The organism is Vibrio sp. 10N.261.45.E2 (assembly GCF_002875705.1).
GTDB lineage: Bacteria > Pseudomonadota > Gammaproteobacteria > Enterobacterales > Vibrionaceae > Vibrio.
Genome location: NZ_MCZZ01000150.1, coordinates 57,672 through 115,342, shown reverse-complemented (window position 1 = coordinate 115,342; position 57,671 = coordinate 57,672). Strand labels below are relative to the sequence as shown.

Here is a 57,671-nt window from a genome sequence, read left to right as displayed (position 1 = left end):
ACTACGATCAAGCTGTGAACACCTTTACTGCCGCTGAAGTTGAGTTGGACCAAGCAAAAACAAACCTTGGCTACACTACCTTAGTTGCTCCATTCGATGGTGTGGTATCGATGGTGTTTGGAAAACAATATCAATTGATTGCAGAAAAGCAGCCTGTACTGAATATCCTGAACCACAGTGAAATGGACGTGGCGTTTTCTATTCCGGTATCAAAGCTTGAAGACCGTTCGATTCAAGACCTAACGAGTTCAAATATGTGGGTGGTGATGGATAGCCATCGCGGCATTCGTATTCCGACTCGCTTTAAGGAAATCTCAACCCAACCGGATGAAGACACCAACAGCTACCAAGCCGTTGTGTCTATCGATAAGCCGCAAGGTATCAACTTGCTTTCTGGCATGACAGCGCAAGTAGAAGTTCAGAAAAGTAACTCTGATTACGGTGTCGGTATTGTTGAATCTGCTTGGATAAGCAAAGACACAGACTATGGTGAGTTATGGCGTTATAACCCAGATTCTCAATTGATTTCTAAAGTACAGGTCCTTCTTGATGAGCAAGGCAAGGTTATCGACGGATTGTCGTCTGGCGACCTTATCGTTGAAGCAGGTGTGGATGTGTTATCAGATGGACAGCAAGTAAAAGCTTGGATTCGTGAGGGTGGTATTTAATGAACCTTTCCAAATTATCAGTTGTTGTCGCGTCGGCTTTGTTACTTCAAGCCTGTAACAATGAAACCGTACATCGTGAACAACCGCCTTTGTTGGTCTCTACCTTTGAAGTTGGCGCGCCGCTTACTGATCAATTCAGAAGTTTTAATGGACAAGTGATGCCGGCTGAATTGACTCCTTTGGCATTTAAGCTAGCGGGTGAGATTCAACAAGTACTAGTCGAAGCGGGCGATAACGTCGAAAAAGGGCATCTGTTAGCTACCTTAGATAACGCAACGTATCTACAAGATCTTACTGACGCTAACTCTCAATTTAAGCTGGCGAGCAAGCAGTTGGCACGTGGTACAGAGATGTTTGGCAGTGAGATGCTATCGCAATCCGAACATGACCAACTCACGGCAAATTACAAACTGGCATCGGCAAATTTAGCGGCTGCAAAGCGAAAGCTTAGTTATACAGAGCTTTTAGCGCCATTTTCAGGAACAGTTTCAGCCGTCGATAAACAACGTTTCGAAACCACGACGCCTGGCGAAACACTACTGAGCGTATACCAGAACGACAAAGTATATGTGCGAATTCAAGTATCAGATTCAATCTTGGCCTCCATTAGCCCAGACATGCGTTCAAATAGTTACCGTCCTGAAGCGACCTTTGGTGGTCATACTGGTCAATATCCTTTGACGTATCTTGAGCATACAAGTGAGCTGCACCCACAATCACGCACCTACGAGTTTTGGATGCAAATGCCGCAGCCTGAAAGCGAAATCCTTCCGGGGACAAGCGTTACGGTCAATGTGGATATGGCGAAAGCTGGCTTGAGTGATGTTCAAGGCTACCAGTTACCAATGACAACACTAGAAGCGGGCTCTGAAGCTAATCAGTTTTATGTGTGGAAAATGGAAGACGGACAAGCATTCAAAAGTGAAGTAGAAGTCGACAAAATCAGCGGCCAAGGTGCATTGATTGCTCATGGCGTTGAGCAGGGTGATCGACTTGTAAACTCGAATCTAAGAAAACTCCGTGACGGAATCCAATTGTCAGGAAAAGCAGAATGAACATCGCAGAATATTCAATAAAAAACAAAGTAATCAGCTGGCTGTTTCTAGTCATTTTGGCCGTTGGCGGTGTGACGTCTTTTGGTAATCTATCCCGTTTAGAAGACCCAGCTTTTACCATTAAAGATGCAATGATTATTTCAACTTACCCTGGCGCAACGTCAATGGAAGTTGAAGCAGAGCTGACGTATCCACTGGAAAAAGAGATACGACAGTTGCCTTATATCGACAAAATTACCTCGACGTCGTCGAATGGTATGTCTCAAATTATGGTTAGTATGAAGATGGACTATGGTCCGGATGAGCTACCACAGATTTGGGATGAAATGCGTCGCAAGATTAACGATCTACAGCCAACGCTGCCTAGTGGTGTTAACTCTGTTCAGATCATTGATGATTTTGGTGATGTATTTGGCGTGATGATCATGCTGACCGGTGATGGCTATGACTATGTCGAGCTAAAGCAGTATGCAGATTATCTAACGCGTGAAATTGAACTGGTTGACGGTGTTGGTAAAGTCAGTATTGCAGGCGACCAGCAAGAGCAGTTATTCGTTGAGATGTCTCTAGAGCGCTTAGCAGCGTTAAACCTAGATATGTCGACGGTTACCTCCTTGCTAGCACAACAAAACAGTGTGGTATCAGCAGGCGAGGTAATGTTGAACGGCCAGAGCCTAACGATTAAACCTAACGGCACACTGAGCACGGTTGAAGAGCTTGAAAATCTAATTATTCATGGTCGCGATACGGGCAACCTAATTCGCTTGAAGGATGTCGCAGAGGTGACTCGTGGAATCCAAGAAAAGCCGGGTAATGTTCTAACCTACAACGGTAAGCCTGCGATCAACCTTGGTATTGCGTTCTCATCGGGCGTAAACGTAGTCGAAATTGGTAATGCACTTGATGCAGAGCTTGAGCGTTTAGAAAGCATTAAGCCAGCGGGTGTAGAGCTGAACTACTTTTATAACCAAGCTCAAGAAGTGGATAAGTCGGTCGCTGATTTCTTGATCAGCTTAGTTGAAGCGGTAGCGATCGTAATCATCGTACTTCTGTTCGCGATGGGTTTACGTAGTGGTTTGATCATCGGTTTGGTACTTCTGCTGACGGTATTCGGTACCTTCATCTTGATGGACTATAACGATGTTGAACTACACCGTATCTCGCTTGGTGCTTTGATCATCGCATTGGGTATGCTGGTGGATAACGCGATTGTAGTGGTTGAAGGTATTTTGGTTGGCTTGAAGAAAGGCAAAACCAAGCTTGAAGCCGCGAAAGATATCGTTAAGCAAACACAATGGCCTCTATTAGGGGCGACCATTATCGCTATCACAGCTTTTGCACCGATTGGTTTGTCGAAAGATGCGACAGGTGAGTTCATGGGTTCGCTGTTCTGGGTACTGTGTTTCTCACTGTTTTTGAGTTGGGTAACAGCACTAACGCTGACGCCATTCCTTGCCGAGATGTTGCTTAAAGAAGAAGACAAGGTCGACGAGAACGAAGACCCTTACAAAGGTATTCTTTTTGTCGTCTTCGGTGCATGCTTGAAAGTAGCACTTCGATTTAGATGGATGACAGTGGTGAGTATGGTTGCTCTGCTAGCTGCATCAATTGTTAGCTTTGGTATGGTGAAGCAGCAGTTCTTCCCGCCATCAAACACACCAATGTTTTACGTTGATATGTGGATGCCTGAAGGCACCGATGTTCGTGAGACCATCAAACAGACGGAAAAAGTAGAAAGTTACATTCGCCAGCAAGACGATGTTGAGTTTGTAACAACAACGGTTGGGCAGGGCATGCAACGTTTTGCGCTGACATATCAACCAGAGAAAAGTTATGAAGCGTACAGTCAACTGCAAGTGCGAACGACTGACCGAGACACCATGTTTAAAGTCCTAGAAGGGCTAGATAAGGACTTGGCCAATAAATTTGAACAACCTACATTCCAGTTCAAGTTGATTGAGTTTGGTCCGTCGCCAGCTTCAAAAATAGAAGCGCGTATTAGTGGTGCAGACCCGCAGATCCTTCGCAGCATTGCTGTTCAGGTAGAGGACGTATTATTAGCCGATCCTGGCTCTCGAAACGTGCGTCACGACTGGCGTGAACGTACTAAAGAGCTTGTACCGCTGTTCAACGAATCTAAGGCTCGTCGCCTAGGCATTTCTAAAACTGATTTGTCTGAGACGTTACAGATGGCGTTTGGTGGTTACAATATCGGCTTACTGCGTGATGGTACACATATGTTACCTATCGTGGCACGGTTGCCGGAAGAAGAGCGTTTTGATTTTAAATCACTGAACAATTTGAAGATCTGGAGCCCATCTCTACAAACTTACATTCCTGTTGAACAAGTGATTGACGGCGTAGAGCTTCAATGGTCTGAACCACTGATTCAGCGTCGTGATAGAAAACGTACGCTAACGGTATTGGCTGACCACGATGTTCTTGGTGATGAAACACCAGCAAGTCTGTTTGCTCGCGTAAAACCTAAGGTAGAAGCATTAGATTTACCAGAAGGCTACAGCATTAGCTGGGGTGGCGAGTACGAAAGCTCAAAAGATGCACAAGAGTCTCTATTTGGTTCACTGCCAATGGGTTACTTGTTGATGTTCATCATCACTATGCTTCTGTTTAACTCGGTTCGTAAGCCGCTGGTGATTTGGTTTACGGTACCACTTTCTATCATTGGTGTTTCGATTGGTCTGTTAGGTACCAATATGCCATTCAGCTTCACCGCATTCCTAGGCTTGTTGAGTTTAAGCGGCATGATTTTGAAGAACGGTATCGTACTGCTTGATCAAATAAACAGTGAGTTACAAACAGGTAAAGATCCATACCTAGCGGTTGTCGACAGCGCTATTAGTCGTGTACGACCGGTATCTATGGCAGCACTAACGACTATCTTGGGTATGATTCCTTTGGTATTCGATGCATTTTTCGGCTCGATGGCGATTACAATCATGGCAGGCTTAGGTTTTGCTACAGTACTAACGCTAATAGTAGTACCAGTGATGTTCGCTATTCTATATAGAATCAAACCGTCCACTGCGGGTTATTAGGGATTGATATAAAACAGATTCTTTTAAGCCAGCCCAGTCAGTTTTGACTGGGCTTTTTTCTGGGTGTGATTTGGTAGCACGTGAAAGTGGCAAGAGGGAACTTAGTAGATAAGCATTAAAAAGCCGCTAACTAGTGGTCAAGCGGCTTAAGGTAGAATAGGGGGTGTTCTAGATTGCTAGGCGTATATCTAATTCAATCGGATTTGGCATTGCTAAGTGATAACCTTGATACATGTCGAACCCTAAGCTTTGCATCACTTCGAGTTGTTGCTGGGTTTCGATGCCTTCAATCACTGTCTTTGCGCCGATTTGATTTGCAAGATCAAGCACTAACTCCATTTCTCGCGTGTTGCCTTGTTCAAAGTCCAACATAACTGAGCGATCGATTTTGATGATGTGAGGGTTGATATGGCGAACGCGCTGTTCTGTTGATGCTTGTGTTCCGAAATCATCAACTGCTATTTGAAAGCCATTATCTGATAGTGAAAGGGCTGCATCTTTCAAGCGCTCTTCGCTCTCGGCATTCAGTTCTACCAACTCCATTACGATTTGCTCACATGACAGATTCAGTTCATGAAGACGTTTTGCGAGAAGGCTATCGCTGACTTTTTCTGCCGCAAATAGCTGACCAACGTTTGGAAGAACGTTCAAAAATAGATGTAAATGACGAATTCTTGACTGTGCGAAGTTACGAATGTGGATAGCGCGACTCAGCCTCTCTACATTGATCTTATCAGTGCACGAGGTGTTATCGGAATGGAAGAAGTGGTCAGGGCGAACAATATCCCCTTTGCTATTCGAAATACGAACCAAAGCCTCTACGCCTATCTGAGTCATTGAACTGTCAAATATAGGTTGATAGACACTTCTGAGTGTGAGGTCTTGATATTTCGCAATAAACTGCATATCGGAATCCACAGATATACAGCTAATAAATTCACTTCTGTCTGATAAAATCATAGTCGCTAATAAAGGGGTTTATTCATTGACGAAAATACACGTCATGGCTGTCACAATATTGACAGGTGTTACTAAATTGTCAATTAATAAAAACTCATTTGCAGGGTCAATATTTAAATAAATATAATTAACGAAAAATCAGCATGATAAATGATATTAACCATTAAGCTGGCTTATCATTCACTAATTTTAATAGTTGATGTGAATTTAATGGCTAAGTAACATCTCACATATCAATCCTAACTAATATAAGGTGAGAACGCAGATACACCAGCGAAAAGTAGGCTTAAAGGCTTAGATTGTGGGTGAATGTCAAAGTTAGAAAATAATTAAGCTAAGCTGTTTACACAGAAGTGATATCTACCTCTCAAATTTGATTAGATCAGGAAAATAGCTATTAATAATTCAATTAGAACGTTTGAATAATAAATGAACAGAGTGGTCGTATCTTCTATAAAATATTGGGATGAAGGTCTAACAAATTACGTTCAATATTGAATGAAAAAGTTGACCTGTATTCTTACTGCCACTGAAGTACAGCATAAAGTTGCAGGTATTTTCGAACCAATTGTTGATTCCCTGACCGCTTTAGTGGGTGACCGAATTTAATAAAGCACGGACTGATTCTAAAGTTGTTATTTAAATCAGCAGCGAATTGAGAATCACTCTCTCTTAGCGTGATGCCTTGTTGGCTGTATTCGGTTATTTCGTCTGGAAGTTCTCCCATCCACCAATGTAGCAACTCGCTACTGTTCTTGCTTCGGCTAATCCAATGGTCGGAGACAATGATCAAAACGTCATTCGGCTGAATGGCAAATCCATACTCTTGCTGCCAGTTATGAATATCCAACATCAACTTTCTACGGCAGGTTTTCCCTGCGCTCACCATATGATGACTGATCATCCAAACTGTACCGATCTCGGAAGATATTCGGAAGTGGCGAGGCGTTTCACCAGAAGAAAGCATTTCAAGTGGGCTGATGTTACTTGCATGATTAAAGCAAACGAAAGTGTGTTCCATTCGGCGGGCAAACGCTTTACCTATATGGTGCTCACTGATCCCTTGGTTGTGTACTGTCGGGTAGTGGCGTTCGCAGAGCTTTAGGCAATCGTCCTGAAACTGATTAACGCTTTTAATCACTAGATCTAATAACAATGAAGTCCCTTATACACGGTTACTATCTTATTGATGGGCAATAGTACGGTAATTGTGACTCCGTTACCTATCGTCAAAGTGCGAGTTCTTGATCTCTCTATCAAAATTAGCCATTGCCAAGTGATTTTATGGATAGCACTGGCACTTCAATGGTCTGTATTCTAAATTATGAGGAATTCTAATTAGTTACCACGATTATAGTCTAGTTAGCTAATCACGATTTATCTACTCACTCTTTACTTGGAAACATTCATGACCATTCAATTAGATTCGAAGCAAAAGTCTGAGCTTACCCATACCCTTCAAAAGTATATGCAAGATGAACTTGATGTAGAACTCGGTCAGTTCGACACAGAATTCTTGGTCGATTTTATCAGCAAAAAGTTTGGCGCTGTTTATTACAATAAGGGAATAGAAGATGCTCAAAAAGTGATGGAACGTAAAATGTTAGACATCGCAGATGAACTCTACGAGATCGAACAAATCGTTGAAATTTAATGTTAAGCCCAAACTTGTTCAAATAATTTGAATAACTCGTTTAATTTGAAATGATGTTACCAATGTAAAGCTTGGTAAATAATATGTTACACAAACTTGGTGTAGGGTACGCTTTTCAAAACTACACGACTCGTTAATATTCGGAATAGATACATGGACAACAACGTTAGAAATTACAACCCCTTAGCAAGAGCGATGCATTGGATTTCAGCACTCGCGATTTTTGGCTTATTTGGTGTAGGCCTGTGGATGGTTGATCTTTCATATTACAGCGAGTGGTACAAAACAGCACCAGACTACCACCGTTCGGTAGGCATTCTTTTGGCTGCCGTTACCGTTATCCGCTTGCTTTGGAAACTAGTTACCGCGTCACCTAAAGTGGAAGGGAAAAGCTATGAAGTCGCAGCAGCTAAGATTGCTCACGGCTTTATGTACATTAACTTAGCGGTTTTATTTATTTCAGGTTATTTGATTTCAACATCAGATGGCCGTGGGATCGAGGTATTCAATTGGTTCACTGTACCAAGTATGGGTGAACTATTTGCAAACCAATCTGATCTCTCAGGAACGGTTCACTACTATGCTGCATGGGTACTGATCATCATGGCATCAGTGCACGCTTTAGCGGCGATAAAACACCACGTTATCGACAAAGACGATACGCTACGAAAAATGATAGGAGCTTCAAAATGAAAAAGTCAATTATCGCTACAGGATTAGCATTTGCAATGGCAATGCCTTTCGCTGCGAACGCCGCTGATTACGTGATTGATACAAAAGGTGCGCATGCTTCAGTTAACTTTAAAGTTAGCCACCTAGGTTACAGCTTTATCCAAGGTCGTTTTAACACATTCTCAGGTGACTTCTCATTTGATGAAAGCAACGTTGAAGCGTCTACAGTAAACGTAACGGTTGACACTACAAGCCTTGATTCAAATCACGCAGAACGTGACAAGCACATCCGTAGCTCTGACTTCATTGATGCAGGTAAGTTCTCAGACGCAACATTCAACAGCACAAAAGTGGTCGATAAAGGTGACGGCAAACTTGAAGTTATGGGTGACCTTAAACTTCACGGCGTAACTAAGCCTATCGTTATCGAAGCTGAATTCATCGGTGCTGGTCAAGACCCATGGGGCGGTGAGCGTGCTGGTTTCGTTGGTACAACTCGTCTAGAGCTTGCTGACTTCAACATTCCAGTAATGGGCGCTTCAAGCTATGTAGATATGGATCTACATGTTGAAGGCGTAAAGAAGTAATCTAGCTTTCTAGTTTTCTAGTTTTCTAGCTCTCTGACAGGTATCAACATTTTTTAGAAACATCAAAGTTTGGTCGATATTAAATAGGTCAGCAGTTAGCTATTTATTTAGTAACAGGGAAAGGCGCAAAGTTTTCACTTTGCGCCTTTTTTATTGAGATAAATGGCAACGTGTTTAGGTTTGTTTTGTGTCAAACCGTTTAGTACGTTAAAAGCCACCATCTATCTCTAGCCAGTCAACGTTGCCATGACTGAGTTATCTAATTGAACTACTAATCCCTATTAGTTCAACTTACGATTAGTTAAGCCGTTTCTAGTTCAGCTTGTGGAACCACGTTTAGGCGGTCACCGTAGATTGGACGTAGTGCTTGCATCACTTCAATGCGAGTCAACACACCCACCATTACGCCATTTTCTAGCACAGGAAGCATATGTGGTTGGCTTACTTTCATTGCTTTTGCACGCTCTTCTAGAGAAAGAGAAGTCAGGCGAGTTGCGAAGCCCATGCTTGTTGTCGGGTAAAGTTGCTCTTTGTCGATGCATAGGAACTCAGCAACGTCTACTAGCTTGTCGTTTGCATCGATAGCCACAACGTCACGGCTCATTAGGTCTACGACTTTCTGGCCTTTAGTTGGGATGTAATCTTGGCACCAAAGGTCCACCATTACGTCATGAACAGAGAAGATACCAACCAGACGACCTTCAACATCGCAAACAGGAGCGCTGACAAGTTGAGCGTCTAAAAGTGAATCAATTGCCACTGATGTAGGCATTTCTACGCTTAGTGTCATAGGCTGAGTGTTCATGATTTGCTTGATAGTCGTTGCTGTGTTCATAGTAATTTCCTTAACTGACGTAATTTCTGTTGTTTGTGTAATAGCGGTAATTTTTGCTGCTTTAAGTTGTGGGCGACGGTAAATGCTCCAATTGGCTAAGCCGACCAATACTGAACCACCTACGATGTTGCCGATTGTCACTGGTATTAAGTTCGCGGTGACAAATTGCATAATGTTTAGGTCTGCGTACTGGGCTGGTGTTGCGCCAATTTGCATCCAAAAACTTTCTGGTGCGAATGCTTGAATCGTGATGCCTAGTGGAACCATGAACATATTCGCTACACAGTGTTCAAAGCCTGAGCTTACGAACATTGCTACGGGTAGTACGGTCATCATTGCCTTGGTCATTGCGTTAGCAGAGCTGAACGTTAACCAAATCGCTAAACACACCAACAAGTTACAAAGCACACCTAAAGCAAATGCTTGAACAGGGCTGTGGTGTAGCTTGTGTTGAGCAATGTTCAGAGCGTTTAAGCCCCATTGCCCGCCATCCAGTTGATACAAACCTGCTGCGCTTACCAAAGCTAATAGGAACATGGCACCGATAAAGTTACCGACATACACCTTGCCCCAGATAGACAGCATCTTAGTGAAGGTGATCTGCTTGTTAGCCCATGAGATGCTTGATAACACTGAGCTGGTAAACAGCTCTCCACCACAAATCACAATCAAGATCAAACCCATACTGAATGCAAGACCGCCGGCTAAGCGACTCAATCCCCATCCAGCATCAGCGCTGCCCGTGGTTACCGTGATGTAGAATAGAAAAGCAAGCCCGATGAATGCGCCAGCCATGATTGCTAAACTCAATGTCATGCTGCTGGTTTTATTTGCTTTGCTTAATGCAAACTTCTCTGCTTCCGCCATCATTTCTGTTGGTGAGAACAGTTGATGATTTTCAGAAGTGCTGGTTGCCATATCCCCCCCTTAAACAATCCGTCATGTGTAATTCCTAGTGTTAATGACTTGGTTAATCCGTAATGGTTAATCAATTGTGTTTTGCAGGGCCTCTTGTGTCCTGCCATTCCAGATTAGGGCGTTGAGGGGTAGAGGTAAAATTGATAATTTTTAGAAACCACATCAAATTTATTGATATAGATTTGGTTACGCGTAGAATGAAATTGATTGCTCATCGGCTTAATAAAAAATGAGCATCAGGACACAAATAATTAAAAGCATTAAGGATGAATTTTGCGTTATTCATTAAAGCAACTCGCGGTATTTGATGCAGTAGCAGACTCCGGGAGCGTTAGTCAGGCAGCAGACAAATTGGCGTTGACTCAGTCGGCGACAAGTATGTCTCTTGCACAGTTGGAAAAAATGCTTGGCAGGCCTTTGTTTGAAAGGCAGGGCAAGCAAATGGCCCTTACTCACTGGGGGATGTGGCTAAGGCCAAAAGCGAAGCGTTTACTGCAAGACGCGCAGCAAATTGAGATGGGTTTCTATGAGCAGCATTTGCTTAGTGGAGAGCTTAAGTTAGGTGCGAGCCAAACGCCTGCTGAACACTTGGTTCCAGACCTCATCAGTATTATTGATAACGACTTTCCTGAGATGCGAATCTCGCTCGGCGTGCAAAGTACCGATGCTGTCATTGATGGTGTATTAGATTATCAATATGATCTGGGCGTTATCGAAGGTCGTTGTGATGACAATCGAGTTCATCAAGAAGTATGGTGTACTGACCATTTAACGGTGGTTGCTTCGGCTCATCACCCGTTTGCGAAGCGTGAACGAGTGAGTTTGGCACAGTTAGAGCAAGCGAAGTGGGTATTACGCGAACACGGCTCGGGTACTCGCAAAGTTTTTGATAGCTCTATTCACCATTTAATTGGTGATCTCGATGTTTGGCGAGAGTATGAACACGTTCCTGTTTTAAGAAGTTTGGTAGCAAACGGCCCATATTTAACGTGTTTACCTTATCTCGATGTTGAGCAGTTTGTTGAGTCAGGGCAGCTTGTGACCTTGAACGTTCCTGAGCTTGAGATGGAGCGTACGCTTTCATTCATTTGGCGTGCCGATATGGCAGAAAACCCACTTGCTGAATGTATTAAGCGAGAAGGTAAGCGAATGATGAAAGGCAAACCGTCGGTTCTGTAGCGGTAATTTGATAAAATACTTATAACTAAATGTGTTGAATAAGCGATTTCGGTCTCTATCTAGTGATAAATGCACATTCGCGTACATTATTAATGTGATCGCGATCGTCTAAAAGACGGCGTTCTTACCATAGTATGCTTACTTGATTTTAAGTGAGGCTAAATCCGGTTGCGTTCAATGACGTAATTAGGCTTTAGAAATAGTATGAGTACATTAGTCGCGATTTCATTAACAACAGGTATTTTGTCAGGTCTTTGGGGATGGATAGCTATCTCTTTCGGCTTATTGTCATGGGCAGGTTTCCTAGGCTGCACCAGCTACTTTGCTTCGCCAACAGGCGGTGTTAAAGGACTAGCAGGAAGCTTATTGACCAACATGACAGGCGTATTCTGGGCAATGGTGATTATCGAAAGCTCAACCTTCGCAGGGTTAGAGATTTTAGGCTACATGATTACTGCTATTGTGGCCTTCTTTATGTGTATTCAAGCAAAACAAGCGTGGCTCGGTTATATCCCGGGAACCTTTATTGGTTGCTGTGCGACGTTTGCTGCAGGTGGCGATTGGCAACTTGTAGTACCATCTTTACTGCTTGGTGGTGTATTTGGATACTTGATGAAAGCAACGGGGTTATGGCTTCACGAGAAATCGACTCAATCTTCGGAAGTTGTTGAACAACACGCTAAGCAAGCAAAGGCGTAACGAATACGTTAAGCAATGATGCTCTAGTTACTGTGAACTCTTGCAAGATAACCCCCAATTAATTTGTATATCGATTTATACAGGCACACCATCTGGTGTGCCTTTTTTGGTTAAGGTGACTAGCTAAATATTTCATCAGTAGAGCAACTGATAGCTTCTATAAAACAAATTATGCTTAGGTATTTCCGTTGGCCATGGTGATCACGCGTTTTAATGTCCACCTTAGTAAAAGCGGAATACATTCTTGTCCTTGGTTCTCGCAATGAGAGACAATCGCGAGCGCAAGGTCGGGTTTTGCGTGTTTCTTCAATACTTTGGCAACCACTTTCTTTGGAGGGATAGGGTGATCATATGGAATCTTAACCATGTCCCTGAAAAAACTCTCAAACCCATTCATGTATAGGTAATGCTCAATATCTTTGTCAGGCAGTTCAGTGAGTCGGTGCCTTTCCTGATCATTACCGAGTTTCGATAACACAGTCGCGGCATACTTTTTACCAGCAGCATCGCCGTCAGTTACCACATGCCAATCAATACCAAACTCTTGTGCAACCTTAATCAGTGCCTTTAGCCCTGATTGAGCGAACTCAATAATCTGCACACCTTCCGCTGCTAAGTTGTAGCCACATTGGTTAGCAAGTTCATTGAACAACCAAACCTCGGTTTCACCTTCGACTAATAACCAACAGCGAGCAAACAGCGCCCCAGAGCGGTGGAAACGGATATGAAAACCAATGCGACGAAGTTCATCTTTACTGAAATGATTCATATTGAGCTGATTGGCGATGGTTTTGTCTGATTGACGAACCAATCGGCGGATAGATTGCAATGGTACTGCCGCAAGTAAATCGCCACTGTTGGTGGTGAGAATTTTCTGCATTGGTAGTTTTTGCATCAGGCTCCAAGCCCTTGCTAGGTGCGTTGGGTGTAATCGACCTTCTGGATCTTCAAGGATCAAAAGAGGGCGAGCACATCGTCGTAAGTCATTAGGGCCTTTTGCTTGCAAGTATGCATTAAGTAACCCCATGAATAATAAGCGGGTTTGTTTGTTCTTTGTCTCTTCGACAAGCTGATGAATGCTCTGATCGTTGGCACCTGCGGAATAAAGCAAGCCGTCTCGCTGTTTTCTAGGGTTGCGGCGAGAGGTGCTCTTGAAAGAGAAGTAGTGCTCAATCAAGCTTTGCATCGACTCTAGGCTACTGCGCATTTCACCTTTATTAACATGACCGGGTATCGCCATGAGACGACGGCAGGTGTTGTCGATTCGTTTTTCTATTCTTGCCTGGCGTCCATTACCGTTATTGGCGCCGTTTCCATTTGTACCATTTCCATTACTCGCATGATGCGCCCCGTTCCCATTTGAATTCGCATGACCATTGCTAGGAAGGTGAGCGTTGTGGTTAAGGGACTTGTTGTTGAAAGGACGATCAAAATGTCTTGCATCACGTAAGCGTATTACGGGATGTAAAGTCATGAGTTCTTGAGCGAGCTTTTCAGAATGATGAAGTTTGAGCGGATTGCCGTCCAACCCCAAAAATGCATAGTGTGTGGTTGTCTCATACTGCTCTAACGTCGCGCTGATTCGATAATAGATACGAAACACACCAAACTCATCTTGAACCCAGATCGGCTTGAGTTTGCGATAACGGCCTGCGTTAAGTTCACTCTTGTCGTTAGCTTTTAAGGCGAGCACAATTTGAAGATGTTGAGACTGAGGATGTGAGACAGAGTAATCGACATGAAAATCGGTCATTTCAAAGTGATATGGCACACCGTCAGAGGGCAGAACGACGGAAAGGGCATCCAATAATGAAGACTTACCCCAAGTATTTTCACCAATAAGCGTGGTTAATTCGTCAAACGCGAGTGACATGCGCTTGATACCTCGAAAGCCAGAAATCTCGATTCTTTCTAGTTGCATAGGCTTACTCCTAACGGAAGGCTCTGCTAATTGTTTGAAAGCTAACAGATATCTTTATATCATAATCGAAAAATACCAATCCGGTATGCTCATCTGTCACAAAACCCGCTGTTTATTAATACGGTGCAAAATGAGATTTTTGATCTATATCGAGTATTTTTTTGCAGTGCAGTTTCATAAAATTCACGATTCTGTCATGATTCTCGACCTAGTATGAAGGGACAAAGAGAGAAGAAAATATGACTAAAAAGAATAAGCCGACAAAAATAGTGTTGGCACACATCAACGACACCCACTCATACTTTGAACCAACCTCGTTACAGCTATCACTTAAAATGAACAACCACATCATTGAACCTTATGTCAGTGCTGGTGGCTTCGCTCGAATCTCAACACGCTTCAAGCAAATAGAACAAGATGCCCAGCGCCAGAAGGTTGGAACCTTGTTCCTACACGCTGGAGACTGCTTCCAAGGCACTTTGTACTTTTCTCTATTCAAGGGAAAAGCCAACGCCGATTTGTTGAATGCACTTAATATAGATGCCATGACGCTCGGTAATCATGAGCTAGACATGGGGAATGAGCCCGTTGCGATTTTCGCGAAAAGAATCAAATTTCCATTGTTAGCCGGTAACTGGAATCTATCGAATGAGGACATCAATAAAACTCATACGTTAGCTGACAATGAAATTGTTAAGCCTTACCTGACGGAAACTCGAAGTGCATCTTTTATAACGAAAGACTTCGATGGCGAGAAAGTTGCAATCTTCGGCTTAAGTATCGACAAGATGGCAGGCATTGCGAATCCAGATATCGATACACCGTTTGAAAATGCATTGGAAACAGCTAAAGCGACCATAGAACAAATCTATCAAGCTGGCATCAATAAGATTGTTCTACTTAGCCACCTTGGTTACGAAGCAGATTTAGAGCTAGCGGCGAACGTAACAGGTATTGGCATCATTGTTGGTGGTCATAGTCATCGCTTGCAAGGTGATTTCTCTGATATTGGCTTAATTAAGGATGATGAATACGGTGTAAAAGTGGGCGATACCTATGTTGTGCAAGCCGGTTTCCACGCAATGAGCCTAGGTCACTGTGAAATCGAGTTCGATGCTCAAGGCAAAGTGGCGCACTTTAATGGCAAGAATGAACTGTTATTAGGTCGTCGACTATTTATAGACGCGAAGCTGAGTGAAGTAGGACAAGACGATGCACATGATATGGCGTGTGAATTTTTGAACAATCACCCTAATATTGTCGTGTGCAAGAAGGATCCTGAGCTGCAAAGTATTCTTACGGATAAATACCAGCCGCGAGTTCGAAAGCTTCAACAACAAGTTATTGCTCATGCAGACACAAAACTGCGCCATGTACGCATCCCGGATGAGAATGGGCCAAGCCAACTTGCGCCGCTTGTCGCTCAATCATTCCACTATTTAATGAACAAGAAAGGGCATCAAGTTGAATTTGCCATTCACAACGCGGGTGGTGTGAGAAACTCACTGAATAGCGGTGATGTTTCTGTTGCCGATATTGCCGGAAAACTACTACCGTTTGCCGTCCCGATTGGTGTATACGAAGTAAAAGGTGAGACCATTGCGGGCATGCTTGAAGGTGCTATTAATAATGCATTAGACAATGGTGTTGTAGGTACGGGATCGGGCAGTTTTCCTTACACCCATAACCTGAGGTTTTGTTATCACAAAGAAGTACCTCTAGGACACCGAATTCACCATCTAGAGATTCATTCCGAAGAGTCTGGTTGGCAGGCGGTATCCCGCGAACGTGTTTATCGAGGCGCGTCTTCAGCCTACACAATGAAAGGGAAAGAAGGCTATAACGCCGTGCTGGATATGATAGGTGATGGGGTGGTGACGACCGACTCTATGGCAGACTGTTTCATAGAGTTTCTGCAAGACCACCCAGAGTCGCTTCAACACAATGAGCCTTTGAATTGCATGGAGTGTTTCAGATAACTATCAGCTGATAGTGATACTTAACATTATTGCGTTGGCTTATTTATAAAATTGGCATTGTTTATGCTTTATCTCTGCAGGTCGCCTTCTTGTGGAGATATACATGGATAAGAAAGATTGGTTAGATGCGGTAGCGGTTGTAGGTTGGGTGTCAGTTTGGTCGGTGTTAGTTTACTTGGTGCCCACAGCAGGCTTATAACGTAACGCGGCTTGAGATGGACTATCAATGCATACAAGATTCACTCGCTATCAGTATCGTTGAACAACAGGAACAGGGCAGAACCTGCTAAACGTATCCCTAAAATCAATATGAATGTCGTTTTGACAAACCTGTAGAAATAAAAAAGGAGCGTTTTGCTCCTTTTTTATTTATTTAAGCAAATTTATCTAGACGAAACAAAGTTAGGGGAATATTATCCACGCGTTTGGGGAGTAGTTAGCGCAAGTTTACATATCGTCATCTCGTTAGGCCAAGAGCCTATCCGGTATGTAAAGGTGAAATCCCATATTTCACTTCAACGAGACCAACGCAATCACAGTCAAGATCCGTAATGGAGCTTGATATGCTTTGTTTGCGGAAGGTCTTTGTACAGTTCTTCCGCCCGGAGGAATAATGAACTCAACTCAATCTCTATTATCTACAAATAGTGAATCCTTTTTTTCATCGCCAATCATTACGACTTATGCGGGCTTTTTCCTGCTGACGGTTATTCTCGTCTCTATTGATATTTATCAGACTCGTGGCGGTAACGTAACTATCAAAAAAGCGGCAATCTGGAGTGTTTTCTGGTTTGTACTTGCGTTTTTGTTTGCTGGATCTATTTACCTATTTTGGGACATCTATGCGCCGAATAGCGATTACACAGCGCAAAAAGCAACCGTGTCATTCATTACGGGTTACTTGCTAGAAAAATCACTGAGCGTAGACAACTTGTTTGTTTTTGCGATGATCTTTGCTCAATACCAAGTTCCAGAGCACCTAAGACCACGTGCGCTTCTTTGGGGTGTAATTGGTGCATTGGTGCTTCGCGCGATTATGATCGCATTAGGCGCACAGCTGTTGGCGGAATACCACTGGGTACTTTACGTGTTCGCTGCATTCTTGATTGGTACTGGTATAAAACTGGCATTAGACAAGGGCGAAGAGGAAACAGTGAATACACTGCCTGAAAAGCTACTTCGTAAAGTGATGCCAGTCACCGAGGATTTCCATGGGCCTGCATTAATGGTTAAGCAGGGCGCTAAATGGGCATTCACTCCAATGATGTTAGTCATCGGTGCGATTGCAGTCATGGACGTGATGTTTGCATTGGACTCTATCCCTGCGATCTTTGCAGTAACACAAGAACCGTTCTTGGTACTTGCTGCGAACGTGTTTGCGTTGCTTGGTCTTCGTTCATTGTACTTTGTACTTCAAGGCATGATGGATAAGTTCATCTACTTGAAGCCAGCACTGGCATTCATCATGGTATTTATCGGTGTGAAAATGCTATTGGTTGACAGTGAATGGGCTATCCCAACTTACTGGTCGCTCGCTGTGCTCATTTCTACCATGACGATTGCGGTTATAGCGTCGATTTATGCGAAGAAGCCAGGTATTGAACAAGTAAATTAAAAACAAATATAACTTATCGAAAAGTCGATAATGAACACGTGGCTGATGAAGTGGAAAATTTATTTATGTAAAATTTCTGTGACATTGGCCACTATTGTTTGCGGGGTATTTGTACTAAATGCATGATTTAAACACCATGTTGAATTTATACTCACTGTGGATGCATATGTATTTCCTGAACTTGTTAATGGTTTGTTTTATTAGAAAAACTAATCTCAAAGTCTAATTTTAGTCATTTTTTAACCCGCAAAAGATCACCTATTATTTTTGTCATCAGAACGAAACACATTAACAAATTTATAGAGAGGCAATCATGGCTCAAGCAGTACAAATGAATACTATCGCTGTTCCTAACTCTATGGATAAGAAGACCTACGCGGTTAACTTCAAAGGATTGATTGCACACATTTTTGATATTCTTTTCGTAGACAACTCTCCACGTAGTTACTACGCAAGCGACCTATCTGGTCATATGCAACGCGATATCGGTATTAACCGTTAATCTAAGCGTAAACGCATAGAATAAAAGAAATACAGAATTTAAAAAACGCCAGCTTTCCAAGCTGGCGTTTTTGTATCTGAAATAAATTCTATGTCTTCGCAAATTAAGCACCTGAAAAAAGCTTAGGCATAACGGTCTGTGATTGAGCACCAGTAAATTTGCTTCGTACAACGAGCACGGTCTGTCACACGTCGAATGCGACAATGATAAAGCTAAGAATGTATGCAAACGAGGTGGATACGGTGAGTAGTGACGTTCTAGCATCGATAACTTGGTTTCTGACGGGCATTAATCGGTGAAATAGAAGCGAAAGGGCGATTTAGTTACGTAATACTGCCGAAATACGTTAATATAGCGCGCTATTATTTTAGCTTTGAGTTCCTGCAATTAATGACTAACACCACAACACCAACCAACTTCTCTGATCTTGGCTTAATCTCTCCTTTGATGGCTCGTTTAGCTGAGCTTGAATACCAACAGCCAACACCTATCCAAGCGCAAGTTATTCCAAGTGTGTTAGCAGGACGCGATTTGATTGCAGGCGCAAATACCGGTTCAGGTAAAACCGCAGCATTTGCACTTCCACTGTTACAAAAGATTCATGAAGACGCACCTCTGGACCGTCGTTCAGGCAAAGGTAACTTTGTTTCTGGCCTTATCTTGGTTCCTACTCGTGAACTTGCCAAGCAAGTGGCTGACAGCGTTAAATCTTACGCAGTGCATTTCAATGGTGCGATTAAAACGGTTTGTGTGTTTGGTGGTGTATCGGTAAATACTCAGATGCAAGCGCTACGTGGCGGTACTGATATCTTAGTGGCGACACCAGGTCGTCTGCTTGACCTAATTTCAAGCAACGCTATCAAGCTTGATAAAGTTAAAACGTTAGTGCTTGATGAAGCAGACCGTATGTTGAGCCTTGGTTTTACAGAAGAACTTGATGCGATCTTAAAGTTATTGCCAAGCAAGAAACAAACATTACTGTTCTCTGCGACTTTCCCAGAGCAAGTCCAAACGCTTACTCATGAACTACTGAACGATCCAATTGAAGTTCAACTTCAAAGTGCTAATGCAAGCACACTGGTTCAACGTGTATTCGAAGTAGAAAAAGGTCGCAAGACAGCGTTACTCGCACACCTAATTCAGCAACACGAATGGCGCCAAGCACTGATCTTTGTTAATGCAAAGAACAGCTGTGAGCACTTAGCTGATAAGCTTTACAAGCGTGGCATCATCGCAGATGTGTTCCACGGTGATAAAGGGCAAGGTTCACGTACTCGCATCCTTGAAGATTTCAAATCTGGCGAGATCGACGTTCTGATCGCGACAGACATCGCTGCTCGTGGTTTAGATATCGAGAAGCTACCAGTAGTCATCAACTTTGATCTACCACGTAGCCCATCAGACTACATGCACCGTATTGGCCGAAGCGGTCGTGCGGGTGAGGTTGGCCTTGCGCTATCTCTGATTGATCACGAAGATTACCACCACTTCAAAATCATCGAGAAGAAGAACAAGATTCGTCTGGAACGCGAGCAAATCGAAGGCTTTGAGGTAGATGCGGAAGCGGTTGCTGAACTGATTGCTGCGCTTAAACCTGTTGCGCCACCAGCAGGTACAGGCAAGAAGAAAAAGAAGAAGAAAGCGGCACAAAACCAAGATGTGTGGCTAAACAATAACTGATCAACAATCGGTAAACAGTCGATATTCTAAAGGCGCTTAATGGCGCCTTTTTTGTGTCTGGAGCATGGGGAATGTAAGTAGATAGAGTACGGATATCCTGATATTTAAAATCAACCAACTTGCCTCGTAGGATAACGTCCTCCATAAGAGATTCAGCAATTTCACGCTTTGCTCATAACCTATTCAGGTTTTTAGCAATTGGGTAACGGCGTGAATACCTCGATTAATCAATTCATACTGGCAGCTTCACTTCTCATGGTTATTCAGGCGTCTGCGATAGGCGCGGACTTTAAAGTTAAAGGGTTGAACAAAACCCTTACTGAAAATGTAGAGTTGTACTTAGAGCCGTTAGTTGATGTCCCAGTTGCACAGCTATCGCATACTAAGCTATTGAAACGAATCCAAGACGCACTCAACCCTTATGGCTACTATCATCCTGAGATAGATATCGAACTTGATGATACTGACCACATGACCTTGAACGTCGATTCTGGGCATGTGATGTACATTGCGGAATCGATTGTAAAAGTCACAGGAGAAGCGAGTAAAGATGAAGAGTTCATCAACATACTCAAGCAAAGCCGTTTAAATTCTGGCTTAACATTATCTCACCAAGAATATGACCGTACTAAACATGCGATTTTTTCCTTAGCAAAGCGTAAAGGTTACTTTGACGGTCAGTTTGTCGAGTCGAAGCTTGAAGTTATTCCCAGTGAGAACATCGCCAACATTTATCTACACTTTTCAAGTGGCCCACGCTACAAGTTTGGTTCTATCAGCATTCCTGACGATGGCGTTGAACCTACCCGTATCGGAAAAATTCCAACATTCAAACAAGGTGACGACTTTGACACCATCAAGTTGGGTGAACTGCAATCTGATTTGTCTGAAACGCAGTGGTTTCGTAGTGTCGTTGTACACGGTGACTTTAACCACCTTGATGATAATCTAGAAGTGCCAATCGAAATCATTGCTGAGCCAAGCTCTCGTAATATTGTGCAAGTGGGGGGCGGTTATTCTACTGATCTCGGGTTACGTGCTTCTCTCAATTGGTCAAAGCCTTGGTATAATCGAAGAGGGCACAGCTTTGAAACACAAACGTATTTATCTGAGCAAGAGCAATCACTGCAGTTGGGTTATAAAATTCCAACAGAGAAAGTGACGACCGATTATTTTGGTATTCAGTTTGAGTCAAAACGAATTGATCATCGAGACACCAATAGCTTTTCAAACGATCTGAAGTTTGAACGTTACTGGCAATTAGACAGTGATTGGCAAAGTACCATTTACGTCAAATACTTGCACGAACAGTATCGTCAGGCGTCTGAGGAAGACCAATCGCAATTACTGCTACCTGGCATCAGTTTTTCTCAAGTAGATCGTAAGAATGATCAATTGGAACTCAATCATCGACACATCTATTCCATTGAGTATTCTGACCCTAATCTGTTTTCTGATTCAAAGCTGCTGCGCTTAGAAGGTAACAGCGTTGTTTCGTGGGATATTAGTGACAGTCAGAAGCTGCATTTTCGTTCAAACATCGGTATTAACATTGCTAAATCGTTGTCGGACGTACCGTCTTCACTGCGTTATTTTGCTGGTGGTGATGGAAGCTTGCGTGGTTATGGTTATGAATCGATTTCGCCTAAAGACGACAACGGCGAATTAACCGGCGCGCGCTACATGTTAACGACGGGCCTTGAATATCAGCATCAGGTCTATCGGTCAATTTGGGTGGGCGCGTTTCTCGATATTGGCGATGCGTTTGATGATGAAGCAGATTGGAAGCGTGGTACAGGCCTTAGCTTGATTTGGAACTCGCAATTTTTGCCTGTAAAACTCGACTTTGCTTATGGCTTAGATGCCCCTGAAGGCGATGAGTTTCGCATTCACTTTTCCTTGGGTACACAATTCTAATTTTTGTACGTTATTTAGGCACTTTCGATGATGCGATCCATCTAATGGTATTCGAGCTAATCGGCAGGGCGTAATAACCTTTGTGGTCTAATTGACTCAAAGGTAAAAAGAATGAAAAAGGTACGATTCGGTGTATTTGGTAATATGGGCCCTGAAGCGGATGCTCTGTTCCAAGGTATCGTCGCTAAAAAAGAGATTGAACACGGCGCGCTTAAAGATCAAGACCACATGGCTATGATTGTGGTGAAAAACTCAGATATCCCTGACCGCTCAGAGGCGGTCAATGAAGGCGGTATCGACCCCGTCCCAGAGCTGATTGAGTCAGCGTGCATCTTAGAACATGCCAATGTTCAGTTTGGTGTTATGACCTGCAATACCGCACATTACTTCAGACCTGAAGTTCAAAAACATACTAACGTCTATATCGTCGATATGCTTCAAACCACCGTTGATAAAATCAAGGAACATAACCCTGAAGCGATTGTCGGTATTTTGTGTACTAACGGTACATACAATTCTGGAATCTATGATCGCTACCTAACAGACGCCAATTTTGTATTCGCTAAGCCAGATCCTTTTGAGCAAGAGCATAACGTTCATAGCGCTATTTATGGCGAAATGACGGGCGAGAGTACTGTGTGTGGACAAGCAATAAGAGAAACCAACGGCATTAAAGCGGGCGAGTTTGACCGCAACGCAGCTCTTCTTGCTGTTGCGATTCAAAGTATCGTTGAGAAGGGCGTTGATACGGTTATTCTTGGGTGTACTGAACTTCCTCTGGTAAGTAAGCAACTTGAAACTGCATTTCCTGCGGTGACTTTTATTGATCCTATGGAAGCCGTAGCAGAGCGTGTCGTCGATATCTATCGACTCGCAGAACAGTACGTGGAGCGTGGGCATGTGGATTACGATATTCACGATGTGGGTTCGATCTTCACGACGCTTGATATGGTTAATTACGTAGCTAAAAGAGCGATGACCTACCGTCTGTAAGCTCAAGTACATTTATATAAAACATGGAAAAGCCGCGAAATTACGCGGCTTTTTAGCATTTGGATTGGGGTGAAATCACAATGAATCGGACACAAATAACCTTGTTATGTTGTTGACGCTGTGTTTGTAATTAAACTCAAAGCTCAAATTCTCCATTCATTTTTCGAAACAACCAATCCGGTAGTTTGTTCCATGAACTGTAGTTTGGGCTCTTCTTGTGTGTTTGTTGCCCTGAGGCCCATATCGTCTTTCCTGATTGATCACGCGATACGGCCCAGAACAGTTCCTCTCTCTGGCGTGTTAAGTAGTGTGTTACTTGTTGTGCAAACTCTGCATTGTCAATCAACACACCAAACTCAACGTTTAGAAAGTCTGACCTTGGGTCAAAGTTAGAAGAGCCAATGTAGGTGACTCGGTCATCCAAAATTACTGTTTTGTTGTGGTAGTAGGTATCAACATGAAAGTAGTGATCATCATTGATAGCCTGGCTTTTGTACTCATAGATGCCTACGCCTTTGTCGAGTAAAGTCTCACGGTGTTTCTCGTAATACGCTGGAACAAAGCCGGAGTCATTGGAAGCCGATGAGTTGGTCATTAAGGTGACTTCGGCTTGGTTCTCTCTAAGCGCATCGACAAATACAAACTGGTTATCGCTTGGCACCATATAAGGCGTAGAAATTAGAGCCTTAGACGGCGTTGCTACTTTTTGCTTCATTAAGTGCTCGGTACGTTGACGAAAGTAAGGCTTGTTGTCATCGAGCTTCTTTAGCGAATCAAATAGAGGCGTCACAGATGCTTTAATAAATTCTGGTTCACTCAGGTGATTTATCTGTTTCTCAACGTCGAAAATGATCTGTTCTTTATTCTTCTCGCCTTTGTTCATTGCTTTAGTAAATGCTTTGTTTCGACCTTGTTCTTTGACTTTGATTCGTTCTTGAATGGGAACAACATATGCGCTCTCCCAAAGTGCTTGGTAGTTTTGGTCGAAAGACGCTATTACCGTACCTCGAAACAGAACATCCATATCAAAGAAATTGGCATTTTCGCTATAACCAAAGTAATCATTACCAATGTTTCTTCCGCCCAAAATCATTGATTGATGGTCAACATTGAAGTACTTCTCGTGAAGTCGATTATCCAGTTGTTTTTGATGAGTAGAGAAGTTGAACGCACGACCAATCCAACCAGCTTTGCGTGACTCAAAAGGGTTGAAAAGTCGAATCTCGATATTGGCGTGTGAGTCTAATTCCGCAAGCCACTTGTCATTAAAAACCATCAAGTCATCTAAGGTCAGTCGGACGTGTACACCACGATCCGCCGCTTGCTTTAGCTCATCTAGAAGCATCAAACCTAGCGTGTCACGCTCCCAAGAGAAGTAAGTCATATCTATCGAATGTTGTGCTTGACGAACGAGGTCGATGCGACGAGCGAAGGCTTCTGGGGCAGAAGGAATCAAATACACTTCTGCTTGGTGTTCGGTGCTTTGCCAGTTTGCTTCGAAGTCTGTTTCAACATCGGGGTAAGGTTGGGCACATCCTGTGACCAAAGCAATTAACATCATTGTGCATGCTGTTTTTAGTTTGCTAAGTGTCATAACTAACCTGCGTTTGAGCGTAAAATTTGGATATAAAAACGGCCAGCGAGCTGGCCGTATTTGTTTAGTAGTCAATTTTGCGGTTACTTGTCTTCACCTGTATCTTCATCGTCTGTTGTTAGATACCACAGGGTTAGTTTTTCGTCATCTAACTGAGTTAAGCGACCTTTGTCCAGCCATAGTTCGGTACTAAGATTGTTGCGGTAATCCCAGTTCCCCATTGAGTATTCACTTTCATTAATACCAGTGCGATCAATTACAAGCACATTGTCTTCACTGGCACTATAAGGGTGCTGGTTAAACAAATCTCTACTGAACCAAGCACGCGAGATTTTATTCATCAGTGTTTTCTCATTGCTGCTAGGGTGTACCTCACTACCATCGAATCGAACTGATTTATTGAAAATAAAAGGAAGTTCAGAACCGTTACATGTTCCAGAAATACAACCAATACTTTTGATTAAGCTTGGAATTGCTCCCAGAGTAAGTTCTCCATCCTCGAATAACTTCTCGTAACTCCACATATTGAACGTTGGCTGTACGTCAAAGTAATACATAGTGCTGACACTTTCGCTTTTGCTCGCTAAAGTACGTGCAGGCCCGGTAAACAAGACATCGTTTAGTAATGTTTTAAACTGTTTCATATTGTCAAGGGTGCCACCGATTTCGTTCTCAGGATTAGGATAGTAGTCTGATAAATTTAACAACGTGCTAGATCCACTTTCTCCTCCCAAGCTAAGTAACTCACCAAAAAACAACTTGGTAACTACGCCATAAGCCGTTAGGCCAGCTTCGGCTTGGTTAATAATCTCTTGCTCGGACATCGCTCCAATATTATTTAATAATTGCTTTTTATTTGTATCGTTTTCTAGCCAATTAGCAATAGCTATAGAAAGGGTATCAATGTCATCTTGAGTAAGAGGGCTTGGCTCATTATCACCCCCACAAATTAGATCTATATCGATAATGCCTGATTCACACAGCTCTGAAATAATCATCGGAGCTATGAACGTAAGACTTGGTAGCATACCAAAGCTGTTTGACTCATGAGCGTTAACACCAATGACTGTCGGTAGTTTTAGCCCTGTTTCAACAGGTTGCTGCGTTAAGTGGTAACCTTTTATATCACTACTAAAAGTCTTCTTTTTATATTCAACATATGGCGCAAATGGCATAAGTGCAGACATAGGAGTATTGTCTGAAGATAAGAATAAATTATTCGGATCTATGCCGATCGATAGCTTCAACCAGCCTAAAATTTGATTTCCTGGATCAGATATTTTTTCTTGTACTTTCAAAATGTCTTCTACTTCATTCATTCCAGATAGGTCGTAATCTTTTGTTCGTTCTTCTGCTACATCATAACTAGCGTATTCATATCCATAGGGGTTACTTTGCATGATCGCTTGTTGAAAGTACGAAGTATTAGGGTCGTCTACGTCCAAGATATCTTTATCTTCCATTAAGATACCTATAGACATTGCTCCAGAACCTTGTCCCATAACAGTAATGTTCTCGGTGTTGCCACCAAATTTATCAATATTTTCCTTCACCCATTTAAGAGCATTTTTTTGATCGCCTATACCGAAATTTCCGCCTTCTGGGTTAGATTTACCATCGACCCATTTACTACCCAGTAGACCTAAACGGTAGTTAAAGCTTACGTATATAAATGACTCATCAGTGATGCCATTTTCACTTCTTTGAGCAACCACGGTGTCACCGTGCACTAGTGCTTCAGAGCCAGAACCGTATTCGAAGTCACCACCGTGGATGAATACATATACAGGTAGATCTGCATCCGCATCAACGTCTACTGGGCGCCAAATGTTCAGGTTTAAACAGTCTTCACTTTGAGCTTGCTCAGTAGCGCGAATTTGCATACATGCATCACCAAATGAAGTGGCGTCAATAACTTTAAACTCATCTGTATTATCTGATAAAGGCAGTATATTGCTGTGTTCAAAACGCTCGGCTTTCGCAAAACGAATCCCTTTAAAAACTTCAACCGAAGACAGTTTGTCATCTTCAGAATTAGAAGACACAACAAGTTCTTGTTTGGTCGCTTTGATCATCACTTCGCCGATTTGCGTAGTAAACTGTTCAGCAGGTGCCGGTACTAAAGGTTCTGGTTTGTCTGGCATAGGAACAGTCGGTTCTGTATCACTGCCACAAGCAGCGAGTAACATTGAGATGGTCACAGCAGGAATTAATTGTTTGTTGAGTTTCATTATTACGTCCACAGTTATTTGTTGTTACCAAACCAGCAATTCCGTGCGCTATCATCGACCGTTGTCGTGCTTGGATGTATGTAGTTTTCTTATGGGATGTATATTAAATACATTTAACTGATTGATGGAATCGCATAAGTAGGACGCCACCCATCAAGAGTGGCCGTGACCACTCAATGCATGATGTAGGGCTAGAAGCGATAACCAAGGTTCAATGTGACAGCCGAGCGCGTTTCGCCCTTGTTGTACAGCATCGTCATGTTGTAATGCTTGCCAATCTGCTTATTGAATCCGGTTAAGAATGCCCACTGGTTAATGTCGACACCAACGTCATAATCAAATTCGATGTCATCGGTTTTTACTGTGCCTTGCATACGTGAATTTAAACCTTGGTATTCAGCACCAACGAAAAACTGAGCGCGATAGTCAACTAATTGATAACCCAACATTGGTTGAATAGTGACGATGCCGTCGCCCCAATCATCCAATCCTTTCAGGCGTGTTTGTGAATAGGTACCTGTCACTGAGGCAAAGAACTCTTTGTAACCAACAGATAGCGTGGTGCCCGCACCGCGTAAGTCATATTCAAGATGCAGTGGTACATTCAAACGGCCTCTGTTACATAGGGCAGAGACACCTTCGCAAAGCGCGTTACCTAACCCTGGCAGTTTGTCATTGAGCTTGTCTTTTAAATAGTCTCCTGCAGCGCCGGTATAAGAGGCATCCACGTTCGCATCAACGTTTACCTTTCCCACATATCCGAATACATTCCAGAATGGCAGGATATTAACGTCACCGCGTATCGAAAGACTCTCTGCCTTAACTGTCGCAATGCTATCTTCAGGATCAAATAAGTCATTCAAGCGAACACCACCAATCACGTAATCAGTCATTGGAATATCCATGTCTTGGTTGCGATAAGCTACTGATACGCCGAATGGAAGAGGTAAATCAATGCCTTGACGTCGCACCATGTCACCCATTAACGGAAAAACACGGTCTAGTTTCACGCTTGCTTCTTGCATTCTTGGGTCAGAGACTTCTTGAAGTCTGTCTTCATTCAGAACTTGTACACCGTTGTCGTCTTCATACAGTGCAACGGGTTCAATTAGGCTCGTCATCTTCATAGGCTTATTCTTTGATGTACCTACGACTTCAGTCGCTTTACTAGCAATAACAACCTTTCCTGAATGCAATGTGTGGAATTCAATCTCTTGACGATAAGTTTCTACTTTGTATACGTGGTGTTTGAATGGCTTATCGTTAGTGATTAGCATTCGCTTGGGTTCGCCATCGATTAACTCGATGTCGACATTCAAAAAACGGAAATACGCGATGTCTTGAGGTAGTCCATACTTCGAATAGTCGAAGCTGATGATTACCTTGTTATCGTCGATTTCTTTCACGCGAACCGAAGATGAGTCAAAGCTTTCTGCATAATCACGTAAGCGATATTCGGTACGTGTGAACGCTTCGATTTCATCTAGCAGGTTTTCGTTGTCATCCAGTTCTTCTGGGTTGTATTTGATACGAAGATCGATGTTGCCTTTGCTATCGGTGTTCTTGACGAGGTAAACGCTTGAGTCACGAACTTCATCACCAACTTTCAGAGTACGATGTGCGTGTTCAACTAGGTGCTCACCCTGTACAAGTGAGCTGATTGCAAGCTTTGGCAAGTCATGGCTGATACCATATTTGTCAAACAGTACTCGACCTTGCTCCATGACTTCGGTGTAAGTCTTGGTTTCCGCTGCTGACGCAAAAGTGGGAGTAGTAAGTAATAAGGCGCTCGCTAACACAGAAAGAGTATGGGTCTTACGGGCGCTGTTGCGGATTTCAAAAAAACTCATGACGGATTCCACGCTGAGTAACCTCAAACCTTCGAGGTTCACACAGTCGATGTAAAACTGAACTTCGTGTTCAGTTGTTATGTATTTATCCATTAGGATTGCTAGTGTGAATGTCGCGACTAAAAATGCATTGCGTCAATCAATGAGAGGATTTTAAGAGTAGGTGACAGATCGCGTTAATCGCGTTTGATGGACGCTATCCTACTTTAGTTAACTTTGATGCTAAGGTTATGATTTGTAGTTGTTTTCATCAGATAAAAAAACGGCCTGCTTAGTAAAATACTTTGCAGGCCGTGGTGTTATAGTGGTAAATGTATTGAGTTTAAGCGGTTACCTTCACTCTAAATAGATCAGTAAACAGCTTAGCTATCATCAAAATGATCATAATATTCACCAGCATCAATAGTGGCGTTTCTATTCTATATACCGGCGTGAGGTTGAGCGCACCAGATGTAAGAACAACCAATAAGTTGATACCCAAAATTCTATGTATCATGAGCTTAGGTGTCGCGAACACTTTCCATATCACCATAATGTTAAGGAAATAGAATAGGGCGAGCTCCCATAGCTCTGTCATTAATGGCATCACAAAGATGTATTGCAATAGAATCACTGACCCTGTGCCCAGCACACCATAAAAGGCATCTTTAATAATGCTTGGTGGCATGGTCGGGACCATCGAAGAGAATACACCGGCTAACATAGGGAATATAAAACCGCCCGGCACGGGAAGATAAATCCAAATCAAGAGTGATGTGATAAACATCGACACGCCTTGCAGCACTTTACGCCCATCTTCGTTTAAATGTTCAACAAACGTGCGGTGAGCATGATGCCAAGAGACTTCTTCATAATCGCCCATTGCATTGGGTTCACCTTCAACAAGTGATTGGTTTGGTACCCGTATATCGAACGCATTTAAGTTGTCAGTAAGAACCGACCATTGGATACCCAAGTCAGATTCGCTGCTAGTTTGTTTGAGTAATGCATCTTGAATATGCGCCATTTCATCGATGCGCATACGCCATGCTTGGATGTTTTCCTTAAGATGGTAGCTACCACTAAGCGGCAGATCTAAAAGTTGATACAGCTTATCAATATTCGCTGTGTTACTTTCAAGCGCGGCAATGTCTATATGGTCTGTGTTTTCCATAGCATCTAACAACGCTTGTTTGCTGGTTTCGAAACGTTGTACAAAGTTGAGCTCTGTATTCACAGGCCACACGAGGCGATACACGCAAGAGAAGACCACGACACCCAGTAGTGTTTCTTGAAGTCGAACTACAGCAAAGTGAAAGGTGGTTTGGCTATCAAACCCGCCCATGCAAGCAACAATTGAACACACGGCAAATCCAATAGAAAAGATATAACCGTACTTTTCATCGCTAGACATGAAGATACATACGCCTAGAAACAGGGTGAAAAATGTGAGAAACAAGAATCGATCTTGAGGGAACATGGCGATGAGAAAAAAGGCATAACCTGTCCCTAACAAGGTTCCCATTAACCGGTTATGGCCTTTGTTGATTGAATGGGCGAAGCTCTCATTCAATGTCATCACTGCAACGGCTATCGCTGCCCAATACGGTTTTTCCCAACCAAACCACAACGCTAAGCAGATCGCGATAACGATAGAGAGTGAGGCTTTAATCGCTTCTTTAGTCGATGCAGTGAACATATAAATCACCTAGTTATTTTTGATTATTTTGATCGAGGCCGTCATACCAACACGCAGTTGTACGTCTTCAGGTACTTTGTTTAGTTTAACTTTGATAGGGATGCGTTGAGCGAGACGTATCCATTGGAAGTTTGGATTCACATTTGGCAATAGATCATTACCTGTGCTGCCGTCTTGCTTAGCGATACCAAAGCCAATACTTTTAATATGTCCTTCTAGTTGAACATTGTTGTGCATCATTAGGGTCACATAGGCAGTATCTTGAGCGTCGACACCGACTAAATCTGTCTCTTTGAAATAACCTTCAATCCAAAAGCTATCTTCATCAATTAACGCAACCACTGGTGAATTCGCGACAACTTGAGAGCCCACACGTAGGTTTAGGTTAGTGATGTAGCCGTTAGTAGGTGCATATATCTTGGTGTATTCAAGGTTAAGATGTGCTTCTTCTACATTAGCTTTTGCCAGCTCGACGTTCGCGGCGCTGGTCTCTACTGCATTGCTTAAGTTGTTTAGCGTCAGAACCGGTACAGCACCAGGCGTCCTTTTTTCTAAATTTAACGCGCGTTGCTCTTCGTTTTTCGCCTTGGCGAGTAGGGCAAGCGCTTGTTTTTGGGTCGCAAGGGCTTTTCGGTAGGTAGCTTTGTAAATACTCGGGTCGATCTCAAAAAGAAGGTCGCCTTTTTTTACTTTCGAGTTGTCTTCGACATGCACTTCAATCACTTGGCCCGTTACACGAGGTGTAATCGAGACGATATAAGCGCTAACTTGTCCATCTCTGGTCCACGGGTTACTTGAATAAGACTGGTAATAGCTATAAACGACAGTTCCCGCAGCAGCCAATAATAAAAGTGTGATGAGATAACGTTTGATCACAGTAAGTGCCTCAAAAAATGGTAATAAAATGGCCGATAGCGCCAGTAAAAATCACGATCAAGCTCAGTTCTGCTATTGCAGGAAAGGCGATGTACTTATGAAGGCCAAACCTTGTAGCGATTGACCCTGTTAGCATTGTCAATATGTAAGCCAGTGCGACAACCAATAACAGCGGTGGGAAGTAGACTTCACCCCACACAAGTTCATGTGGCATTGTGTTCATGGTTCTTTTCTCTATTTGTTTGGTGAATGCAACGATAACGGAGTTAGGTTTATTGTGATAATCGCTTATAGAGGATTAGATCCATCAAATCTAAGACCATAATGGTTTACGATTCGATTTGAATCCTGTTAAGTGCTACAAAGCCTACTAGTTGAGGTAAGGTAGGGATACGATCTGGAGTTAATAATACTTATTTGAAATTTATTTCAAAAATAATTCAAATATTTCGTTTTTGGTTAAATCATTTTAAAACAATAGCTTATGGCATAAAACGCGCTTCTGTCACTCATCAAATAATCGAAGCGATGATTTGATCCATCAAATGGGATTACATAATAAAACCTTTTGTTCTTAATATTCGGTTCGAAGCAACGAGCTGCTTTATTAAATTGAATAATCCAACAAATATCAGTATTAATTTATTCGTTAGATTATTTGCTCCTTATATTTAGTAACAAGAGTAAATTTGTCATGGACATTATTTCTAATCTGTTTGACATGGCACCATTTGTCGCGCTATTTATTACACTCTCATTAGGTTATATGGTCGGTAAAATTACGATCGGCCGATTCGTTTTAGGCGGTGTAGCCGGAACCTTATTAATGGGCGTAATAATTGGGCAATTTGGTGTTCAGATAGATCCTGGCGTTAAAAGTATTTTCTTTGCGCTGTTTATTTATGCCGTAGGTTATCAGGGCGGCGCACAATTCTTTAAAGCCCTTAATTTCAGAACCATCAACATTCTGCTCTCTGCGGTTGTCATGACTGTTTCTGGCTTGTTGTGTGCACTTGCCGCTGCATGGTTATTTGACTTAGATAGAGGCACAGCTGCAGGTCTAGCCGCTGGTGGTTTAACTCAATCTGCGATTATTGGTACTGCAGGTGATGCGATCGCACGTTTAGGTGGTGTAACTGAAGAAGCTAAACACCTAATGCAAACTAATGTTGCTGTTGGTTACGCTGTAACATATATCTTTGGTTCTCTCGGCCCGATCTTAATGGTGACTTGGGTATTCCCAACACTCATGAAGTGGGACATCCGTTCTGAAGCTATCACTCTAGAAGAAAAAAATTCTAACGGGAAACGTGATTTAGCGGATGGCGAATTTAACGCGGTTACTGCTCTAGTGACGCGTGCTTATAAAGTGACTAACGACGATCAACTGGTCGGTAAGACATTGGGCCAATTGAATCAATCATCACTTGCTGCGTGCATCGAGCTGATTGAGCGCGATGGTAAAGAGCTGAGCGCAGACAAGTTCACGGCGCTTAAAGCGGGGGACCTTGTTGTAGTGACTGGTCGCCGAAATGCGGTTCATGAGCTACAGAGTAAGGCACAAAGTAATGAAGTTGCACTACCGGAAAGCTATGAAGTTATAGAAGAAAATCGTCAACTTATCGCTGATAATCGTAAGCTGATTGGCCGCTCGCTAAGAGAAATCAAAGACAGCTCAAACGAACGCTCATTCCGAGGCGTGTATGTGACAGATTACATCCGTGAAGGTGCTTCAGTTGCCATTACTGATGACCTGATTGTCGGGAAAAACGATGTAATTCAATTAACGGGTACTGCTCAAGACATCAACCGAGTTGAAAAACATATCGGTAAGCGCATGGGTTCTGCAACCACGACAGATTTCATTGTAATGGGCTTCGGTATGGTGTTGGGTCTTCTCATTGGCCTAATCAGCTTTAAAATTGCAGGTATCCCCGTAACGATTGGTTCTGGTGCAGGTTGTTTGATCTCTGGTTTACTTGTTGGTTGGTTACGTAGCAGAAATCCACATGTGGCTCAGTTCCCAGCGAGCGCTACAAACTTCATTCGTGATTTTGGTTTAGCAGCATTTGTTGGCATCGTTGGCCTAGAAGCTGGCCCTCAAGCGGTTGACACCATAAAAGAACACGGTATGTCACTCCTGTTCTTAGGTATGGCAGTTACTATTATTCCACAGATTATTTCATTCTTGTTCTCTTACTTTGTTTTGAAGATCAAGAACCCAATTGAAGCTTTAGGTTGTGTGACCGGTGGTCGAAGTGCAAACCCAGCCTTCGCAGCATTGATGGAGAAAGCAGGCAATGCAACGCCAGTGTTCTCTTTCACTGTGACTTACGCTGTAGCGAACGTGTTATTGACTTTATGGGGACCAATTATCGTTGGCATTATTACCGTTAACGCAGGTATGTAATCAAAACTACACATCTAATACGATTTAAAAAATAACTATCAATTTATTAAAAGGCCTGCCAAATAAAAACATTGGCTAGGCTCGAACAAACACACTTAAGTAAAACACTTTGTTTAAATGAAAGTGTTCAATATTAAATGATTAGGTAAATATCATGACTACACAAAATAAAACTATCGATTTTTCAAAATTTGCTGATTTAAGCCCATTTGAATTGAAAGATAAATTAATTGAAGTTGCACAAACAGTACCAGACCGCGCTTTATTAGATGCAGGCCGTGGTAATCCAAACTTCCTAGCAACATTGCCACGTAAAGCGTTTATTCGCTTAGGTGAATTTTCCGTAATGGAGGCGGAGCGCACATATTCATATTTAGACGGTAGCTTTGGTGGTATCCCGGATGGTGTTGGTATTGTTGAGCGTTTTGATTCTTACGCAAACAATAATCAACAGAACCCAGGCGTTCAGTTCATTGAAAAAGCTCTGAGCTACGCAAAAGATCGCCTAGGTATTGAAAAACAAGTGTTCTTGAACGAACTGGTTAACGCGTACTTAGCGTGTAACTACCCAGTGCCGCCACGTATGCTGACGAATATCGAAACGGTTGTAAAACAGTACATAGCAGAAGAGATGTACGGTCCAATGCCAATGACGACGGATTTCGATCTGTTTGCCACTGAAGGTGGTACGGCGTCAATGACGTATACGTTCCAAACCATGTTCCACAACGGTCTTCTAAAGAAAGGCGATAAGGTTGCGTTAATCACACCAATCTTCACACCTTACCTAGAGATCCCTGAGCTTTCGGAATACGAACTTGAGATTGTAGAGCTTCGTTTAGACGAGACAACATGGCAGCTTCCTATGTCTGAAATCCAGAAGCTAGAAGATAAAGACATTAAATTGTTGTGCGTAGTAAACCCAGCAAACCCTGCATCAGTGAAGTTCTCTGATGAGACGCTTGATAACTTATCAGACTTCGTCAATACACAACGTAGCGATCTGTTCATTATCACTGATGATGTATACGGGACATTCGCAGACGAGTTTGTTTCTCTGTTTGCCAAACTTCCATACAACACGCTTTGTGTTTACTCATTCTCTAAGTACTTCGGTGCGACAGGCTGGCGCCTTGGCTCGATTGCGATTCAATACAACAATGTGTTCGATGATGCAATGCGTAGCCTACCAGAAACGCGCCAACTTGAACTGGATGAGCGATACAAGACGTTAGATCCAGAACCTCGCGGTATTAAGTTCATCGATCGTATCGTTGCAGACAGCCGAAGTGTTGCACTAAACCACACCGCGGGTCTTTCACTACCACAACAAGTTCAAATGGCGCTGTTCTCATTGAACTGCCTAATGGACTCAGAGCAAAACTACAAAGAAGCATGCAAACGCATCATTCGTGAGCGTTACAAAACTCTGTACAAAAACATGGGTGTAGAAATTGAAGAGAACAAAGATCGTGTGGACTACTACACATTGCTTGAGCTCGACACTTTGGGCGGCAAATTGTACGGCCCAGCTTTCGTTGAATGGTTCAAAGCGAACGAGAAGGGCAAAGACTTCCTGTTCCGACTTGCACACGAAACAGGCGTTATCTTGCTTCCAGGCAAAGGCTTCGATGTAGTACACGCTTCTGTTCGCGTTTCTTTGGCTAACCTTACTCACCACGAGTACGAACTGATTGGTCGCGCAACGCGCAAGGTGTTAGACGAACACTTCGCTGAGTTTCAAGGCGAATAAGTTTTAGTCAAACTTACCAAGAATATGCCTCGGCGATGTCGAGGCTATTCCGACCAAATAAGCACAGTGGTTAGCAGGTAACAACTGCTTATCTTGACGTTCCGTTGTGTTTATTTAGTCGTCTTCCGCAAGTAATTAAAAATCCAATTAAAACTAAAAAAGAGCGGCGTATGAAAAGCATTATTTCTATTCAATCTCACGTGGTTTATGGGCATGCAGGCAACAGCTCTGTGGTTTTTCCAATCCAAAGGATGGGACTCGATGTGTGGCCAATCCATACTGTTCAGTTTTCTAATCACACTCAATATGAGCAAGGTTGGACAGGACAAAAATTTGGCTCAGACGATATTCGAAATTTAATTCAAGGCTTAGACAACATCAGTGCATTGAAAGACTGTGGCGCGGTTCTTTCGGGTTATCAGGGAAGTGCAGACCAATGCAAAGCGGTTGCTGAAGCGGTAAGTCTCATCAAAGATAAAAATCACAGTGCACTCTATATTTGTGACCCTGTAATGGGCGACCCAGATAAAGGTTGTATCGTTGATGATGGGGTTAAAGCTGCCATAGCCAAACACTTACTGCCTATCGCTGATGCGATCGTGCCCAACCAATTTGAGCTAAGTGAATTGACCAATACCAAAATCCACTCGCTTTGTGATGCCGTTACCGCTTGTAAGAAAGCATTGGAACTTGGACCAAAGATGGTTTTAGTGAAACATCTGCACTCATTACCCGACGACGCGTTCAGCATGATCCTCGCAACGAAAAAGGCATGCTATTTAGTCCAAAGGCCGAATATTGAATTTGATAAACAACCGGTTGGTGTTGGCGATCTTATCTCAGGCATATTTACTGCAGGATTAATGAAAAAAATGTCTCCGGTGGCTGCATTCCGTCACGCAAACAACGCCGTTTACGGTGTATTGGAGCTGACTAAAAGCTATGGCACTTGGGAACTACAAACGATTAATGCTCAGTATGAATTTGTTGAACCTACCCACGATTTCAACGTAGTCAAAATAGGCTAGAGCGTTTAACTCTAAATGTGGTGGCGATGGCTATTCGATGGATAGCGTCCTACAAACAAGATTACGAGTTAAGCCTCACTCTAGTTATATTACGACCACAAAGAGACGGACTTCACTTTATCCCTATTTATTAACTTTTCTGTTTTCTAATTTTATTAAACAGAGTCTCTGAATCATATTAGAGAAAATTAAATGAGCCTAAATATGAACCGTCTAATCTCTTCCGGTCTTACCGTTGCTTTGTCATTCCTCGTAGTGGCCTGTAGTTCACCTCATACACTGGATTTACGCGTAAACAAAGATAATTACAAAGAAGTAGTAGTAGAAGATACATCTACCGTAGGTGAGCCACTGCGTATTTGGGCGAACGAGACACCGGACTTCTTATATTCTGTAGACGATAAAACCACACCGATTACCGTATCAGGCGATCAACTGAACATTCTTGCCTTGTCAGGAGGTGGCGCCAACGGAGCCTTTGGTGCCGGTATTTTGATCGGGCTTGAAGAATCAGACCAACTGAAGGATTACTCCATAGTGACAGGCATCAGCGCAGGCGCGTTAATGGCACCGTTTGTGTTCATCGGGGGAGATGCGTTTCCGAAGATGAAGGAAGTGATGTTGAATATTAATGACAAGTCAGTCCTTGGCAAAAAGAACTTTCTGAACACTGTGTTTAAAGATGCGTTTACTGATGGAGAAAGCTTGTATCAGTTCATTGCTACGGCGTTCCCTGAACCGATGATTGAGCAAATTGCAGAGCAACATCGCAATGGTAAGCGTCTGTTTATTGGCAGTACACATTTTGATTCCGGCGAGCTTGTTATTTGGAATGTGGGCGCAATTGCAAACAGTGACGTGCCAAATAAATCCGAGCTTATCTATAAGGTTTTGGCCGCAAGTGCATCTATTCCTGGAGTGTTCCCACCGCAGTTTATCAATGTGGAACATGAAGGTGAAATTTTTGAAGAGTTGCACGTTGATGGTGGCTTAGCGGCTCAAGTGTTCTTCAATCCATCGCAATTTGACTATCAACAGATCTCAGATGCACTTGGATTAGAAACACCACCACAGCTTGATGTGATTCGAAATGGTGTACTGAAAGCGCCGTACCACTCGTTACGAGATAAGGGCCTAGATTTGGTAACGAAGAGCGTATCAAGCCTGACTCTTGCTCAAACTCGTGGTGACTTATATCGAATGAAATACATCAGTGAAACCAACAACATTGATATGCAATTTACTTACATCGAACACGATTTTGGTTACGCCAAACGAACCAAAGATATGTTTGATGAACATTACCTATTAACCATATACGAATATGGCTATCACAAAGCAACTCAGGGCAAACCTTGGGTAACCGAATTACCTTAATTAGGGATATTGTAAAATGAAAAAAACGGCATTAACGCTACTTATTATTGCAACGTCTGGCGCTGCAATGGCACAAAACACATCCTCAATGGATCAGCAAAAAGTCAATAACGACATGCTACAACTGGTCGATGTTCAACAAGAAGCAGCGTTGGTGATGGTTGAAGAGACTTCAGATTACGTGACAATTGATTACATTGGTCAGTGGGTAGAGGTGAATAACTACGTTACACATAAAGAAGCTAAGCAACGCCAACTTCAAAAGGCCAGCAAGAAATACATTTACTCGCAAACGGGTGAAACTTTAGAGTCCATTGAACAACGCGTTGCTGAACACATTCAAGCAGATCAACCTAGATACTTCAGTGTCGATGTTTACCGCAATTACCACGGTGATTCAGGCGATTTTAACTACCTAGCTCGAGTTATCGAGTACATTTAAGTTATTCGCCACAACTCAATCATAGAACCTACTGACTTAAGTAGGTTTTTTTGTTTCAACCAGACAAATTCATCTTACGATTATTATTCTGACAAAGTAGATATTTCGTCAGCCTGTGATAGTTTAAATATATAACGATTAAAAATAAGCACATCAAAATGAATTTCAGCATTGAACAACTTCTCGCGTTCGTTACCGTTTATGATCAGCTTTCGTTCAGTAAAGCGGCCGTTAAGCTCAACAAACACAGAACGACAATCGGGCAAGTGATTACGAATCTCGAAGATCAACTCGCAGTAAACCTTTTTGAAAGAGTCGGTCGTTCCGTAGAACCAACGGAAGACGGGCATCTTCTGTATCACTATGCTAAGCAAACCATTGAGCAAGCGCGTACCTTTGATAAGGTTGCGTTGAGCCTGTCTTATGGCGGGTTAGAAAACATCACAATCGCTTATTCTAGCGTGATTCCTCAACGCGTTCTTGTCGATATTCGCAAGCAACTCAAGCGCGATTTTCCAATGATGCGAGTGAACTTTCTGGTTCGTAATAAGAAAGCGATCAAGCAAGGGATTCAAGATGGTGAATACCACTTTGGTTTGGTGAATGTTCACGATAGCCGCGCTATGCACAGTTTAGACGCAACATTTTTAGGCCATATTGAATTTTTCCCATTTGTACAAAAGGGTGGTGAATTTGCCAATCTAGCCAAAGAGGATGTGCTGGTCGCTTTGAGAAACTCGAAACAATTTGTTTTGAGATCCCTGATTGAAGAAGGGATGTCGGAAAAAATTGTTGTAAGTTCAGACCACGAAGAGATCGACCAACTTGCATTGACAATAAAAATGGTTGAAGAAGGCTTGGGTTGGGCACTTTTACCTAAATCATTCTTTTCTGACCCAGAGTTTTCTCAACACGAAATTGAACCTATTCAAGCGGCAGAAATATTTGAAGGATTCAAATTTGGTTTCGCATTGTGGTGTCCTCACTCGAAACAGATCAGTGATATCAAGGGCTCATTAACTTCAGTGATATCAGAATACAGAGAGCGATTAATCAGTAGCTTTCGAGCTTAGCTTTATATTTATTACAATAGTTTATATGTAGTGCTCTCTAACCTTTACTCACACATACGTTCACTCCAAATGAAGGCTCACTTAGAGCCTTTTTTTGTATCGAATTTCTGATCTCATCCCGTTGGGTAAGGCCCCGTTTTGTAGGATTTGACCCTGCATATGCGAGTAGGGCAATGCCACCGTTTGGCCTATTCTAGTCCTGTCGATTAAGGACCCCCTTTATTGGCAATAAGTGTTAATTTTCTATGTTTACTGCAAGGAAGCAGAGTTTTGGCCGGGTTTCATTACCCGGCCTTTTTTATGAGGCCAATCTTATGAATCGCTGCGGCGGCTTTTTTCTTCTTTCCTGCTCTTTGTTTACAGCTCATTCGTCCGCATCGTTTTTCGATCCTGTTGATGGTCAGTTTGATTTGGGGCATCACCTTGCTGAAAATGCACATGGCTTTTTACCTATTCCAATTTTGATTACCGAGCCTGCAGTAGGTTACGGTGGCGGTGTGGCTGGGTTGTTTCTACATGAGACGGATGAAGAAAAGCGACAACGAAAGCAGGCAGCTCTCTCTGCCATAGATGGTGGTGCGCAGCTTGTTCCTTCTGCAATGTCAGTGGTTGGCGCAGTCGGTACAGAAAATGAGACTTGGTTTGTATTCGGTGGTCATAGACGTTCATGGATGAATGATGCTATTCGTTATACTGGGGGGGGCGGTTTTGGTGTTGCGAATTTAGATTTGTACACATCAATCGATTGGGCACCGATTGACCATGACCTGAGAATAGGCACATCAACTTCCGTTGCTGTACTGTCTCAAAAGGTACAGTTTAGACTCGGAAATACACCTTGGATGTTGGGTATAAAGCAATTACTGGCAAAGTCTGAAATTGAATTCGAAAATACACTTTTAGATAAACTCTTGGGTAACGAATCGGTCACGTCAGGCTTAGGGTTAGAGGCAGAATATGACACGCGAGATAACCTATTTTATCCGACTAAGGGCTATAAGTTGTCTGCTGATTACATGATTTATGATGATGCCATTGGCAGTGATTACAATTACCGTAATTTCAACATTGATGGTGAAGCTTATATCCCAATCACTAATAAATGGACGTTAGGCTTGGCCGCAAACTATCAAAACTTCGAACAGAAAGATCTGTTTGTATCACCGACGGCGAAGCCTTATGTTTCTTTGCGTGGTGTGTCTTCTTACCGTTATCAAGGTGATGAGATTGAAACTATACAAGGGCAATTGACGTATAGTATCAATCATCGCTGGAAGGTTTCTGGGTTCTACGGTTCTGGTACTGCAAAACAAGATAGCAGAATAAGTCAGGATAGTACGGTGAATGCAGGAGGTGTCGGTTTTCGATATCAAATCGCAAGACGTTACGGTTTACACCTTGGTATGGACTACGCGCAAAGCCATGAAGAGCGTGCTATCTACTTTAATATCGGCAGTGGCTTCTAGTGCTACGCATGGGTTGAATTTTTCCCAAAAAAAGGCGCTAATCAGCGCCTTTCTGGTTTCTTATTACTTGTTCACAGTAAGATTACTTCTTACGGCAGAACTCAGCGATTACGTACATTGATTGACCGCCGTTTGTTTTACCAGAAACAAGCTTCGGATCGTCACCAACGCTGATGCCGCGGATAACAGTACCTTGCTTAATCACTTGGTTAGTGCCTTTGATTGGCAGGTCTTTAATTACTGTTACGTCGTCACCTTTCTTAAGTTCAACGCCGTTCACGTCAAGAGGCTTGTCATCAGCAGACATACCAATTTGTGCCCAAACTGACGTTTCTTCTTCAAGGTACATCATGTCTAGCGCGTCTTGAGCCCAGCTTTCTGTGTTCAGACGAGTAAGTTGACGCCATGCAGTTACTTGAACTGGCGCTTCTTGACTCCACATGCTGTCAGTAAGACAACGCCAGTGGTTGATATCTTTAGGATCGTCAATCTCACCAAGACATTTGTCACATACCATGATGCCGTGATCCACTGTTACGTGGCTGTGTGGCGGCACTGCGTATGCAGTAAGAGAAGAATCAGAACCACATAGTTCACATTTAGATTGGCAGCGTTCTAGCATAGTAGCTTCAGAAGACATAATGGACTCACATTTATTAGGTATTAAGTTTACGGGGCTATTATCCACTTTATTTACAATAAAGAAAGAGGTCGTACGGTATTCTGTCTTGATTAATTTTAGCTGAGATCAACCATTTGTGTTTTAAAGTTTTATGCAAACGGTTAACTAGGGAAGATTAGTTGGCTATAGATATAAAAATGCCAGCGGTTAGGCTGGCATTTGGTTTTGATATAAAGGTAGATTTTACTCCAAAACAGAGTCTGTGTTTGATACTGACCCCAACTTGTTGTCAGAGAAGAAATCAACTAGCTCTCTTTGGATTTCCAAGTAGTGATTGTAATCCGCTGGAGGAGTTCCTTTATCTTGAGGTGCAATTGCGGTTGAGTGCTTAGCTACTGCATTAAACTGAATAAACTCGCGACTAATTGATGTAGAAGGAGTTGCGGCTGATGCATTTATGCCGTTCAAAGCAAGCTTATCAGCTAGTGGCTCGGTACCGGCAAATGGAGCCGTCCCAATCATAGGATTATTAATAACAGCGTTTGGTACAGTTTCATCCCCGTCAGATTGAAGCATTAACGTAGGCAATGTGTCACTGTAATCTCCAGCATTGGTATAAGGATCGATTACATCTAATACCGTTTGGCTAGAATAAGCGAACTGAGCGAGCAGGGCTTGGAGGCTCGCTTTATTAGCTGAGTCTGAAGTAAACTCATCCACACACTGTGTCATCGTATAACTATTCGGTTCACATGTTGTCTTATTATGTGTTGCGTATGTTGGTAATCCGCCTACTGCGACGTTGTGTATAACAATGTTACCAAATGAATCAGAACCCAGTAGCAAGTTTGAAATTTGACCACCGGAATTAGCTATTACACCAGATGAAAACGCATAAATTGCATCTCCCGTAGGGTCATTAATTGTTTTGTTAGCTTGTGCTAACGCAGTAATACCAACAATTCCACCTAGTGAATGCCCGAATAGTCTAGGGTGGCTGGTCGTTGTGTTATCTATAGTTGCCAAAGGTGTTGATGTGAACGCGCCCTGACCTTGGTTAGAGGATAATGCGACTCGTAACCCAAGCACGTCCATAACACTTTGTCTTACATTGTCACGCGCGACAGGTAAGTTAGTAAGGTTTAGGTATGCCAATAGGTTAGCATTCGCTGAACGTTCATTTGGAATTTTATCTAAGCTACGAGTTCCATGCAGTGGCATATCGATGCCTATCACAGCAATACCTTGTGCAGCAAGATTGGCAGCAAATGCATAAGCGTTTTCTTTAAGACTAGTAATACCATGTTGATAAATAACTATTGGCATTGGAGTGCCAGGAATTGTTACAGGCGTAAACAAGATAAACTCTACATCTTGCAGTGATTTAACTTGCGGTACGGGAGCATATCGAGTGATGACACGTTCTGTGTCTAATGCATTACCGTTACTTAAAGTTAGATTTGCACCAACAAGTTTAAGTTGTTCTGCGGGGTCTGTAGCAAGCTTTGTAAGATCTACACCTAAGCTTAGAAGCTGTGCAGCCATATTTGCTTTTTCATTTGTGTCGGCAATAGCTGACGACACCTTGACAAGGCTTGGCATGCCTGACTCAAATGGTTGCGAATTCCATTCGCTTGTTCCTGTTTCCAAGTAGTAGGGTAGTTTTACATTACCTTTGGTGACGTTAACCGTACCATTTAACGCTCCTCCCGTATAACCTGCTAGCATAGCGGCTTTGGTGGAAGCCTCCATAAATGTGTCAACAGTGGTATCCGCGGCTAATGCAATCGCCAATTCTTGTGTAGTACCAAATGTCATTTGGTAGGCAGATGATAGATCTATATTGTTTGGATTAGCGCTGCCTTTCCATACTTGTGCCATTCCACCCTGAGCTAAAGCGGATGCAGTCGCTGCTTTTGTTGAATAAATTGAACTACCTACAGACTCTGTAGTAAACCACGTCGAGTAAATGATGTTCTCTGTATCAAGGTTTATTGCACCTGCAGCAGTCGCTCGAGCGAAGATCTTTTCGACACCTTGAGTAACTTGTTGCGCTTGAGCAAGACTACCTTCGGTGTAAGTTACAGCACTTGATTTTAGAGCTGCATAACTTGCCGACATGCCAACAGGGTCGCCATTTACGTCCGTAAGCTCATTCGAAAGCGCCAAGACGTATTCGCTTGAAGCGTCGAGAGAATCATTGAAAACGATTGTGAAGGTGTCTGTTGAGGCACTAGATAGAACGTTGAAATCAACGCCTAAAGTCAATATTCCAGCAACACTAGGTGCAGTTTCAGAAGTGAGTGAGCCGCTAAGTTTTAATAGGTAAACCCCACCAGTAGCTGCGCCGTCAGCTAAGCCAGTACCTTCAAAGTCCATGATGATTGGCATTGAAGTTGACCAGCCATCCATTGTATTCATTGCGGCAATAGGGTTGGTCAATGAGTCGTCACCGCCAGTCGGTAAACCAAGTGTACCGTCGGTAGCATCCATTAACGCGAAGCTAGGAAGTGGAACTGCAATATCCGCGCCCGTTAGTTGAAACTTGATACTTGTCGCTTGCGCGAGTGAGTCTTGAATGTATTGTTCATATTGAATCGCTGTAGAAGCACCAGAGCTTGAGGAGTCATCACCACATCCTGCTAGAAACATTGCTGAAGCAAGCATCGAAACATTAAATAACTTTTTCATGTTTAAATTCCGTTTAGTTGAAGGTGTAGTTCATTTGAATTGCCGATAGGTAAGCTACTGCATCACCAGAGAATTCAAGTTCCTGACCAAGTTCATTGGTTTCAGTGAAATCACCTTCTTTACTTTGAACAAGAGCGAAACCAGCATCGATTGAAAGGTTAGGGCTGTACTGATAAGTCAAACCTGCGCTGTACCAGAAACGGTCGCTATCAGGAATACTTAACGTCGCTTTGCCTGCTTGCTCGTCATAAGCAAGACCTGCTCTTAATGTCCATGCTTGGTTCAACTGGTAAGTAGCACCCAGTGAGTAACGGTTATTGTCGTCGTAATCTTCTGTCTTTTTGAAGCACTCGCCATTTGCGCAATCTGAGCTCGTCGCTTTGAGCTCTTTAAAGCTACTCCAACCCGTTTGTTGCCAGCCATAATGGATAGCCCATTGATCGGTGAGTTGGTGGAAAGCTGAAATCTCAATGATCGAAGGTAATGTAATTTTTAGACGACCGGTTGTGGTCGTTGCACTGCCTTGTACGATGCTACCCGTGTAATCGCTGAAGTCGCCATCATCAAAATCTAGGTCCACTTCTGAACGATAAGCGATAGAGAATCGATTGTTTTCATTCAGTTCATATAACGCGCCTACGTTCCAACCAAACGCAAAGGTTTCGCCTGTCATGCTAATCAGTTTTGTAGAAGCAGGATCGCCAGTTATGTTCGATATAGAACCCTGGTGACGATTAAGTTCAGCCTCGGCGTAAACAAGGTTTGCACCCACACCAACACTGAACTGGTCATTAATTCGATACGCCACATTTGGGTTTAGGTTCACTGACACAAGTGAAGTATCACCGGCAAGATCACCAGCATAAATATCGTCTGGGTAATCGGTAGCAACTCCATAGTTAGAGAACATACCAATGCCCCAAGCCCATTTATCGTTGATTGGGCTGATATAGTAAGCGGCAGGAACAACTTGCAGTGGTGCAACGTCTTTAGATACTTGGCTCTGTCCACCGGAACCGGGAACATTGTTTTGAGTAATATCCACTTCTGGATCAACGATAGAAACCGCGCCTGAAAATTGGGCTGTATCAAATAGGGTCATTGCGGCGGGGTTTCTCGCGAGCACACTCGCATTGTCAGCTACTGCACCTTCACCTGAAAAGGCACGACCAAGACCTGAGGCTGAATGCTCAGCAACTTGGAAACCAGCTGCAAGTGAGTTGCATGCAAATAGTACTGAAAGTGAAACGAGAGAGCGTTGTATTGTTTTCATCCTTGACCCTCCTAGGGCATCGAATTTCGTTATTATGGTTTGAAAACACAATGAGCATTGTTGGTGTTGAAGCTCTAATGTAAATGGCATGTTAAATTCATGTTTAATATAAAGTCAAAGAAAGAGTTGTTATTTTTTGAGGTTATATTTTTAAGGGGCGGCACTTTAACACTGATAATATAACCACAATCAATGATTTATGTGTGGTTGGAGGTGTGACCAGAATGTTTATACTGGTTATTAGTTCAAATAGTGTTCAATTGCTCAATATGTAACAACTTTGTTTCTGTTTACCGCCGATCGCTAAATCGGCATAATGTCGACTCTCGTTAGAAGTCATTAAATTGGAATTTAAGTTTGGAATTACTCGCGATAGAGTTTCTTGGTAAGCCACTTCGTTTAGAGGGGTCAATGGCAGGGTGGCAACAGTTATATTGGGACAATACTCTGGTGTCTCAGTTAAACGCGACCACAAACCAAGAAGATGCACGAACACACGAATTTACACTACGCGCTGGCGAAGAAACGTTGCAGTGTCACGTTGAATCCACCGTTCAGTGGCAACCATTTGAGATGACGTATAAAGCATCTGTGAATGGTCAAACCATCACCGAAGGCAATCGAAATACTAAAGATATCGAGCAACAAACTCCGGTTGTTGCGCCAAAGCCTGAAAAGCGTTTTAGCTTAATTGGTCTGGTGTCACTTGGTATGAAAGCGCTGAAAAGCGCCAAGCTAATTAAAGTTGTGCTTGCTTCTGCGAGTTTAGCTGCCTATTCATGGCTATTTTCAATTCAGTTTGCTTTGGCCTTAATTGCTTGTTTAATGTTTCATGAGTACGGGCATATTAGAGCGATGAAATACTTTGGTATGAAGACCAAAGGTATCTATTTGATACCATTTCTAGGTGGTTTGGCGTTATCCGACGAAAAGATTAATACACGCTGGCAAGATGTGGTTATCTCAATCATGGGGCCTTTGTTCGGTCTGATATTGTCGTTAGTATTTATAGTTTTGTATTGGGCTACTGGCGAAATGTTCTTCGCAGGGCTTGCCGTATTTAACGCTTTATTAAATCTGTTTAATCTTTTGCCCATTTTGCCTCTCGACGGTGGACATGTACTAAAAAGCATCAGTTTTTCAATGAACAGCGTGCTTGGTATTGTACTGTGTGTCGCGGCGGCCGTTGCGGGCGTGGTATTGAGTTATCAGTTGAATCTAACTCTGTTTGGCTTCTTATTGATCATGGGCAGTGTTGAAATACTATTCGAATGGAAAGGGCGTCATCACAGTCACTTGTTGCCACTAGATAAATATGGTCAAGTCGTGTCGTTCGTTTGGTATGTGGGTTTAGTAAGCAGCTTAATAGGCGTTATCTGGTATTTCGCATCGACCGGTGATCAGTTATTGAGTTTACCATTACAAATTCTTGGTACTTGATAAGTTGATAGCAGTTGTCGGAACCAAAAAATGCCCTAACCAATCTGGATAGGGCATTTTTGTTTCAACCTAGCTAGGCGATTATAAATTAGATTACGCTTTGCAATTTGGTCTTGGAGAACTCGATTGAGGAAGCGTTTTTATCGTCGCTTGTAGATCTTTAATACGCGTACTGTGGGAAGGGTGCGTAGAAAGCAATTCGGGCGGTTGGTTACCACCTGACGCTTTCGCCATGTTCTGCCACAAGTTGACACTTTGGCTTGGATCGAACCCTGCTTGAGCCATATACTCTAAACCAACTACATCGGCTTCAGATTCTTGGGTTCGGCCATAGGGTAGAATAACGCCATACTGAACGCCTAAACCTAACGCCGCCATCGTCATACCTTGATATTCTTTGTACTCTGATGCGCCTAACGCGACGCTAGTAATAGATAAGCCAGTATTAGCGATTTGAGATTGAGATAGACGCTCATTACTGTGGTCAGCTAAAACGTGTGCCACTTCGTGTCCAATAACCGTCGCGAGTTGGTCTTGATTTACTGCAACCTTAAGTAACCCAGTGTATACACCGATTTTCCCGCCAGGTAGGGCGAATGCATTCACTTGGTCACTATCAAAGACAACGACTTCCCATTCACTAAAGCCTTGTTTAGGAATATATTGAGTGATGCTGTTCGCGACACACTGTACATAAGCGTTGGTTTTGGCATCTTTGCTGATGGGCTGTTCTTTCTTCATTTGTTCGAAAGACTGTGCCCCAAGCTGAGACATGTCTTTATCTGAAAAAAGCAGTAATTGGTTTCTGCCTGTCGGAGAAGCGCTACACGCAGTTAGGCCTGCAAGTGTGAGAAGCGAGGCAAACTTCATCCATGACGTCATACAATATCCTCTGTGTATTCGGTTTTTATGCATGTTAACATCAACTTGCGTAATAGCTAAGGGCTGTAAGATAACTAACAGCGGTAATACAGAAAAAGCTATGCCCGCTATAACAAGATTAATAATTAAGGAACCCACATGAGTATTTGGAAAAAGCCCGTTGACCTAGATACCTTCAACGCGACCTCAAAAAATACCTTAATTGAACACCTCAATATTGTTTACACCGAAGTAAACGACAACTCTTTGGTGGCAACCATGCCGGTTTGTCATTTTACGCACCAGCCACTGGGTATGCTTCATGGCGGCGCATCGGTGGTGCTAGCAGAAACGCTTGGCTCATTGGCTGCAAACTTTTGTGTACCAGAAGGCTACTATTGCGTTGGTCTCGATATCAATGCGAACCACGTAAGGTCAATGCGCGAAGGCCACGTTATTGGTACTGCTGAGCCTATTCACTTGGGTGTCTCTACTCAAGTATGGCAGATCAATATCACTGATGAGCGCCAACGCTTAGTTTGTACAAGTCGCTTAACCATTGCCGTGAAGAAACATAAACGATAATAGAGTGGGAAGCAGTCAACTCTTATTAAATTTAGAATAAGCAATTTGTATTTGAAGTAGCCCGAGAAAATAATGGTCATAACGTTTAAAAGTGGAAAAGTCATCGCAACCGCACATGAATTGGTGGTTCGTTTAGATGGTGAACATAAAGTTACGCTGCAAGCTCAGGTTGATGCAATTCAACTGATCGGAAAAGGGGCAAATGTCATTTCAGCCAACGGTTCTGAGTGTAAATGGTCGATAAAATTAGACGATGAACAACAGCTCTGTGAAATCGCCAATGAGATTGGCTGCGATGTGATGTAATCCTTTACTGCTAAAGTACTTAACCATTCATGTTGAAAAGCGTCTCAGGATGTCATACTCAATAATTCACAATAAAATTATGTCAGTAAGATTGATTTTACATATTAAAATAAGGAAACTAAATTCAATGTCCTTTGAATAAGTTTTCCTCTTTATGAGCAGTCCAAGACTTCGCGTTCAATTTGAAACCCTTTTTGAATACTTTGACGGTAAAGATTCTGATGTCCAGCTCGATGACATCACCGATGTGCTCTGTTGTACGCGTCGTAATGCCCGAATGGTCCTCAATAAGCTCGAAGAAGAAGGGTGGGTAGAGTGGTTACCAGCAGCGGGACGGGGCAAATTATCTCAGCTTATTTTTAAGCAGAACCGTTGTGATGTTAGTGAAAACCTCGCTCGTCGCTACTTAGAAGAAGGTAAAATCGGACAAGCATTGTCAGTGCTTGATCACAATGCTGCCAAGCTTACCCAAGTTATACAAAATTACTTGGGCGTGCAGTATCAAGAAGGCGAACAAGTTATTCGCTTGCCTTATTACCGTCCACTTTCGATGCTGAACCCTACCAAGTCGATGCGACGTTCAGAGCAACATATCGCTTGCCAGGTATTCAGCGGCTTAACACGTTTAGATGAGCACGATCAGCTCCAGCCAGACCTTGCTCATTCATGGCAAAAGATCAATGATCACCAATGGCGCTTCTTTTTGAGACCAGGTGTTCGTTTTCATAACGGAGAGCCTCTGTTAACCAATCATGTTGTGGATACACTTCTTGCGCTCGAACCTCTCAACATGTTTTCGCATATCAAAGATGTCTCTTCCCCGGCCAATTGCGTGGTTGATGTCTTTCTCACACGTCCTGATAAATATTTCCCGTTAGCGCTAACTGAATCTGTCGCTAAAGTTACTTTGCCGATGATTTTGCGTGGTGAAGATTACGATATTCGTCCGATCGGTACTGGCCCTTATCGCATTGAAAAAAATGACGAAAAACAACTCGTTTTAACGGCTTTCAATGGATATTTTGGCTTTAGACCACTGATTGATCGCGTTGAAGTTTGGGTGGTCGATGAAGCGTATTCTTCAATGGTTTATCCAAGCTTGTCTAAGCCTGTAATGGCCGACCGTGGCGATAGCGATGAAGTTGAACTTGATCCTGGCTGCACATATTTACTACTCAATAGAAAGAAGGGCATTGCTCAAGATCCCGCATGGGCGCAGTTTTTATCTAACGCCTTGAACGCTGCTGATCTGTTTGTGCATATTCCTAAAGAGACCGTTATTGATTTGGGCGTGCTACACGCTTATGGAATTAAGCCCGGTTGGTATGACATAAAGTTGAAAGTGCCCGTTTGTCCACCAGCAAACATCAAACCCGTTATAAGATTGGCGTTCCAATGCCAACACCCAATGTTTCCAACACTGGCGAAGGCGATTGTGACAGTGCTGAAACAATATAATGTTGATGTCGATCTTTACGGTTACGAAACTGATCCTCCGCACGCCGATGATGTTGATATTTGGATTAACCCGATGGGTATTGCCAACAATAGAGACGATGCATTGGCCGGCTGGCTGATGGATTACAGCTTTCTTGATGAATCGAGCCCTGCAGAAGACTTCGACCAATGGTGCCACATGATTGACCGTTGGCGTTCAGGTGAATTCGAGCAATTTCCCGCGAGACAGTTAGGTAAACAACTGGTTCAAAGCAATCAATTGATTCCAATGTTCCATTGCTGGTTAGGCGTTAATAAAGACCAATGTGGTACGCTGCAAAACGCGAAATGTAATGCATTAGGTTGGTTCGACTTTAGCCAAGTTTGGGTAAAGCCTGACGTTGATTGAAATCCAAGAACACTTATTAGGATCAAACAACTTAATTAGGACAACACGATGCAAACTCTGATGGTCACATTTATTACGCTGGTGGCATTCGCTGCCAATTCAGTTTTGTGTCGCTGGGCCTTAATGGATCAAACGATTGATCCTTTGAGCTTTTCGATCGTGCGCATCTTGTCTGGCGCGCTGACTCTTCTGATTTTATTGACTTTATCTTCCAAATCTAAGCCTAAACGTGAGTCAACAAGCAAAACACTTGTATACACAAAGCTTAAATCACAGTTTCAATTCACTTCAACATTGTCACTGCTCGTGTATATGTTTGGTTTCTCATTTGCTTACTTAGAGCTTGGCGCAGGTCTTGGTGCTCTGGTGTTGTTTGTCGCCGTTCAATTTACGATGATTGCCGCCCACTTGTTCTCTGGAAACAGAATGTCATCGCTTGAGTGGTGCGGTTGTTTGTTGTCTGTCGCCGGTCTCGTTTACTTACTCATGCCGACTGAATCTACACGCTCTCCAGATCTAGTCTCTATTATATTGATGTCGCTAGCCGGGGTTGGGTGGGGTGTTTACACGTTGGCAGGAAAGAAATCGTCAAACGCCCTCCAGTCGACCACTGCTAACTTTGGATTCAGCTCGCTAGTTATCCTTGCGGGTATAAGCGTTCTAACTGTAATACCAAATGCATTGTCTCAAGTGTCTATTACGGAGCAAGGTTTGATTTACGCGGTTATATCGGGTTCAGTCGCTTCTGGTGTGGGATATAGCTTATGGTATTACGTCGTGAAAAAGCTGAATACCGTCGTCGCATCCATTGCACAGCTTTCTGTTCCAGTTATCGCGACACTTGGTGGCGTATTGTTACTCTCTGAGTCGGTCACCATGCAATTTGTTATCTCATCGACCGTTATTTTACTCGGGATAAGCTTAGTTCTTGTCGCACCTAAACTTAAGAAATAAAGAGTTCAATCATTAACTTTTATGGCTAAACCAAACAAGAAACAACCGACCAAAACAGTTCAGGTTTTCTGTGCGAAATGTAAAACGCAGCTTTTTAAGTATCGGAAAGGTGGCAAGGGAGCACTCGTGAAATGTTTTAAGGAGCGTATAGTCGAAGATTTCACGACAGAACCATGTGTGTGTCCTGAATGCGGGATTGAATTCGCGCGAGACACCTTAGTACGAGGTACGCCAGCCTACAAGTTTGTTGGTGGCAAGGTAACAATGAAATAAAAAATGCCACAGTACATGTCATATGTGCTGTGGCATTTCAAACCTGAATTCAGGCTAAGCGAGAGCTTTGAACTAATAGACTCTGACTCGCCCTTGTAACTTGAGCAGTAATAACGCGACAATTGCCCCCGTTGTGTCGCAAAGCATGTCCTTTTGAGCATCCCAAATATCGCCTTGTGACCCTAGGAAAGCGATGCCTTCGTCACCACCGGCAATCTCTGCGTACCACCACTCAATAATCTCGTAACCAGCCGCAACACTCATGATTGCAAACAGTGCGAAGAAACATGCCAACACCGGTTGTGCTAATTTCTTGCGAATTAAATACTCAGCGAGTGGGTAAGCATATAGGCCAATAGAGAAATGCGCGACACGGTCAAAGTTATTGCGTTCAGAACCTATCATGTTATTGAACCAATCAAATGGCACGTCAGCGAAGGTATATTTCGCGCCTATCGTATGCAAGATCAGCCAGACAAACATCAAAACGTAGGCTGTCTTAGTGAATGTAAGCTTTGTTGATAACCACCAAATGCCTACCAATATCGCAAGCGCTGGGACGATTTCTGCAATCCACACAGCTCTTGAAGCCGGAGCAAACGCTGAAAATAGAAATACAGTGAGATACAGCGTCGTCAATGACAGTAATGGTCGATTTTGAGCAAGTGGCGTGATTGTCATATCAAGATCTCTCGTCGAAGTTTTTAACAGTGTTACACAATAATGAACGGTGTTCAATTGAGGTTTAATCACCAGATTTGTTGAAAAGGGGTGTTATCGCCCAGTATCTAGACAAACAGTTGCTAGAGTTTCACAAAAGTTTGATTTACAACAAAGCGATCCTTAAAATTGCCCCATTACTACATAACAAGAAAGAAAGTCATGAAACTGGAAACTGTCGATTACCTTGCTGACGACGCAGCAGAACAATTTGTTCGCTCTCTACGTGAAACTGGTTTTGGTGTTCTCAAGAACCACCCAATCCCAAAAGAGCTTGTTGAGTCAATTTACGAAAACTGGTACCAATTTTTCATCTCTGAAGAGAAAGAGAACTTCCACTTTAATGTTGAAACACAAGATGGATATTTTCCACCTTCAGTATCTGAAGTGGCTAAGGGCCACACTGTAAAAGATATCAAAGAGTACTTTCACGTATACCCTTGGGGGCAAATTCCTGAGCAGCTTAAAGAGCAGATTCTAGATTACTACCAACGTGCGAATGCGTTTGCTCAAGAATTGCTAAGTTGGGTTGAAGTTCATGCTCCCAAAGAAGTACAAGAGAAGTTCTCTATTGCGTTATCAGAAATGATCAACGGCAGTGAACAGACTCTGCTTCGTGTGCTTCACTATCCACCAATGCAAGGTGACGAAGAGCCAGGTGCAATCCGTGCCGCAGCACACGAAGACATCAACTTGTTAACGGTTCTTCCTGCGGCAAACGAACCGGGCCTTCAAGTTAAAGCGCAAAACGACGAGTGGTTAGATGTTCCATGTGACTTCGGTAACATGATCATCAACATAGGTGACATGCTTCAAGAAGCATCTGGTGGTTACTTCCCATCGACGACTCACCGTGTAATCAACCCATCAGGTGAGCGTCAAGAGAAGTCTCGTATCTCTTTGCCTCTGTTCCTTCACCCGAAACCGGAAGTTGTGCTGTCTGAAAAGTACACAGCAAACGAGTACCTAATGGAGCGTCTGAGAGAGCTTGGCGTGATCTAATTATTCAAATGCTTCGTCCTAAAACAGGGATAGATATGAAAGGTCAGCTAAATTGCTGACCTTTTTTGTCTCTGTGCCATCAATTAACTCCAGTATTTATTGCGTCTGAACTCAATCAATTGGCACCAGTTTTCGGCGATAAAAGGAGGTATTAAGCCAGGCGATAGGAGGTTGTTTGGCCTTAAGCTCGACAAATTGTAAAAAATCGCTTTCAATTAAAATAGATAGGTAGTGAATGTGAAATACCTATCGTATCTACTCATCAAGCAACCCATTAAATTCAGATAAGTTAACTGAGTCTATTATGTCGAATCATCAAGATGTGAGAGTAAATTTTCATAGTCATATGGAAAACCCATTGCTTTGGCCGATTATGGAAGTGCTTAAGCAAAAGCCAAGCGGATGGAAAGTACACACATTGGCGGCTCATCTGAACGACCTTGGATTTGTGCCGGTGTTAGATGCTGTAGCTGAAAAAGAGTTGTTCAAGAAAAACTTCCTCATCATGAATGCGCTTTATCAGCTTCAAGAAACCTTACATCCTGATAGTTGGCTCCAAGTTCAAGCGATGGACATAGAATTAATGAATGGCCGTTATCACGGAAGCAGCCACAGCATCGATCTTGAAGACCCACTTCGAGATTACTACGTAAATTGGGTTAACTATGAAGCCGATGAGGGCGAAGTTAAAAGGCTGCTGAACGAGTTCTGGACTCGATACAGAAAGTTTGTGGGTGGTGATGAACTCGATATGGATAGAAGCCGAGCATTAAACTTGTTTGAGTTACCGTTGGACGCGACTCATCATGAGATTAGAAAACGTTGGCGACAACTGGCTTTGAGGTGGCACCCAGACAGAGATGAAGGCAACACCGCAAAATTTCAGACGCTCTGTGAAGCGTGGCATGTCTTAAGAAGCTCGTAATCGACAGTAAATAGTACCTTGCTAGTCGATTGGAAACCTAGAATAGAAAGCCCCATTTGTGAGTGACACAAGCGGGGCTTTGTTGTCATTACGCTGTACTCTGTAACTAATCTATGTGCAATGACTCATCTATTTGCAATAACGATGGTTATCCGTTGTTGCCATGCTGGTTGTTGTAGCGACTTAAGTTGTTGGGGTTAGGAGTGGTCTTTGTTCTCACCGCTTTTATGCGCAAAGGCATAGTCGAGCACTTTACGAATATAAGGGGCGCCGACTTTTGAGCCGCCATTACCGTGTTCAATAACCACAGTAGCGACATACTCAGGGTGCTCATACGGTGCGAAAGCTGTATAAAGCGCGTGGTCAAGCAAATGCCTAGCGAGTTTCTTCGAGTTGTAGACTTGATCTTTCGCTAGATCAAACACTTGTGCGGTACCTGATTTCCCGCCGCTTGTGTAGTCACTCCCTTTAAATGCACGTCTGCCGCTACCACGACTGCCGTGGTTTACCAGTCGCATTGCGTTGAGTGACACGTCCCAAATTCTATCTGGCACTTCGGTGATTGAAGGCATTGATTCTGGCTCTACGAGTTGTTGCGTACTGAAATCCTCACCGTGATCTAAGGTGGCTCTCAAGATATGAGGTGGCATCACCTTACCGTGATTGACCAGTACTGATGTCGCTTTAGCAAGCTGCATTGGAGTGGATGTCCAATAACCTTGTCCAATCCCAATAGGGACGGTATCACCCTGATACCAAGGGGTTCGATAGCGCATCATCTTCCATTCTCTAGTCGGCATATTAGCGGTACTTTCCTCATAGATATCAATACCAGTCGGTTCACCAAAGCCAAAGCGATTCATCCAGCTTGAAATGCGGTCAATACCCAAATCAAAAGCGGTTTGATAGAAGAAGGAATCCACGGATTCTTCAATAGCTTGAGTGACATCGACAGGCCCGTGTCCCCAGCGTTTCCAGTCGCGCCATGATTTAGAGTTTCGCTTAGAACCGGGGATTCTCCAAACGCCGTGGTCGTTACGAATCGTATCCTCTGAGATAACATGTTCTTGCAACCCTGCAACTGCCATAAATGGCTTAACGGTTGATGCTGGCGGATAAACGCCTAGAGTCGTGCGGTTTACCAACGGGTGGGCAGGGTCGTTCAATAGACGTTGGTAGTTCTTACTCGAAATGCCGTCGACAAATAGGTTCGGGTCATAACTCGGGCTTGATGCCATCGCCAAAACGCTGTTGTCTTTTGGGTCGAGAATAACAGCACTGCCAGTTCGGTGATCAAGTTGTTCAAAGGCGTACTTCTGTAATTCAAGGTCAATATTTAGCACGATGTCTTTTCCAGCAACTGGCGGCACGTACTCTATGGTTCGGACGATTCGCCCACGGCTATTTACTTCGACTTCTTGATAACCTTTGGTGCCGTGTAGAATATCTTCGTAGTAACGTTCAACACCGAGCTTACCGATGATGGTTGTGGCTTGATAGTTTGCTTCGATACCTTGCTCTTCTAGCTTTCTTAGATCGCTATCATTAATGTGCGCCACGTAGCCAAGAACATGGGTCAGTACCTCACCATTTGGGTAAAAACGCTTTAAGCTGGTATCGATAGATAAGCCTGGGAATAGGTACTGGTGCACAGAGAACTTCGCAATCTCTTCTTCCGTTAAGTTCTCTAGAATAGTCACTGATTTAAAACGGCGGGTGTTGTGATAACGTTTTTTGAAGCGCGCGATCTGCTCAGCATCACGCGGGACGTATTTATCTAGCTTGGCGAGCATGGCATCAACATCATCAGTTTGCTCAGGAATCATCGTCAAATCGAAGACAAGCTTGTTTTCTGCTAGTAAGACGCCGTTACGGTCATAAATAAGACCACGCGTAGGGGCGATAGGTAGTACTTTAATTCTGTTGCCATCGGCACGAGTTTGATAGCTTTTAAAATTTTCAACTTGAAGTCGGTACAGGTTTCCGACTAAGACAAGAGTGAACAGCAAGATCCCACAAAACGCGACAATTACACGGTTTTTGAAAAGGTTCACTTCGCTTTTGTGGTCACGCATCTTAACGCGTTTATGATTCATTGAAGCCTCAAGAGTTTGTTACATTTGGTTACACTTGTCGAATCGGGACTTTATCTGAATATCACTAGGGTTTTGTAAAAGCTGTGTCATGATTTTAGGGATCGGCAGCATTAGATAGTAGTAAGTAACGCGTTGAATCTTTTTATAAGAAAGTTAGATAAGTAGTTGATGTAACGATTGGTTTTATGAATTGTTCAGTTGATGAGTTTTGATGACACTAGTGAATAGAAGGATAGAGGAATAGAGGAATAGAGGTTAGATAAATTTACGGCCCTCAGAGTGAGAGCCGTAGACAGTTATTTTGCGTACTGAGTAACTTAAGTTACTCGCTTGGAAGATGAGAGCTTCAAAAGCCTAGAGCACAACAGGTCTGGTATTTAACGAGATCAGTTCGAAGGCTTGAACTGAGATTTACGCATACGGTTCAGAGCAGCCATCACATCTAATGTTCTTGGTTTTGCTAAGTCACCATAGTTAGGCATGTTAGCGTGCCACTCGTTTTCTAAAATAGCGTTGAATTCTTTTGCAGGATTGTTTGACCAACCTGGAGTTTGTGCAAATTGGAACCAAGCCCAACCGATCGCGTTCACTTCAGACGGGGATTCTAATTGCTCCAGTGCAGAAAGATCCGCAAACTCTTTACCGAAACGTAATGAATCTTTGCCTTTAGCGCTAACACGGAATTTGCCATCCATAAGAATGTTCATCAGTGATACGCGGTTCAATGAACGTGGGACAAATGTCTCTAAAGCTGTCTCACATTCATTCGTACGCTGGGTAGGGTGCTGTGCAATAACGTCTTTTGCTTTTTCAGTTACGTCTACTGCTTGGTAGTCGTGCATTTGAATGACTGTGTTTGCTACGTCTAGGTAATCACCCGAGCCGCCCATCACGACAATGGTAGAGATGTCCATCTCTTCACGAAGTTGACCAATGCGATCGACTAGTGGCGTGATTGGCTCATCGCCTTTTGACACAAGCGCTTGCATACGCTCGTCACGAATCATGAAGTTGGTCGCTGACGTATCTTCATCGATAAGTAGCGTTTGAACACCGGCTTCAATCGATTCTTGTAACCAAGCTGCTTGAGACGTAGAACCAGATGCATCTTGCGTACTGAAATTAGACGTATCTTTCTGCATTGGTAAATGGTTGATGTAGTTCGACAGGTTTAAGCTGTGTACACATCGACCATCTTCGGCGCGGATCTTCATGGTATCAATCGCAGTTACGATACCTTCGCGACCGTCACCAGGAATATGGTTGTAGATAGAACGTTCAACCGCGTTTAACAGTGTCGATTTACCATGGAAACCACCACCAACGATTAGCGTGATACCTTTCGGAATACCTAGACCAGTCACATCACCTTGGTTTGGAGTATTCAAAGTCACGCTCAACGATTCGGG

General features: G+C 43.0%; 46 protein-coding genes (2 of these 46 cut by a window edge). 29 read left to right on the top strand and 17 right to left on the bottom strand.

Features of this window, described 5'->3' with window-relative positions; translation table 11 throughout:
* The 3 genes in view from BCT34_RS20330 to BCT34_RS20320 are tightly spaced (each overlapping or abutting the next) and all read left to right on the top strand, a layout consistent with a single transcriptional unit that may run on beyond the window.
* On the top strand, window positions 1-668 hold the 3' portion of the coding sequence (locus BCT34_RS20330; protein ID WP_076651285.1) for an efflux RND transporter periplasmic adaptor subunit. The gene continues 421 nt to the left of window position 1, outside the view; only the last 668 of its 1,089 coding nucleotides appear in the window; its start codon lies beyond the left edge, outside the window; it ends in the stop codon at window positions 666-668.
* Window positions 668-1,723: an efflux RND transporter periplasmic adaptor subunit gene (locus tag BCT34_RS20325; RefSeq protein ID WP_076651286.1), complete on the top strand. Its 1,056-nt coding sequence runs from the start codon at window positions 668-670 to the stop codon at window positions 1,721-1,723. Before BCT34_RS20330 ends, BCT34_RS20325 begins: the two co-directional genes overlap by 1 nt.
* Window positions 1,720-4,779: an efflux RND transporter permease subunit gene (locus BCT34_RS20320; protein WP_076651287.1), complete on the top strand. Its 3,060-nt coding sequence runs from the start codon at window positions 1,720-1,722 to the stop codon at window positions 4,777-4,779. The genes BCT34_RS20325 and BCT34_RS20320 overlap by 4 nt, the downstream gene beginning before the upstream one ends.
* Before the next feature lie 168 nt (window positions 4,780-4,947).
* On the opposite strand, the gene BCT34_RS20315 is transcribed toward BCT34_RS20320, so the two are convergent.
* Window positions 4,948-5,685 (bottom strand): EAL domain-containing protein, encoded by a 738-nt coding sequence (locus BCT34_RS20315; protein ID WP_083702761.1) that lies wholly within the window; start codon window positions 5,683-5,685, stop codon window positions 4,948-4,950.
* 574 nt (window positions 5,686-6,259) lie between these two features.
* Window positions 6,260-6,895 carry a hypothetical protein gene (locus tag BCT34_RS20310; protein ID WP_076651289.1) on the bottom strand — a complete coding sequence of 212 codons (636 nt, stop codon included), beginning with the start codon at window positions 6,893-6,895 and terminating at the stop codon, window positions 6,260-6,262.
* 252 nt (window positions 6,896-7,147) lie between these two features.
* On the opposite strand from BCT34_RS20310, the gene BCT34_RS20305 reads away from it, so the two are divergent.
* From BCT34_RS20305 to BCT34_RS20295, 3 genes are all read left to right on the top strand, one after another.
* A complete protein-coding gene (locus tag BCT34_RS20305) occupies window positions 7,148-7,393 on the top strand; it encodes a DUF2164 domain-containing protein (protein WP_076651290.1) in 246 nt (81 codons plus the stop codon).
* A gap of 153 nt (window positions 7,394-7,546) precedes the next feature.
* Window positions 7,547-8,086: a cytochrome b gene (locus tag BCT34_RS20300; RefSeq protein ID WP_076651291.1), complete on the top strand. Its 540-nt coding sequence runs from the start codon at window positions 7,547-7,549 to the stop codon at window positions 8,084-8,086.
* The gene (locus BCT34_RS20295) at window positions 8,083-8,652 is read left to right on the top strand and encodes a YceI family protein (protein ID WP_048608397.1); all 570 of its coding nucleotides are present in this window, start codon (window positions 8,083-8,085) and stop codon (window positions 8,650-8,652) included. The genes BCT34_RS20300 and BCT34_RS20295 overlap by 4 nt, the downstream gene beginning before the upstream one ends.
* A 301-nt stretch (window positions 8,653-8,953) precedes the next feature.
* Here BCT34_RS20295 and focA read toward each other — a convergent pair whose 3' ends face one another.
* Complete coding sequence (focA, locus tag BCT34_RS20290) at window positions 8,954-10,405, bottom strand: formate transporter FocA (RefSeq protein WP_076651292.1); 1,452 nt, start codon at window positions 10,403-10,405, stop codon at window positions 8,954-8,956.
* 273 nt (window positions 10,406-10,678) lie between these two features.
* Here focA and BCT34_RS20285 point away from each other — a divergent pair, with 273 nt between their 5' ends.
* Window positions 10,679-11,584: a LysR substrate-binding domain-containing protein gene (locus BCT34_RS20285; RefSeq protein WP_048613690.1), complete on the top strand. Its 906-nt coding sequence runs from the start codon at window positions 10,679-10,681 to the stop codon at window positions 11,582-11,584.
* A gap of 204 nt (window positions 11,585-11,788) precedes the next feature.
* Window positions 11,789-12,283: a DUF1097 domain-containing protein gene (locus tag BCT34_RS20280; RefSeq protein WP_017059817.1), complete on the top strand. Its 495-nt coding sequence runs from the start codon at window positions 11,789-11,791 to the stop codon at window positions 12,281-12,283.
* A gap of 175 nt (window positions 12,284-12,458) precedes the next feature.
* Here the strand turns inward: BCT34_RS20280 and BCT34_RS20275 are convergent, their stop codons facing one another.
* On the bottom strand, window positions 12,459-14,204 hold the full coding sequence (locus BCT34_RS20275) for an ATP-dependent endonuclease (RefSeq protein ID WP_076651293.1): 1,746 nt from the start codon (window positions 14,202-14,204) through the stop codon (window positions 12,459-12,461).
* A gap of 239 nt (window positions 14,205-14,443) precedes the next feature.
* On the opposite strand from BCT34_RS20275, the gene BCT34_RS20270 reads away from it, so the two are divergent.
* The 6 genes from BCT34_RS20270 (at window position 14,444) to BCT34_RS20245 (ending at window position 22,890) form a co-directional block, all read left to right on the top strand.
* Window positions 14,444-16,183: a bifunctional UDP-sugar hydrolase/5'-nucleotidase gene (locus BCT34_RS20270; protein WP_076651294.1), complete on the top strand. Its 1,740-nt coding sequence runs from the start codon at window positions 14,444-14,446 to the stop codon at window positions 16,181-16,183.
* Window positions 16,184-16,796: 613 nt separating this feature from the next.
* A complete protein-coding gene (locus BCT34_RS20265) occupies window positions 16,797-17,798 on the top strand; it encodes a TerC/Alx family metal homeostasis membrane protein (RefSeq protein ID WP_076651295.1) in 1,002 nt (333 codons plus the stop codon).
* A 313-nt stretch (window positions 17,799-18,111) separates the two neighbouring features.
* Window positions 18,112-18,300: a hypothetical protein gene (locus BCT34_RS20260; RefSeq protein ID WP_017058324.1), complete on the top strand. Its 189-nt coding sequence runs from the start codon at window positions 18,112-18,114 to the stop codon at window positions 18,298-18,300.
* A gap of 390 nt (window positions 18,301-18,690) precedes the next feature.
* A complete protein-coding gene (locus tag BCT34_RS20255) occupies window positions 18,691-19,980 on the top strand; it encodes a DEAD/DEAH box helicase (protein ID WP_076652458.1) in 1,290 nt (429 codons plus the stop codon).
* Window positions 19,981-20,178: 198 nt separating this feature from the next.
* Window positions 20,179-21,897 (top strand): autotransporter assembly complex family protein, encoded by a 1,719-nt coding sequence (locus BCT34_RS20250; protein WP_076652460.1) that lies wholly within the window; start codon window positions 20,179-20,181, stop codon window positions 21,895-21,897.
* Between the two features lie 111 nt (window positions 21,898-22,008).
* Entirely contained in the window at window positions 22,009-22,890 is an 882-nt protein-coding gene (locus BCT34_RS20245) for an amino acid racemase (protein ID WP_076652462.1), read from the top strand.
* Window positions 22,891-23,026: 136 nt separating this feature from the next.
* Here the strand turns inward: BCT34_RS20245 and BCT34_RS20240 are convergent, their stop codons facing one another.
* The 6 genes from BCT34_RS20240 to BCT34_RS20215 form a co-directional block, all read right to left on the bottom strand.
* Window positions 23,027-24,484 carry a phospholipase D family protein gene (locus BCT34_RS20240; RefSeq protein WP_076652465.1) on the bottom strand — a complete coding sequence of 486 codons (1,458 nt, stop codon included), beginning with the start codon at window positions 24,482-24,484 and terminating at the stop codon, window positions 23,027-23,029.
* An 83-nt stretch (window positions 24,485-24,567) separates the two neighbouring features.
* Window positions 24,568-26,715 carry a carboxylesterase family protein gene (locus BCT34_RS20235; RefSeq protein WP_076652467.1) on the bottom strand — a complete coding sequence of 716 codons (2,148 nt, stop codon included), beginning with the start codon at window positions 26,713-26,715 and terminating at the stop codon, window positions 24,568-24,570.
* Window positions 26,716-26,906: 191 nt separating this feature from the next.
* Window positions 26,907-28,565: a hypothetical protein gene (locus tag BCT34_RS20230; RefSeq protein WP_076652469.1), complete on the bottom strand. Its 1,659-nt coding sequence runs from the start codon at window positions 28,563-28,565 to the stop codon at window positions 26,907-26,909.
* Between the two features lie 322 nt (window positions 28,566-28,887).
* A complete protein-coding gene (locus BCT34_RS20225; RefSeq protein WP_076652472.1) occupies window positions 28,888-30,243 on the bottom strand; it encodes an FUSC family protein in 1,356 nt (451 codons plus the stop codon).
* 9 nt (window positions 30,244-30,252) lie between these two features.
* Window positions 30,253-31,119 (bottom strand): HlyD family secretion protein, encoded by an 867-nt coding sequence (locus BCT34_RS20220; protein WP_076652474.1) that lies wholly within the window; start codon window positions 31,117-31,119, stop codon window positions 30,253-30,255.
* Window positions 31,120-31,129: 10 nt separating this feature from the next.
* On the bottom strand, window positions 31,130-31,342 hold the full coding sequence (locus tag BCT34_RS20215) for a DUF1656 domain-containing protein (RefSeq protein WP_076652477.1): 213 nt from the start codon (window positions 31,340-31,342) through the stop codon (window positions 31,130-31,132).
* A gap of 471 nt (window positions 31,343-31,813) precedes the next feature.
* Between BCT34_RS20215 and aspT the strand changes: the two genes are divergently transcribed.
* From aspT to BCT34_RS20180, 7 genes are all read left to right on the top strand, one after another.
* Window positions 31,814-33,529, top strand: a complete 1,716-nt coding sequence (gene aspT, locus BCT34_RS20210; RefSeq protein ID WP_076657278.1) for an aspartate-alanine antiporter — start codon at window positions 31,814-31,816, stop codon at window positions 33,527-33,529.
* 154 nt (window positions 33,530-33,683) lie between these two features.
* Complete coding sequence (locus tag BCT34_RS20205) at window positions 33,684-35,282, top strand: bifunctional aspartate transaminase/aspartate 4-decarboxylase (RefSeq protein ID WP_076657276.1); 1,599 nt, start codon at window positions 33,684-33,686, stop codon at window positions 35,280-35,282.
* 170 nt (window positions 35,283-35,452) lie between these two features.
* Entirely contained in the window at window positions 35,453-36,310 is an 858-nt protein-coding gene (gene pdxY, locus BCT34_RS20200; protein WP_076657274.1) for a pyridoxal kinase PdxY, read from the top strand.
* Between the two features lie 204 nt (window positions 36,311-36,514).
* The gene (locus BCT34_RS20195) at window positions 36,515-37,687 is read left to right on the top strand and encodes a patatin-like phospholipase family protein (RefSeq protein WP_076657273.1); all 1,173 of its coding nucleotides are present in this window, start codon (window positions 36,515-36,517) and stop codon (window positions 37,685-37,687) included.
* Between the two features lie 16 nt (window positions 37,688-37,703).
* Window positions 37,704-38,129 (top strand): hypothetical protein, encoded by a 426-nt coding sequence (locus tag BCT34_RS20190; RefSeq protein ID WP_076657272.1) that lies wholly within the window; start codon window positions 37,704-37,706, stop codon window positions 38,127-38,129.
* 158 nt (window positions 38,130-38,287) lie between these two features.
* A complete protein-coding gene (locus tag BCT34_RS20185) occupies window positions 38,288-39,202 on the top strand; it encodes a LysR family transcriptional regulator (RefSeq protein WP_076657270.1) in 915 nt (304 codons plus the stop codon).
* A gap of 314 nt (window positions 39,203-39,516) precedes the next feature.
* Complete coding sequence (locus tag BCT34_RS20180; RefSeq protein WP_076657268.1) at window positions 39,517-40,668, top strand: BamA/TamA family outer membrane protein; 1,152 nt, start codon at window positions 39,517-39,519, stop codon at window positions 40,666-40,668.
* Window positions 40,669-40,750: 82 nt separating this feature from the next.
* Here the strand turns inward: BCT34_RS20180 and BCT34_RS20175 are convergent, their stop codons facing one another.
* The 3 genes from BCT34_RS20175 to BCT34_RS20165 all read right to left on the bottom strand — a co-directional run bounded on the left by BCT34_RS20175 (window position 40,751) and on the right by BCT34_RS20165 (window position 45,254).
* Window positions 40,751-41,308, bottom strand: a complete 558-nt coding sequence (locus BCT34_RS20175) for a PhnA domain-containing protein (RefSeq protein ID WP_017060062.1) — start codon at window positions 41,306-41,308, stop codon at window positions 40,751-40,753.
* Window positions 41,309-41,533: 225 nt separating this feature from the next.
* Complete coding sequence (locus tag BCT34_RS20170) at window positions 41,534-43,981, bottom strand: VolA/Pla-1 family phospholipase (protein ID WP_076657266.1); 2,448 nt, start codon at window positions 43,979-43,981, stop codon at window positions 41,534-41,536.
* A gap of 13 nt (window positions 43,982-43,994) precedes the next feature.
* Window positions 43,995-45,254, bottom strand: a complete 1,260-nt coding sequence (locus BCT34_RS20165) for an outer membrane protein transport protein (RefSeq protein WP_076657264.1) — start codon at window positions 45,252-45,254, stop codon at window positions 43,995-43,997.
* Window positions 45,255-45,611: 357 nt separating this feature from the next.
* Between BCT34_RS20165 and BCT34_RS20160 the strand changes: the two genes are divergently transcribed.
* On the top strand, window positions 45,612-46,694 hold the full coding sequence (locus BCT34_RS20160; RefSeq protein WP_076657262.1) for a site-2 protease family protein: 1,083 nt from the start codon (window positions 45,612-45,614) through the stop codon (window positions 46,692-46,694).
* A 93-nt stretch (window positions 46,695-46,787) separates the two neighbouring features.
* On the opposite strand, the gene BCT34_RS20155 is transcribed toward BCT34_RS20160, so the two are convergent.
* Window positions 46,788-47,576 (bottom strand): M48 family metallopeptidase, encoded by a 789-nt coding sequence (locus BCT34_RS20155; protein WP_076657261.1) that lies wholly within the window; start codon window positions 47,574-47,576, stop codon window positions 46,788-46,790.
* 138 nt (window positions 47,577-47,714) lie between these two features.
* Between BCT34_RS20155 and BCT34_RS20150 the strand changes: the two genes are divergently transcribed.
* The 5 genes from BCT34_RS20150 to BCT34_RS20130 all read left to right on the top strand — a co-directional run bounded on the left by BCT34_RS20150 (window position 47,715) and on the right by BCT34_RS20130 (window position 51,519).
* Window positions 47,715-48,140: a hotdog fold thioesterase gene (locus BCT34_RS20150; protein ID WP_004730936.1), complete on the top strand. Its 426-nt coding sequence runs from the start codon at window positions 47,715-47,717 to the stop codon at window positions 48,138-48,140.
* Between the two features lie 72 nt (window positions 48,141-48,212).
* Window positions 48,213-48,446, top strand: a complete 234-nt coding sequence (locus tag BCT34_RS20145; RefSeq protein ID WP_076657259.1) for a DUF3389 domain-containing protein — start codon at window positions 48,213-48,215, stop codon at window positions 48,444-48,446.
* Window positions 48,447-48,600: 154 nt separating this feature from the next.
* Complete coding sequence (locus tag BCT34_RS20140) at window positions 48,601-50,292, top strand: SgrR family transcriptional regulator (RefSeq protein ID WP_076657257.1); 1,692 nt, start codon at window positions 48,601-48,603, stop codon at window positions 50,290-50,292.
* 48 nt (window positions 50,293-50,340) lie between these two features.
* On the top strand, window positions 50,341-51,246 hold the full coding sequence (locus BCT34_RS20135) for a DMT family transporter (protein WP_076657255.1): 906 nt from the start codon (window positions 50,341-50,343) through the stop codon (window positions 51,244-51,246).
* A 21-nt stretch (window positions 51,247-51,267) separates the two neighbouring features.
* Window positions 51,268-51,519, top strand: coding sequence for a hypothetical protein (locus BCT34_RS20130; RefSeq protein WP_076657254.1), 252 nt, complete (start codon window positions 51,268-51,270; stop codon window positions 51,517-51,519).
* A gap of 72 nt (window positions 51,520-51,591) precedes the next feature.
* Here the strand turns inward: BCT34_RS20130 and BCT34_RS20125 are convergent, their stop codons facing one another.
* Entirely contained in the window at window positions 51,592-52,200 is a 609-nt protein-coding gene (locus BCT34_RS20125) for a DUF2238 domain-containing protein (RefSeq protein ID WP_076657252.1), read from the bottom strand.
* Window positions 52,201-52,401: 201 nt separating this feature from the next.
* Here BCT34_RS20125 and BCT34_RS20120 point away from each other — a divergent pair, with 201 nt between their 5' ends.
* Both BCT34_RS20120 and BCT34_RS20115 read left to right on the top strand, forming a co-directional pair.
* Window positions 52,402-53,241 carry a 2OG-Fe(II) oxygenase family protein gene (locus BCT34_RS20120; RefSeq protein ID WP_076657250.1) on the top strand — a complete coding sequence of 280 codons (840 nt, stop codon included), beginning with the start codon at window positions 52,402-52,404 and terminating at the stop codon, window positions 53,239-53,241.
* A 304-nt stretch (window positions 53,242-53,545) separates the two neighbouring features.
* Window positions 53,546-54,166: a DNA-J related domain-containing protein gene (locus BCT34_RS20115; protein ID WP_076657249.1), complete on the top strand. Its 621-nt coding sequence runs from the start codon at window positions 53,546-53,548 to the stop codon at window positions 54,164-54,166.
* A 197-nt stretch (window positions 54,167-54,363) separates the two neighbouring features.
* Here BCT34_RS20115 and mrdA read toward each other — a convergent pair whose 3' ends face one another.
* Window positions 54,364-56,262, bottom strand: coding sequence for a penicillin-binding protein 2 (gene mrdA / locus BCT34_RS20110; protein WP_076657247.1), 1,899 nt, complete (start codon window positions 56,260-56,262; stop codon window positions 54,364-54,366).
* 386 nt (window positions 56,263-56,648) lie between these two features.
* Window positions 56,649-57,671 carry the 3' portion of an ABC-ATPase domain-containing protein gene (locus BCT34_RS20105; RefSeq protein ID WP_076657245.1) on the bottom strand. Its footprint extends 633 nt past the window's final position, so the window shows 1,023 of its 1,656 coding nt (coding positions 634-1,656); the start codon falls outside the window, past its right edge — the gene reads right to left on this strand; its stop codon occupies window positions 56,649-56,651.

Coding starts and splice junctions, on each gene's coding strand:
- BCT34_RS20325 (WP_076651286.1), top strand. CDS start 668: ATGAACCTTTCCAAATTATCAGTTGTTGTCGCGTCGGCTTTGTTACTT.
- BCT34_RS20320 (WP_076651287.1), top strand. CDS start 1,720: ATGAACATCGCAGAATATTCAATAAAAAACAAAGTAATCAGCTGGCTG.
- BCT34_RS20315 (WP_083702761.1), bottom strand. CDS start 5,685: ATGCAGTTTATTGCGAAATATCAAGACCTCACACTCAGAAGTGTCTAT.
- BCT34_RS20305 (WP_076651290.1), top strand. CDS start 7,148: ATGACCATTCAATTAGATTCGAAGCAAAAGTCTGAGCTTACCCATACC.
- BCT34_RS20300 (WP_076651291.1), top strand. CDS start 7,547: ATGGACAACAACGTTAGAAATTACAACCCCTTAGCAAGAGCGATGCAT.
- BCT34_RS20295 (WP_048608397.1), top strand. CDS start 8,083: ATGAAAAAGTCAATTATCGCTACAGGATTAGCATTTGCAATGGCAATG.
- focA (WP_076651292.1), bottom strand. CDS start 10,405: ATGGCAACCAGCACTTCTGAAAATCATCAACTGTTCTCACCAACAGAA.
- BCT34_RS20280 (WP_017059817.1), top strand. CDS start 11,789: ATGAGTACATTAGTCGCGATTTCATTAACAACAGGTATTTTGTCAGGT.
- BCT34_RS20275 (WP_076651293.1), bottom strand. CDS start 14,204: ATGCAACTAGAAAGAATCGAGATTTCTGGCTTTCGAGGTATCAAGCGC.
- BCT34_RS20270 (WP_076651294.1), top strand. CDS start 14,444: ATGACTAAAAAGAATAAGCCGACAAAAATAGTGTTGGCACACATCAAC.
- BCT34_RS20265 (WP_076651295.1), top strand. CDS start 16,797: ATGAACTCAACTCAATCTCTATTATCTACAAATAGTGAATCCTTTTTT.
- BCT34_RS20260 (WP_017058324.1), top strand. CDS start 18,112: ATGGCTCAAGCAGTACAAATGAATACTATCGCTGTTCCTAACTCTATG.
- BCT34_RS20255 (WP_076652458.1), top strand. CDS start 18,691: ATGACTAACACCACAACACCAACCAACTTCTCTGATCTTGGCTTAATC.
- BCT34_RS20245 (WP_076652462.1), top strand. CDS start 22,009: ATGAAAAAGGTACGATTCGGTGTATTTGGTAATATGGGCCCTGAAGCG.
- BCT34_RS20240 (WP_076652465.1), bottom strand. CDS start 24,484: ATGACACTTAGCAAACTAAAAACAGCATGCACAATGATGTTAATTGCT.
- BCT34_RS20235 (WP_076652467.1), bottom strand. CDS start 26,715: ATGAAACTCAACAAACAATTAATTCCTGCTGTGACCATCTCAATGTTA.
- BCT34_RS20230 (WP_076652469.1), bottom strand. CDS start 28,565: ATGAGTTTTTTTGAAATCCGCAACAGCGCCCGTAAGACCCATACTCTT.
- BCT34_RS20225 (WP_076652472.1), bottom strand. CDS start 30,243: ATGTTCACTGCATCGACTAAAGAAGCGATTAAAGCCTCACTCTCTATC.
- BCT34_RS20215 (WP_076652477.1), bottom strand. CDS start 31,342: ATGAACACAATGCCACATGAACTTGTGTGGGGTGAAGTCTACTTCCCA.
- aspT (WP_076657278.1), top strand. CDS start 31,814: ATGGACATTATTTCTAATCTGTTTGACATGGCACCATTTGTCGCGCTA.
- BCT34_RS20205 (WP_076657276.1), top strand. CDS start 33,684: ATGACTACACAAAATAAAACTATCGATTTTTCAAAATTTGCTGATTTA.
- pdxY (WP_076657274.1), top strand. CDS start 35,453: ATGAAAAGCATTATTTCTATTCAATCTCACGTGGTTTATGGGCATGCA.
- BCT34_RS20195 (WP_076657273.1), top strand. CDS start 36,515: ATGAACCGTCTAATCTCTTCCGGTCTTACCGTTGCTTTGTCATTCCTC.
- BCT34_RS20190 (WP_076657272.1), top strand. CDS start 37,704: ATGAAAAAAACGGCATTAACGCTACTTATTATTGCAACGTCTGGCGCT.
- BCT34_RS20185 (WP_076657270.1), top strand. CDS start 38,288: ATGAATTTCAGCATTGAACAACTTCTCGCGTTCGTTACCGTTTATGAT.
- BCT34_RS20180 (WP_076657268.1), top strand. CDS start 39,517: ATGAATCGCTGCGGCGGCTTTTTTCTTCTTTCCTGCTCTTTGTTTACA.
- BCT34_RS20175 (WP_017060062.1), bottom strand. CDS start 41,308: ATGTCTTCTGAAGCTACTATGCTAGAACGCTGCCAATCTAAATGTGAA.
- BCT34_RS20170 (WP_076657266.1), bottom strand. CDS start 43,981: ATGAAAAAGTTATTTAATGTTTCGATGCTTGCTTCAGCAATGTTTCTA.
- BCT34_RS20165 (WP_076657264.1), bottom strand. CDS start 45,254: ATGAAAACAATACAACGCTCTCTCGTTTCACTTTCAGTACTATTTGCA.
- BCT34_RS20155 (WP_076657261.1), bottom strand. CDS start 47,576: ATGACGTCATGGATGAAGTTTGCCTCGCTTCTCACACTTGCAGGCCTA.
- BCT34_RS20150 (WP_004730936.1), top strand. CDS start 47,715: ATGAGTATTTGGAAAAAGCCCGTTGACCTAGATACCTTCAACGCGACC.
- BCT34_RS20145 (WP_076657259.1), top strand. CDS start 48,213: ATGGTCATAACGTTTAAAAGTGGAAAAGTCATCGCAACCGCACATGAA.
- BCT34_RS20140 (WP_076657257.1), top strand. CDS start 48,601: ATGAGCAGTCCAAGACTTCGCGTTCAATTTGAAACCCTTTTTGAATAC.
- BCT34_RS20135 (WP_076657255.1), top strand. CDS start 50,341: ATGCAAACTCTGATGGTCACATTTATTACGCTGGTGGCATTCGCTGCC.
- BCT34_RS20130 (WP_076657254.1), top strand. CDS start 51,268: ATGGCTAAACCAAACAAGAAACAACCGACCAAAACAGTTCAGGTTTTC.
- BCT34_RS20125 (WP_076657252.1), bottom strand. CDS start 52,200: ATGACAATCACGCCACTTGCTCAAAATCGACCATTACTGTCATTGACG.
- BCT34_RS20120 (WP_076657250.1), top strand. CDS start 52,402: ATGAAACTGGAAACTGTCGATTACCTTGCTGACGACGCAGCAGAACAA.
- BCT34_RS20115 (WP_076657249.1), top strand. CDS start 53,546: ATGTCGAATCATCAAGATGTGAGAGTAAATTTTCATAGTCATATGGAA.
- mrdA (WP_076657247.1), bottom strand. CDS start 56,262: ATGAATCATAAACGCGTTAAGATGCGTGACCACAAAAGCGAAGTGAAC.